The sequence below is a fragment of the Novipirellula aureliae genome, assembly GCF_007860185.1.
Taxonomy (GTDB): Bacteria; Planctomycetota; Planctomycetia; order Pirellulales; family Pirellulaceae; genus Novipirellula_A; species Novipirellula_A aureliae.
Window position 1 is genome coordinate 57,071 of sequence record NZ_SJPY01000006.1, and the last position, 57,671, is coordinate 114,741.

General features: G+C 53.0%; 48 protein-coding genes (2 of these 48 running past the window's edge). 29 read left to right on the forward strand and 19 right to left on the reverse strand.

Annotated features, from left to right (window positions below; translation table 11 throughout):
- The 3 genes from Q31b_RS18025 to Q31b_RS18035 all read left to right on the forward strand — a co-directional run.
- On the forward strand, positions 1 to 83 hold the end of the coding sequence (locus Q31b_RS18025) for an OmpH family outer membrane protein (protein WP_231617668.1). The gene continues 634 nt to the left of window position 1, outside the view; 83 of the gene's 717 nt are visible here — the last part of the coding sequence; its start codon lies off the left edge, out of view; the stop codon is at positions 81 to 83.
- A 152-nt stretch (positions 84 to 235) separates the two neighbouring features.
- Positions 236 to 628 carry a hypothetical protein gene (locus tag Q31b_RS18030; protein ID WP_146601067.1) on the forward strand — a complete coding sequence of 131 codons (393 nt, stop codon included), beginning with the start codon at positions 236 to 238 and terminating at the stop codon, positions 626 to 628.
- 30 nt (positions 629 to 658) lie between these two features.
- Positions 659 to 1,891, forward strand: coding sequence for a hypothetical protein (locus Q31b_RS18035; RefSeq protein ID WP_146601068.1), 1,233 nt, complete (start codon positions 659 to 661; stop codon positions 1,889 to 1,891).
- Here the strand turns inward: Q31b_RS18035 and Q31b_RS18040 are convergent.
- From Q31b_RS18040 to Q31b_RS29090, 5 genes are all read right to left on the reverse strand, one after another.
- A complete protein-coding gene (locus Q31b_RS18040) occupies positions 1,857 to 2,393 on the reverse strand; it encodes an AAA family ATPase (protein WP_231617669.1) in 537 nt (178 codons plus the stop codon). The genes Q31b_RS18035 and Q31b_RS18040 overlap by 35 nt on opposite strands.
- Positions 2,394 to 2,433: 40 nt before the next feature.
- Positions 2,434 to 3,624 (reverse strand): ARPP-2 domain-containing protein, encoded by a 1,191-nt coding sequence (locus Q31b_RS18045; protein WP_146601069.1) that lies wholly within the window; start codon positions 3,622 to 3,624, stop codon positions 2,434 to 2,436.
- The gene (locus Q31b_RS18050) at positions 3,617 to 5,092 is read right to left on the reverse strand and encodes a VWA domain-containing protein (RefSeq protein ID WP_197171767.1); all 1,476 of its coding nucleotides are present in this window, start codon (positions 5,090 to 5,092) and stop codon (positions 3,617 to 3,619) included. The genes Q31b_RS18045 and Q31b_RS18050 overlap by 8 nt, the downstream gene beginning before the upstream one ends.
- Before the next feature lie 342 nt (positions 5,093 to 5,434).
- Positions 5,435 to 6,127, reverse strand: a complete 693-nt coding sequence (locus tag Q31b_RS18055) for a hypothetical protein (protein ID WP_146601070.1) — start codon at positions 6,125 to 6,127, stop codon at positions 5,435 to 5,437.
- Positions 6,128 to 6,673: 546 nt separating this feature from the next.
- Positions 6,674 to 6,811, reverse strand: a complete 138-nt coding sequence (locus Q31b_RS29090) for a hypothetical protein (RefSeq protein ID WP_231617722.1) — start codon at positions 6,809 to 6,811, stop codon at positions 6,674 to 6,676.
- A 463-nt stretch (positions 6,812 to 7,274) separates the two neighbouring features.
- On the opposite strand from Q31b_RS29090, the gene Q31b_RS18070 reads away from it, so the two are divergent.
- From Q31b_RS18070 to Q31b_RS18080, 3 genes are read left to right on the forward strand one after another with little or no spacing between them, the layout of a single operon-like run.
- The gene (locus tag Q31b_RS18070; RefSeq protein WP_146601072.1) at positions 7,275 to 8,993 is read left to right on the forward strand and encodes a sensor histidine kinase; all 1,719 of its coding nucleotides are present in this window, start codon (positions 7,275 to 7,277) and stop codon (positions 8,991 to 8,993) included.
- A 19-nt stretch (positions 8,994 to 9,012) separates the two neighbouring features.
- Positions 9,013 to 10,362: a sigma-54-dependent transcriptional regulator gene (locus Q31b_RS18075; protein ID WP_146601411.1), complete on the forward strand. Its 1,350-nt coding sequence runs from the start codon at positions 9,013 to 9,015 to the stop codon at positions 10,360 to 10,362.
- A 27-nt stretch (positions 10,363 to 10,389) separates the two neighbouring features.
- Positions 10,390 to 10,707 carry a hypothetical protein gene (locus tag Q31b_RS18080; RefSeq protein ID WP_146601073.1) on the forward strand — a complete coding sequence of 106 codons (318 nt, stop codon included), beginning with the start codon at positions 10,390 to 10,392 and terminating at the stop codon, positions 10,705 to 10,707.
- On the opposite strand, the gene lexA is transcribed toward Q31b_RS18080, so the two are convergent.
- The 4 genes from lexA to ychF all read right to left on the reverse strand — a co-directional run bounded on the left by lexA (position 10,704) and on the right by ychF (position 14,009).
- Complete coding sequence (gene lexA / locus Q31b_RS18085) at positions 10,704 to 11,303, reverse strand: transcriptional repressor LexA (protein WP_146601074.1); 600 nt, start codon at positions 11,301 to 11,303, stop codon at positions 10,704 to 10,706. The genes Q31b_RS18080 and lexA overlap by 4 nt on opposite strands.
- Positions 11,304 to 11,423: 120 nt before the next feature.
- Positions 11,424 to 12,203: an undecaprenyl-diphosphate phosphatase gene (locus Q31b_RS18090; protein WP_146601075.1), complete on the reverse strand. Its 780-nt coding sequence runs from the start codon at positions 12,201 to 12,203 to the stop codon at positions 11,424 to 11,426.
- A gap of 101 nt (positions 12,204 to 12,304) precedes the next feature.
- On the reverse strand, positions 12,305 to 12,883 hold the full coding sequence (locus Q31b_RS18095) for a hypothetical protein (RefSeq protein WP_231617670.1): 579 nt from the start codon (positions 12,881 to 12,883) through the stop codon (positions 12,305 to 12,307).
- A 34-nt stretch (positions 12,884 to 12,917) separates the two neighbouring features.
- Positions 12,918 to 14,009: a redox-regulated ATPase YchF gene (ychF, locus tag Q31b_RS18100; protein WP_146601076.1), complete on the reverse strand. Its 1,092-nt coding sequence runs from the start codon at positions 14,007 to 14,009 to the stop codon at positions 12,918 to 12,920.
- 333 nt (positions 14,010 to 14,342) lie between these two features.
- Between ychF and Q31b_RS18105 the strand changes: the two genes are divergently transcribed.
- Together Q31b_RS18105 and Q31b_RS18110 are read left to right on the forward strand one after the other, a co-directional pair.
- A complete protein-coding gene (locus tag Q31b_RS18105; RefSeq protein ID WP_197171770.1) occupies positions 14,343 to 16,004 on the forward strand; it encodes an alanine/glycine:cation symporter family protein in 1,662 nt (553 codons plus the stop codon).
- Between the two features lie 2 nt (positions 16,005 to 16,006).
- Positions 16,007 to 17,293, forward strand: a complete 1,287-nt coding sequence (locus Q31b_RS18110) for an alkaline phosphatase family protein (protein ID WP_146601077.1) — start codon at positions 16,007 to 16,009, stop codon at positions 17,291 to 17,293.
- A 75-nt stretch (positions 17,294 to 17,368) separates the two neighbouring features.
- Here Q31b_RS18110 and dusB read toward each other — a convergent pair whose 3' ends face one another.
- The 3 genes from dusB to serC form a co-directional block, all read right to left on the reverse strand.
- The gene (dusB, locus tag Q31b_RS18115) at positions 17,369 to 18,469 is read right to left on the reverse strand and encodes a tRNA dihydrouridine synthase DusB (protein ID WP_146601078.1); all 1,101 of its coding nucleotides are present in this window, start codon (positions 18,467 to 18,469) and stop codon (positions 17,369 to 17,371) included.
- An 86-nt stretch (positions 18,470 to 18,555) separates the two neighbouring features.
- Positions 18,556 to 20,178, reverse strand: a complete 1,623-nt coding sequence (serA, locus tag Q31b_RS18120) for a phosphoglycerate dehydrogenase (protein WP_146601079.1) — start codon at positions 20,176 to 20,178, stop codon at positions 18,556 to 18,558.
- Positions 20,179 to 20,306: 128 nt separating this feature from the next.
- A complete protein-coding gene (gene serC / locus Q31b_RS18125) occupies positions 20,307 to 21,419 on the reverse strand; it encodes a 3-phosphoserine/phosphohydroxythreonine transaminase (protein ID WP_146601080.1) in 1,113 nt (370 codons plus the stop codon).
- Positions 21,420 to 21,965: 546 nt separating this feature from the next.
- Here serC and Q31b_RS18130 point away from each other — a divergent pair.
- The 4 genes from Q31b_RS18130 (at position 21,966) to hypD (ending at position 31,656) form a co-directional block, all read left to right on the forward strand.
- On the forward strand, positions 21,966 to 25,526 hold the full coding sequence (locus Q31b_RS18130; protein ID WP_146601081.1) for a bifunctional proline dehydrogenase/L-glutamate gamma-semialdehyde dehydrogenase: 3,561 nt from the start codon (positions 21,966 to 21,968) through the stop codon (positions 25,524 to 25,526).
- Positions 25,523 to 28,063, forward strand: a complete 2,541-nt coding sequence (gene hrpB, locus Q31b_RS18135) for an ATP-dependent helicase HrpB (protein WP_197171772.1) — start codon at positions 25,523 to 25,525, stop codon at positions 28,061 to 28,063. The genes Q31b_RS18130 and hrpB overlap by 4 nt, the downstream gene beginning before the upstream one ends.
- Before the next feature lie 295 nt (positions 28,064 to 28,358).
- Entirely contained in the window at positions 28,359 to 29,303 is a 945-nt protein-coding gene (locus Q31b_RS18140; RefSeq protein ID WP_146601083.1) for a glycyl-radical enzyme activating protein, read from the forward strand.
- Complete coding sequence (gene hypD, locus Q31b_RS18145) at positions 29,296 to 31,656, forward strand: trans-4-hydroxy-L-proline dehydratase (protein ID WP_146601084.1); 2,361 nt, start codon at positions 29,296 to 29,298, stop codon at positions 31,654 to 31,656. The genes Q31b_RS18140 and hypD overlap by 8 nt, the downstream gene beginning before the upstream one ends.
- A gap of 405 nt (positions 31,657 to 32,061) precedes the next feature.
- Here hypD and Q31b_RS18150 read toward each other — a convergent pair whose 3' ends face one another.
- Positions 32,062 to 33,138 carry a DUF1570 domain-containing protein gene (locus Q31b_RS18150; protein ID WP_390622334.1) on the reverse strand — a complete coding sequence of 359 codons (1,077 nt, stop codon included), beginning with the start codon at positions 33,136 to 33,138 and terminating at the stop codon, positions 32,062 to 32,064.
- 242 nt (positions 33,139 to 33,380) lie between these two features.
- Positions 33,381 to 34,901: an ABC transporter permease gene (locus Q31b_RS18155; protein WP_146601085.1), complete on the reverse strand. Its 1,521-nt coding sequence runs from the start codon at positions 34,899 to 34,901 to the stop codon at positions 33,381 to 33,383.
- 418 nt (positions 34,902 to 35,319) lie between these two features.
- Here Q31b_RS18155 and Q31b_RS18160 point away from each other — a divergent pair, with 418 nt between their 5' ends.
- From Q31b_RS18160 to Q31b_RS18180, 5 genes are all read left to right on the forward strand, one after another.
- On the forward strand, positions 35,320 to 36,669 hold the full coding sequence (locus tag Q31b_RS18160) for a hypothetical protein (protein WP_146601086.1): 1,350 nt from the start codon (positions 35,320 to 35,322) through the stop codon (positions 36,667 to 36,669).
- Between the two features lie 203 nt (positions 36,670 to 36,872).
- Positions 36,873 to 37,820 carry a malate dehydrogenase gene (gene mdh, locus Q31b_RS18165; RefSeq protein WP_146601414.1) on the forward strand — a complete coding sequence of 316 codons (948 nt, stop codon included), beginning with the start codon at positions 36,873 to 36,875 and terminating at the stop codon, positions 37,818 to 37,820.
- 196 nt (positions 37,821 to 38,016) lie between these two features.
- The gene (locus Q31b_RS18170) at positions 38,017 to 38,874 is read left to right on the forward strand and encodes an alpha/beta hydrolase (RefSeq protein ID WP_146601087.1); all 858 of its coding nucleotides are present in this window, start codon (positions 38,017 to 38,019) and stop codon (positions 38,872 to 38,874) included.
- A 41-nt stretch (positions 38,875 to 38,915) separates the two neighbouring features.
- The gene (locus tag Q31b_RS18175; RefSeq protein ID WP_146601415.1) at positions 38,916 to 39,299 is read left to right on the forward strand and encodes a response regulator transcription factor; all 384 of its coding nucleotides are present in this window, start codon (positions 38,916 to 38,918) and stop codon (positions 39,297 to 39,299) included.
- A gap of 10 nt (positions 39,300 to 39,309) precedes the next feature.
- Positions 39,310 to 39,711, forward strand: coding sequence for a DUF423 domain-containing protein (locus Q31b_RS18180; protein WP_146601088.1), 402 nt, complete (start codon positions 39,310 to 39,312; stop codon positions 39,709 to 39,711).
- A gap of 104 nt (positions 39,712 to 39,815) precedes the next feature.
- On the opposite strand, the gene Q31b_RS18185 is transcribed toward Q31b_RS18180, so the two are convergent.
- Together Q31b_RS18185 and Q31b_RS18190 are read right to left on the reverse strand one after the other, a co-directional pair.
- The gene (locus Q31b_RS18185; protein ID WP_146601089.1) at positions 39,816 to 40,085 is read right to left on the reverse strand and encodes a WXG100 family type VII secretion target; all 270 of its coding nucleotides are present in this window, start codon (positions 40,083 to 40,085) and stop codon (positions 39,816 to 39,818) included.
- A gap of 5 nt (positions 40,086 to 40,090) precedes the next feature.
- Positions 40,091 to 41,299 (reverse strand): nucleoside monophosphate kinase, encoded by a 1,209-nt coding sequence (locus Q31b_RS18190; RefSeq protein ID WP_231617672.1) that lies wholly within the window; start codon positions 41,297 to 41,299, stop codon positions 40,091 to 40,093.
- Between the two features lie 283 nt (positions 41,300 to 41,582).
- Here Q31b_RS18190 and cdd point away from each other — a divergent pair, with 283 nt between their 5' ends.
- The 3 genes from cdd (at position 41,583) to Q31b_RS18205 (ending at position 44,343) form a co-directional block, all read left to right on the forward strand.
- Entirely contained in the window at positions 41,583 to 42,002 is a 420-nt protein-coding gene (cdd, locus tag Q31b_RS18195) for a cytidine deaminase (protein WP_146601090.1), read from the forward strand.
- 505 nt (positions 42,003 to 42,507) lie between these two features.
- Positions 42,508 to 43,647 carry a polyprenyl synthetase family protein gene (locus Q31b_RS18200; RefSeq protein ID WP_231617673.1) on the forward strand — a complete coding sequence of 380 codons (1,140 nt, stop codon included), beginning with the start codon at positions 42,508 to 42,510 and terminating at the stop codon, positions 43,645 to 43,647.
- A 327-nt stretch (positions 43,648 to 43,974) separates the two neighbouring features.
- Positions 43,975 to 44,343 (forward strand): hypothetical protein, encoded by a 369-nt coding sequence (locus tag Q31b_RS18205; RefSeq protein WP_197171774.1) that lies wholly within the window; start codon positions 43,975 to 43,977, stop codon positions 44,341 to 44,343.
- A gap of 1,014 nt (positions 44,344 to 45,357) precedes the next feature.
- Here Q31b_RS18205 and Q31b_RS18210 read toward each other — a convergent pair.
- The gene (locus Q31b_RS18210) at positions 45,358 to 47,844 is read right to left on the reverse strand and encodes a hypothetical protein (protein ID WP_146601092.1); all 2,487 of its coding nucleotides are present in this window, start codon (positions 47,842 to 47,844) and stop codon (positions 45,358 to 45,360) included.
- 77 nt (positions 47,845 to 47,921) lie between these two features.
- Positions 47,922 to 48,407: a PEGA domain-containing protein gene (locus Q31b_RS18215; RefSeq protein WP_231617674.1), complete on the reverse strand. Its 486-nt coding sequence runs from the start codon at positions 48,405 to 48,407 to the stop codon at positions 47,922 to 47,924.
- A 512-nt stretch (positions 48,408 to 48,919) separates the two neighbouring features.
- On the opposite strand from Q31b_RS18215, the gene ubiE reads away from it, so the two are divergent.
- From ubiE to Q31b_RS18260, 9 genes are all read left to right on the forward strand, one after another.
- A complete protein-coding gene (ubiE, locus tag Q31b_RS18220) occupies positions 48,920 to 49,720 on the forward strand; it encodes a bifunctional demethylmenaquinone methyltransferase/2-methoxy-6-polyprenyl-1,4-benzoquinol methylase UbiE (protein WP_146601093.1) in 801 nt (266 codons plus the stop codon).
- Positions 49,720 to 50,430, forward strand: a complete 711-nt coding sequence (locus Q31b_RS18225; RefSeq protein ID WP_146601419.1) for a UbiX family flavin prenyltransferase — start codon at positions 49,720 to 49,722, stop codon at positions 50,428 to 50,430. Before ubiE ends, Q31b_RS18225 begins: the two co-directional genes overlap by 1 nt.
- Before the next feature lie 5 nt (positions 50,431 to 50,435).
- Entirely contained in the window at positions 50,436 to 51,380 is a 945-nt protein-coding gene (locus Q31b_RS18230; RefSeq protein ID WP_146601094.1) for a UbiA-like polyprenyltransferase, read from the forward strand.
- Between the two features lie 8 nt (positions 51,381 to 51,388).
- The gene (gene mqnE, locus Q31b_RS18235; protein WP_146601095.1) at positions 51,389 to 52,558 is read left to right on the forward strand and encodes an aminofutalosine synthase MqnE; all 1,170 of its coding nucleotides are present in this window, start codon (positions 51,389 to 51,391) and stop codon (positions 52,556 to 52,558) included.
- Positions 52,555 to 53,265 carry a dTMP kinase gene (gene tmk / locus Q31b_RS18240; RefSeq protein WP_146601096.1) on the forward strand — a complete coding sequence of 237 codons (711 nt, stop codon included), beginning with the start codon at positions 52,555 to 52,557 and terminating at the stop codon, positions 53,263 to 53,265. Before mqnE ends, tmk begins: the two co-directional genes overlap by 4 nt.
- A 126-nt stretch (positions 53,266 to 53,391) precedes the next feature.
- Complete coding sequence (gene dapA, locus Q31b_RS18245; RefSeq protein ID WP_146601420.1) at positions 53,392 to 54,348, forward strand: 4-hydroxy-tetrahydrodipicolinate synthase; 957 nt, start codon at positions 53,392 to 53,394, stop codon at positions 54,346 to 54,348.
- A gap of 168 nt (positions 54,349 to 54,516) precedes the next feature.
- Positions 54,517 to 54,954, forward strand: a complete 438-nt coding sequence (locus Q31b_RS18250) for an AP2/ERF family transcription factor (protein WP_197171776.1) — start codon at positions 54,517 to 54,519, stop codon at positions 54,952 to 54,954.
- A 293-nt stretch (positions 54,955 to 55,247) separates the two neighbouring features.
- Positions 55,248 to 56,501, forward strand: coding sequence for a type III polyketide synthase (locus Q31b_RS18255; protein WP_146601098.1), 1,254 nt, complete (start codon positions 55,248 to 55,250; stop codon positions 56,499 to 56,501).
- Between the two features lie 59 nt (positions 56,502 to 56,560).
- The gene (locus Q31b_RS18260; RefSeq protein ID WP_146601099.1) at positions 56,561 to 56,854 is read left to right on the forward strand and encodes a DUF167 domain-containing protein; all 294 of its coding nucleotides are present in this window, start codon (positions 56,561 to 56,563) and stop codon (positions 56,852 to 56,854) included.
- Here the strand turns inward: Q31b_RS18260 and trpD are convergent.
- Positions 56,843 to 57,671, reverse strand: partial view of an anthranilate phosphoribosyltransferase gene (gene trpD, locus Q31b_RS18265; RefSeq protein ID WP_146601100.1) — the 3' portion only. It continues 179 nt past the right edge of the window; the window shows 829 of its 1,008 coding nt (coding positions 180–1,008); its start codon lies off the right edge, out of view — the gene reads right to left on this strand; its stop codon occupies positions 56,843 to 56,845. The genes Q31b_RS18260 and trpD overlap by 12 nt on opposite strands.

Below are 57,671 nucleotides of genomic sequence, written 5' to 3' on the forward strand. Positions count from 1 at the left end.
CGGTGTTGCAGTATTTGAAAGAACAGACGAACAGGTCGCAATTTGCAACCATCGTTAACCCATCGTCGGACACCAACCGTTGACCTTATGCACGCTAATCATGTTGGTCAGCAAACCGTTGGCGGCCACTACCTAAGTGAGACGGATTCGCCCATCGTGGAAAATTGCCGACGCGTTACCGCTGAGAGGACGCCTGCGATTGTGGGCCAAACTCGGAACCGAAATGGATCTCAGGATGCCACCACTCCAACGGCCGCATTGGATGACGCAAACGTCGATTCTGCTTACCGCAACGGCGAGCTGGTTTTGTTATTCCACATTCGCCGCGGACAATGCGCTAGGTCTTGGTGCTTTCTTTGGGTTCTTGACGATTGTTTTTGTCGGTCTGGTTCCCGCAACCGGTACAAAACCATTCCAACGCTTCCCGGCAAAAATCTTGACCGACTATCGAGGTCGGGTCACCCAAATCGCCGCTATGAATTACGCAAAACTGTCCGAGCGACAAAACTCATGGAACGCCACCGACATTTGGAACGTGCTACAACTGATCATCGTCGAACAGCTCGGCGTCAAGAAAGAAGCGGTCACGCCCACCGCCAACTTCGTCTATGATTTGGGAATGGATTAGTGAGCTGCCGGTCAGGAGATTACCATCATTATGCTCAAACAACTTCGTTTGCCTTTCATTCATTCCCTCGTCGTTGTGTCGGCCTTGTTGTCATCCTTGTCGGCAGCGGAGGAGCCCACACAAAATGACGCAAGCGTGAATACGGCTTTGGCTGAGAAGCTCGTCGAGATGTCTGGGGGCGGAACGAAAAAGGGACACAGTTGGACGCTGAAGCGACATTGGGTCGGTGAACTAAAAGAGGTCGTGACCACTGGCGGCTACCAGGAAGGAGAATTTCTGGCTTCGGACAATAAAACCACTCCGGTTCGTCTCAATGTGTTCGACGAGAGTCTTGGGTTTGGAGGAAGTAAAGAGCGGTACGCTGCACTCATCGCGATGGGCAACCGTGGGTTCTCAACATTCGCAATGCACCGGGAGACCTTGCCAACAAATACGGATATGCGTGATTCTGAAAAAGTGGACGCCATTCTAGCCGATTTCGGAAACCAACATGGTTTCACCGATGGTTGGGGGTTAGGCGAGGTGATGCATTGGACCGAGGGGTGGAGTTGGTTCACGATTGTCGACAAGGATCAAATACGCATGTTGAGATTCTTTGCACACGTTTCCAAGAAGAAAGAAAAGCCAAAGCAAATTGACCATCTTCTTGTTCGCGAGGGATTTCTTAGGCTTTCGGACCCATCGGATGCCGGGGAACTGAAGCGGTTTCCATTGGCTTCCACCGAGGAAGATGAACGTCAAAACGAAATTGACGCAAAAGATGCACTTCATCCGGAACCGCTGCGGTCATTGCTCAAGGCGAGTCATACGCCAGGCGACTCGGAGTTGAAAGCCTACTTCGCAGCGATCCGCCAGTTTCGCGAACAACCAAATGCAGAACTTCTAAACCAACTGGTAGCCAATTTGGATGAAAGAACATGCGAGTTCGATGGCATTGCGGATTGCCTTTTTGGTTCTGAAGTATTCGAGGACAAGATTGGGAAGTGGAACCCAGACAAACTGAGGGAAGCGTGCAAACTGTTGATCGAAGCGCTTCCGCACGCCAACAGTCGGGAATCGATGCAGGATGCTGTTGAGATCGTGCTTCGAGAATCTGGAATCGAGAAACTCAGGTTCAGAGCAGAAGGCATCAATATCAACATGGAAAGTCGCTATACGGAAACTGGGAGATCATCCTCATACACCCGATTTGATATTAGCTCAGATAAGATCAGGGAATCGGGCGAGATTATTCGAGATGAGCTACTTCGTTTAATGAAGTGACTTCCACGAAACTCCCCTGTTCATCGCGCCGGCCAATTCCAGCCGCATTGACTGAGCAGGTTTGCATCTTGCATGATCGTTTCACCGAGTCGCTTTTCAAGTCGGAGGAGGCGCAAATCTCGTCCGACTCGAGTTGCTCGACGAGGGGCTGGCTATGGCTTACCACAATCACTTGGCTCCGCTCGGCAGCCAGAGTGATGAGACGTGCGAACGCGGGAACGAGATCAGGATGGAGACTGTTGTCCGGCTCATTGAGCACCATCAACTCGGGTGGACGTGGCGTTAGCAGGGCTGCAACCAATAATAGAAAACGAAGCGTGCCGTCCGAGAGTTCCGCAGCGGTTAAGTCACGCAGCATGCCTGGCTGAGTCAACTTCAACTGCATCCCAAAATCGGTTGTGTGGATGTGAACGCGGGCACCAGGAAAATCGCCATGGATTGCTCGGTCAAGTGCCTCGCGGTCTCCTGCTGACCGGATCAACTCGATCAAATCGTTATCCATGAACGGGTAACGGCCCGCAGAAACCAATTCTCGCGTACGATCAACTCAGCAATCGTTTTTCCTTTGCCCTCGCACCATCCAAGACGTGCTGGTGCAGCATGTAGCCGAAACCGGCGTTTTCGAGACGCAGGATCAACTCATTCTTACGGCAGCCCAGCGCCAGAGCACAAAGTTCAAGGTTCCAATCGTGCCCAGCAAGTTGGCTCAGCAAATACGCCCGACGTGTCTGCGATGACGACAGTCGGTAGGTCTTCATATACTGCAGCGTTCCGTCGTCAGCATAGATCGCTTCGCCGATATGGTTCTCGGCAGACGGATCCAAATCGGAAATAAAACGCTCTAAGTTGAACGGCTTGAAACGGTACACACGCTCGCTGCGATACACTCGGTTAATCATCGCCGGCGCCATCATCGCGTTCATTTCGCTCCATCGGGTTCGCAGTGCATCGATTTCCCGGCGCAGGTCGGCGATGGAGTCAATCGAATCAACGTCAATCGGCTCGGGGGCGATCCTATTCTCGGTCGCGTAAAACCCGTACTGCCAAATCAGTTCGCCGTAAAAGTCGGTGATCAGTGTGTGATGCAAGGCGGCGTAGTCATCACGATGTGGCACGACGAACGCCGACGCCAAGTCGTCCGAAACGAATATCAACATGCCAACTTGGTTTTCGTGAATCTCGAACAGACGCAGTGCATCGTCGAGACCGGCGATCTGATCACCGGACACAACGGTTTCACTTCGAGGTGAGAGCCCACTTCGCATGACGGCGGTGGAATACTCCGTCCACGCGATGTCGGGGCCACCGAAGTGCAAAGCCAGCAAACCTTCCATCGCGACATGCAACGGCAGGAACCGCAGTTGCGTCTTGCCTTCCCGCCGAGCCATCTTGCGAAGACCCCTGCAACTCATATTCCGGGCCGTGATGAATTGTCCATACGACTTTCCATCTTTCTTCTTCGCCGCTTGGGACATCTGCGATCCATAAACGGCTCCACCGTCGGTCGTCCAATTGGCAACCAATCCATGTGGAACATAGCTGGTGTAGACGGTCTTGGGATCAACCTCCACACAGGCGAAGTTTTCCGGATAAACACGGCGTGACAACCGCAAGTCGTCACGTTGACTATCGCGGAGGAGGGGCACCAAACGCACTCCACCCAACACCTGTGGCGGAGCCATCGTGAGACCGTCGAGTTGCAGACCTTTCAACACTCTTGCTCGATCAGACATGACTGTCCCCGATTAAATCCGCCGAGAGCTTTCCGAGGTAGGTTTCGAGTTGTGTTTGTGAGGCTTCGCCGGATGCAAATTTTGCAAACCCCAGTGAGGCACCGAGATCCTCTGCATCGCGAAGTCCGATCGTGGTCAACGAACCGCCCAGCGGTTTCGGCGAAAAGTGATCTGGATCGAACACGGGATTGGCATGAATAAAGGCGATCGGGTGGGTTCGTGAAAGCCGCTTACGGTAAGCGTGAACGATCTGGGCCACGGCATCGGCCGGTGCATTCTCGTAACCGTCGGAAACAATGATGATGTTGTCGGGTTGCCACTCGATCGCCGCGAGAAGCGGCGATCCCAAATCGGTTTGCCCACCGGCTTCGACCAAGAGCACATGATCGTGTGCCGCCACCGCAGTCGAGTCGTCGATACGAGACGGCGACCAAAACGACCGCATCTCGTTCGCACTGGCGGCCAGCAGGTAGTGGACGGCGACGGCGACTGCCAACGGCCGCCGTCGTCGTTCTCGCGATCCCCACGTCGATCGACTGCGGTCCAAAACCGCAGCGACCTTGCCGATGTTCAGAGGTCGTTTTCGCAATGCTTTTTCCGCCGCCGCATTCAATGCGTCATGTAGTTCCGCCACCCGATTGCGGCGTTGCTCGATCGGTAAACCGATCACATACGTCGCTAGCTTGGTGAGCGGTGTGCGAGACATATCGCTGATCGGCTTTTCAATGCCAACTCGTTCGGCAGTCGACTGCATACGCTGCTTTTCAGCATGCGTCATCTGCGGTTCGATTTTCCGCAAGAACTCTAGCCTGGGAATTTCGTGACGCGATGCGAATCCCTCCGCGACCGAGTAAGGCAATTCGTAAACCGCTTGCTTGGAATAATGAGCACGCAAGAACGAATCGAACAAAGGCGTCTCAAAGTGTTTTTGGTCCTTCAACCTAAACAAGAAATGTCCTATCTCTCGACCGAGGTCGAGATGGGCGTGACGAGCGGCGACACGAACTTTGGTTCGGTATTTCACGGCATCGAAAGCAGGATTGGATCGCCATCTGAGATAGTCGCGAACGACCGCCCGGCTTCGTCGGTTGTTGATCTTGGCTTTACGCAAGCGTGCAAACAACGCAAAGACGCGATTGGCCGGTAACCCCCGCAGCGTCGCCGAAAGCAGTTTGCCCTCTTCATCACGTCCCGCCTTGTCCGTGGGGGCTCCCGCAGCGAGAAGATTCAACACCATGCGAGCCCGGTTGAAATCGTTCACTCCCGCCGCCAGCACACGCCGATAGACGGTGCGGTAGTTCGCCAGCACATAACGGTGCAGAAAGTCGATGGACACCTGCCCGCAACTTCGACTGGAGTAGTATTCCGTTTGCCCAGTCGCCGCGAAGCACGTATTGATGAACAGGATCAAATCTTCCCGCTCGCTCGCCTCTTTCTGAGCGGCGTACAACTCATCACGGGTTTGCAAAGCGTTCTCCACAGTTGTAGGTGCTGTAAAAGAAAAGCGGCTCGTCCGGGGAATAACATGGGACAACGTGCTCTTCAGCTTCAGAGGCTAACGCGGAAGTTGCCCCAAAGTCCCACGGACGAACCAAGAACAATATACCAACTCCTAACAGAGAGCACCCACGTCAACCGAAAGGTTCACTGGGATGTCGCAAACGATTTGGCCATCGTGCCCATGGATCGACCGCCAATCATGGATGCGGTAATCGAAACGGCCGAACGCCTGGGTGGCTTGCTTCGATCGTATCGACGCGTGGCTTCCGGAATGCTGCGCTACCAGCGTTGATGCCTCAACGCAAGTTGGTCAATCTGATTCGCCGAGCATCCGGTTGGCGGCGTCTCTCGGGTCGATCGCCTCGGGTTCGGCCCGCCTGACGATGTACTTCAAGTAAAACGCGCGAACTAATTTTGTATCGCCGACGATTACGGTGTTTTCATTCCGGACTTGGATCTCTTGTTGATCCTTACTGCAATAGATCTCGCTGTATTCCCTTAAGTCCAAGATCCGGAGCCCTTGCTCTTTTCCGTCGAAGGCACAGACATAGGCGATGCCTCGTTTGAGAAGCGGGGCCGTCAATAAGTCACCTTCTAGCTCAAACGGAACGATTTCCAGTGAATTGGTATTGATCGCGATCGCGAAAGGAGGTCCTGGGATCGAATCTCGCATCAAGTTGATCGCACCGGTGGTCGTGAATAGCGCGCGAGGAAAGTTGGGTTCGTCGTTCTCGCCAATTTCACCGTAAAGGATCTCGTACGATTCCTTGTCTTTCCATTCGATCCCCAACGGCAATCGATCGATGTAGAACAGCAATCGATAAACCTGTCTGTGTTGGTCCTTGATCGCGTTGACCCAACCGCCCTTACCATCGTCGTTGGGTCCTGGGTCGTACAGTTCTTTGAGCGTCGGGTTTCCCTCGATCAGTTTCTTGACGGCTTCGCGTCGGTTCTTCGCTTCAACATCGTTGCGAACGCTGGGCATTTGGTCTGATTCGTACATCGGCACGCTTCCTTAGCGACATGCGGCGACTTGAAGGCATTTCAGCCCGTTAGTATGTCACGCCGAACGCCGCTTGGTCAACGTCCCACCGCAATCGCGTCGCCACGCTGCATTTGCATGTCTATTTCTTTTGCATTTCCAACGCTTGTCTCGGTCGAATTCGATTGAGGACCTGCTGCACGGTGCGGGTATTTCGAACCGACTTTTTATCAACATCGCTGAGTTTGGGTTCGCTCTCGACCTAGAATTCGACCGTACATGACAAAACAACCTCCGATTTTACCAACCTAAACGCTCGTTCGATTATTTTGACCCCACGGGCAAACCGCCGATCAATGGACCGGTTTCGCCAAATTGGTCCTCGACGCCGCCTACGAAGCGACGCTCTGCGCGGCAGTCATCAACGCCTCGAAGACCGGTAAGAATACCGTCTACCTCAGCAAAGCAAAACGCAAAAAGACAGCACCGAAGTAGCACGGCAATCCACAATTTGCAATTACATTTGCCGTAGTGGATCTTGTTAAAGATCCGTCGCAACAAGGATCTTTAACAAGATCCACTACCAAGGTTCCAACTGTCAATCCAATTGCAGTTTTGCTTCGCAATCTGCTTTTCCTGTTCATTGTTTTTTTCACGGCTTCCGCCGTCTTGCCCACCAAGCAATGAACCCTTTGCAATGTTCATTTTGCAATTTGCAATGATCTCGTCGGTGCCGGCGTTGGGGAAGCCGGAATTCCGTCAAAGTGGATCGAAGGGATAGCTGAGTATCCCCGCAGCGTTCCATGGATGCGAACACTTGGCGAGCGTTAGCCCGGATTATTCACGAGCGTTCTGATTTAAGATCGTCTGGTAAGAGTTTGGGTGAGATTCGCTGGGGTAGGTGCTTTGGTGCTCGATCAGCGCGGACCGCCCCCTTACCCCCATTCAGAATTTCCCCCCCCCACTCCCCACTCCCCACTCCCCACTCCCCACTCCCCACTCCCCACTCCCAACTCCCAACTCCCAACTCCCAACTCCCAACTCCCAACTCCCAACTCCCAACTCCCCCGCAACCGAACTCGTCTTTACGCCATACGAACTTCTCGATAAGCTTTCGATGGCAGAAGGCGGGATGCTTTCTGCATTTTGAACCAGGGAGGGTGCTAGCGTGTTACGTCGGCGATCAATTCGAACAAAACTTGTAGTCGCACTCGGCTTGTTGACCTCGATCGTTTTGCTGCTGGCTTTCAGTGGTTTTTGGGGGCTTTACGGCTATCGAAGTCTGGCGAATTCGGTCAGCCAGCGGGCGGAGGAGATGCCCCATGCAAACGATTTGAATCGCTTGGCAGAGACGCTTCGCGACAGCAACAGTCGCATGAACGACATGATTCTCAATGGCGGCATGATCGATGCCGGGCTATTGGATAATCCGATGTCGAAACTCGAACAATGTCGTTACGCACAAACGATGTTCGACCTAAGGGTTCGCATCCAGCTCTACAGAGATGCGATTTCCGGAATCCATCAAGGATCCAATTTGTTGATCGATGCCGACCACCAACGCTTCAGTTTGGATAAGATCGACCAATCGGTTGCCGAACTTGTCGCCTTTCACCGGAGCCCTCGCAGCTTGGATTATAATGGCAAAAGCGAATTGTCGCGTCGGCTTGATTCGTTGGTCGAGCTGACTCAAGAACACCTCTCTAACACGCACTCGGAGTTGGCTGAGTTTAGCCAAGACGTTCGCGGTCAATACCGAACGTGGATCGGCGTGGCTTGGGTGTGTACCATCATTTCCTTGATCGTCGTTGGCGTGTTGCTGTGGTCGCTGCATTCGTTGGTCGTCAAGCCGTTTCAAACGCTTTTAGATGGATCGCGTTTGGTCGCCAAGGGACAACTGAGCCATTGGATCGATTTAGGGACCAATGATGAGCTAAACGAATTGGCGATGGCCATGAATGATATGACTAAACGCTTCAAGACGACACTTGGCGAATTGAAATCGGTGAATTCCGATTTGGATCGCCAAGTCCGAGAACGATCGCGGGAAGTGATTCAAAACGAACAATTGGCGAGTGTCGGTTTCCTGGCTGCGGGGGTAGCTCACGAGATCAACAATCCGCTAGCCACGATTGCCTGGAGTGCCGAGTCTCTTGAATCTCGCGTCGAGGAAACCGTCGGATTTGCCAGTGGATCGGCTGCCATCGATAATGAGCTCCTTACCGCGATGCGTTTGAATCTGAGACGCATCCAAGAGGAAGCGTTTCGATGCAAAGGGATCACCGAACGGTTGCTCGATTTCAGCCGCTTAGGTGACGTGCAACGATCGACTACCAACTTAACACAGCTTGTCGAAGAGATCGTTGCGATGGTCAGCAAGGTAGGTAAGTATCGCTGCAAAACGATGCGAACCCATCAAGTCGGTGATGTGTTCGCGCATGTAAACGCTCAAGAGATTCGCCAAGTCATTCTGAACTTGATTACCAATGCTTTAGAGAGTGTTGACACCGACGGTGCAGTCGACATCTATATCAAACAAGTCGGATGCAACGCCTGCGTCGCTGTCCAAGACAACGGATGTGGAATGTCGGCCGAGGTGCTGCAGCATTTGTTTGAACCATTTTTTACTCGCCGTCGCGATGGAACCGGAACGGGTTTGGGACTTAGCATTACCTATCGCATTGTTTCTCAACATGGTGGTTCACTTATCGCTCAAAGCGATGGCGAGGGCTGCGGGTCGCGACTGCAACTCTTGCTTCCCTGCCAAGCGGCCGCACCTCGCGATATCGAATCAGATTCGAATAGATCCGACCTGAACACACTTGAACCGAACACACTTGAACTAAACACAACGGAATGGAACCATGAGTCAATCAAAGCAGCCTAAGCAACCCAAGCGGCCTGCGATGCATGTCTTGTTCGCAGACGACGAAAAGAACTTGCAAGAGCTGATTCGATCCGAGTTGCCTCGCTTCGGCTACAATGTCACCGTCTGCCCCGATGGTTTGACAGCGGTCGCAGCACTCGAAAAAGAACCGTTCGATTGTTTGCTAGTCGACTTGAATATGCCGGGCATGAATGGCATCGAAGTCATTGCCAAAGCACGCGAATTGCGACCGGAAATCGAAGTCGTCATCATGACGGGTAAACCTACGACCGAGACGGCGATTGCGGCGGTCCACTATCAAGTCTTTGACTATTTGACGAAACCCTGCCGGTTGGTCGATATCTCGGGGCTGCTAGGACGCGTGGCCGAACGACAACAGAACAAACGTCAATTGGTCGCTCTCGAGCATCGGCTCAAACGGGCAGAGGGTGACAACAAGATGATCGGCGATGCGAAGCGGATGCAGTCCGTGCGCAATCTGATTGGCAAGGTGGCTCCGACCGAAAGCACCGTATTGATTCGAGGCGAAACCGGCTGCGGAAAAGAATTGGTGGCCCGGGCGGTTCACCAAGCAAGCCTGCGAGCCGACCAACCGCTCGTTGCCATCAATTGCGGTGCCTTGCCAGAGAACTTGATTGAAAGTGAATTGTTCGGTCATTGCAAAGGAGCGTTTACGGGAGCCGATGCGGCGCGGGTCGGATTATTCGAAGTCGCCGATGGAGGAACGATCTTTCTAGACGAAATCGGCGAATTGCCGCTCGCGATGCAGGCTAAGTTGTTGCGAGTCTTGGAAACAGGCGACATCCGACGACTCGGTGACAATCAAACCGTCCACGTCGATGTGCGAGTTGTTTGTGCGACACACCGCGACCTGGAAGCCATGGCTCAAGAGGGAACGTTCCGCGAAGATCTTATGTTCCGAATCAATACGTTCGAAATTGAAGTTCCGCCGCTGCGTGACCGTGTCGAAGATATCATGCCGCTGGCGATTCATCTGCTTCGCCGTCATCGCACCGACGGTGCGGACGATCAATTGTTTACAGCCGAAGCTGCGGCAGAACTCGAAGCTCATCAATGGCCAGGCAATGTGAGGGAACTGGCGAACGTTGTTGAGCACGCAGCGATTCTCTGTGACAAGTTCCCAATTGGCACCGAGGACTTACCGCGACATTTCGGTAAGCGACAGTTGAGAAAGGAACTGCGTGAAAGTGAACCGATGTCGTTGCGCGAGATTGAAATGGTCGCGATCGAGCGTTCACTGCAAAGGCATGATGGCAATAAAGCTGCAGCTGCGGAAGAACTCGGCGTCAGCTTGAAGACGCTCTATAACAAAGTGAACGCCGCTGAAGAAAAGAAGTTAGCGGGCTAAGACCGTCGCACCGCAATCCTCGTAGCCGTGTCTCTCCGAGACACGGGAGTTCGCGTCTCGGAGAGACGCGGCTACGGAGGCGGTTTCGCGTCTTGGAGAGATGTGGTTGCTGAGAGGAGTTCGCGTCTCGGAGAGACGCGGCTACGAGGCGATTTCGCGTCTCGGAGAGATGTGGTTGCTGAGAGGATTTCGCGTCTTGGAGAGATGTGGTTGCTGAGAGGAGTTCGCGTCTCGGAGAGACGCGGATACGAGGCGGTTTCGCGTCTTGGAGAGATGTGGTTGCTGAGAGGATTTCGCGTCTCGGAGAGACGCGGCTACGGGTCGATTGGGTGGCACAATGCTTAGAGGGCAGGACGAACCAAGCTTACCGCAATTCCGATCACTTTAACATCGGTTGCATAGGTTGGTTCAATCGCTTTGTTCGCAGGCTGCAAACGCACTCGACTCGGCTCGGGATGCCAATAACAGAGCATCGATTCGCCAAGGTGGTTCTCGGTGACAACCATTTGTCCCGGTAAGGCATGCTCACAGCGCTCGACGATCACATAGTCTCCATCTCGGATCGACGCATCAATCATCGAATCACCCGAAACCTGAAGCGCGAATCGGTTGTCTTCAAAGATCATCTCGCTGAAGTCAATCCGGTCGTTCTGCTCGAACACGAGCGGCGCGGGAATTCCCGATACAATGCCGCCAAGTGGCAAGCTATTGCCGCTACGATCCGCAGCATTGGTCAATTCAATCGCTCGCGATTTGTTAGGGCTTCTCGTTATCAGACCTTTCCGCTCCAAAGCGCGAAGATGGCACATCACCCCATTAGGACTCTTGATCTCAAAATGCTCGCCGATCTCGCGAACCGTCGGACCGTACCCGCGTTTCACGATCAAGTCGCGAATCATGTTGTATACGTTTTGCTGCCGGTCGGTCAATTGAGACGACATAGGATGCTACCTACCTTTTATATTCTTGTCATAGACGACAAACGAGTGTTTTTCTGCGTGTGCTCGATTGTACCACAAGGTAAACGCTCGTCCACAACAAAAGCTTGGGCGTTTTCACTACTAATTAAAAATAGTAGTCCAGATCACTACAATCAACCCCATTGGAATACACCAAAAAGCGAACCAGTGCAGGCGGTCGAGGCGGCTCCAACGAATCAGCCATTTCAGAGCCAAAATACCGACCAGGAACGCAACAACCGCTCCGACGATCAACTCGAGGTTGCTGTACATCATCGGCGAACCCGATTCTCGCTGTTCGACAAGGTCCTTCAAGGCCAGTACGGTTGCACCACAAATGGCTGGAATGGCGAGCAGGAACGAAAAGGTCACGGAGTCATCGTTTTTAAGTCCGAGTAGTCGTCCGCCCAAAATAGTCGAACCGCTACGGCTTACCCCGGGTAGGATGGCGAAGGCCTGGAAACAGCCAATCGTCAAGGCGCCGAGCATCGAGAGTTTCTGATACTCACCATCGCGAGGCTTCAGTCGTCCGAGTACGATCAAAAAGATTCCGGTAACGATTAGCATCGCACCAACAAGTAGCGGACTTCTCAGCAAATACTCGAAGTTTTGCTTGATGGTCAATCCGATGACCACCGCTGGGATGGTTCCAACGACCATCAAACCTATGACACGGCGATCGCTGGTTAAGAGCTTGAGAATCCGTTTCCAGTAGACCACCAAGATGGACCCTAGCGTTCCGGCGTGAAGAATGATCTCCATCGTGGGCGATTCGCTCAATTCACCCATCATCGCCCCGACAATGACGAGGTGCCCCGAGGAGCTGATGGGCAAAAACTCTGCGATTCCCTGAATAATCGCCAAGATGATTGTTTGTAACACGTCAGATCTATCTTCCGTAATGTGCTTTTAAACCGTTGCCGAAACCCTTGGCGAGTTTCGCTGCAAAAACCGACAGCCGCTTCGGACGGAGCCCGGATGCGTCAATCAATCCGCTGAGCAGCGGGAGGCTCGGAAACGTCAGCCGTTGGCGCGGTGGGTTTTACGACAACGTGGCCATGTGGCGTATTGCGAGCCACGAGAATAACTCCGGTCACCGTCAACAGCATACCCAGCCAAAGCATCGGACTCACCGTTGTCCCTGCGTGCAGACGGACCACCGAAACGAGCGCGGTAATCGAAACTGCCCCTCCAAAGACAATCGGCATCACCAACAAAGCATTGCCTTTGCTGGTCATCATCGCGGTCGTCAAACACAATGCACCGAATGCCCCAAGTGTTCCAGCAAGGAATCCCCATTTCAAGGTTGGAAAATGAGCCCCACCGTATTGGAAGCTGTCGCCTTTTACTTTCATCATCAGCAAACCGCCAGCGATTGCGATGACCAAATAAGCGATTCCGATAAACACGTAGGGTTTAAACGGGGTCCAACCTTCGGGCGGAAGCAGGGGGCGACCATCAACGCCGCGAGGCGATTGTGCGTTGCCGATTGCAGGTCCATAGCAGCCCCAAAAACATGCGGTTCCAATTGCAAAGAGTATTGGTATTAACATTTTATTCATAGATTTCTCAGGAAGGATCGGGAAGTAACCGCGACTAAACATTGAACAGAAAGTGGCAAATATCTCCGTCTTGCATCACGTACGCTTTTCCTTCGACCCGCAATTTGCCCGCTTGCCGAATCTCTTTCTCACTCTTGTAGTTTTCCAAGTCGTCAAGCGTGTAGATTTCGGCACGAATAAAACCTCGTTCGAAATCGCTGTGAATGACGCCTGCGGCTTGGGGAGCGGTCGCCCCGATGGGGACAGGCCACGCGCGCACCTCTTTTTCACCCGCGGTAAAGTAACTTTGCAAGCCAAGCGTGCGATAGGTCTCGCGAGCAATTTGGTTCAGAGCCGGCTCGACGAGTCCAATGTCGGTCAACATTTCACTGCGATCGGGTTCCTCGAGTTCGGCGATTTCGGCTTCTAGCTTTGCGCAAACACATACGACCCCAGCACCGGAGGCTTCCGCATAGCCGCGGACTTTTTCGACGAGCGGATCATTACCTTCCAAATCATTTTCGTCGACATTCGCCACGTAGAGGACCGGCTTGGCCGTCATCAGCCCGTAGCTTGAGATCGCGGCGGCTTCCGGTTCGCTCAGCTCGAGGGTGCGAAGCGGTAAATCTTTCGCCAAATGCTCGTTGCACTTTTCGATCACAGCGACTCGTAATTTCGCTTCCTTGTCGCCGCTGCGGGCACTACGCTGTGCTTTGCTGAGTGAGTTTTCAAGTGTTTGGATATCGGCCAGCATGAGTTCGGTTTCGATCGTTTCGATATCCGACAGCGGGTCAACGGTTCCAGCGACATGCGTGATATCGTCATCTTCGAAACAGCGCACGACTTGAACGATCGCGTCGACTTGACGGATATGGCTTAGAAATTTATTTCCTAGCCCTTGCCCCTCACTTGCGCCTTTGACAATGCCCGCAATGTCGACCAACTTTAACATCGCTGGAATCGTTTTCTGCGGCACAATGTATTTCGTAATCTGGGTCAATCGAGCATCGGGAACACTGACGATGCCTTCGTTAGGTTCGATTGTACAGAACGGATAATTCTCACTTTGTGCCGATTTCGAGCAGGTAAGTGCATTGAAAAGCGTGCTTTTGCCTACGTTTGGCAACCCAACAATTCCAGCTTCCATCGCCTGGGAACAACCTAATGATTTATGTACAGATGTGTTTAAAAAATAACATTTCGTTGATTTCGGTGATTTTTTTGCAGCCGAGACTACCGAATTCGACAAGATGGTATCAAGCAAACGCCATTGCTCGAAGGGGGTTAAACCGCGTGCCCAGCGGGCCGCTCGCCCCATCGCCCAGCGGGCCGCGCAACCCGTCAACTCGCAGTCCCCTGGGCAGACGGTTCAAGCAAGCACGATAACCCTCGGGTAAAGCCGGCGAAAATCTGTTACGATCTTGAGGGCAGACCGCCGAACCCTAACCCGTTTTAGCGCCAATTTTCAAAAAACTGATCAATGCATCGAGCCTTTTTATCCCCTCTCTTGCTATTCGTTTTTCTTTTCGTCTTTCTTTTCGTCGGTCTCGGTTCCAACTTGACGTTTGGCCAAAACGGGACGCCACCGAGCGATTCACCGCCAGCCGAAAACGTGGCCGAGAAGTCGGCGGTTGAGGATAACGTGGCCGAGAAGTCGGCGGTTGAGGATGCTGACTCGAATTGGATGACGCAGATTGACACATGGTTCGGCGACTACGTCGTCACGCCTGTGGCAAAAGCGATCTTCTTTGATTTTGGCACGAAAAACTGGAAATGGACGCAGACCAGTATCCCGTTTGTCGTCGTCTGGCTGCTCGCAGGCGGCGTGTTCCTGACGATTCGCATGGGCTTTATTAATTTCCGCGCGTTTCGTCATGCCATCGATTTGGCTCGTGGCGTTTACGATTCACCAGGCGAACCGGGCGAGGTGACTCACTTCCAAGCTTTGGCTGCAGCATTGTCGGCGACGGTCGGTTTGGGGAATATCGCTGGCGTCGCAATCGCGATCGGCACCGGCGGCCCCGGTGCAACCCTCTGGATTATGGTGGTCGGAATTCTCGGCATGTCGGCAAAATTCACCGAATGTACCCTCGGACAACTTTACCGCGTCACCGACGATGATGGCCATGTCATCGGTGGCCCGATGCGGTACCTTCACAGCGGTTTGAAAGACATTGGACTCGAACCACTTGGGCGAGTCTTGGCAGTCGTCTTTATGGTCCTATGTATTGGAGCCAGTTTCGGAGGCGGGAACGCTTTCCAAGTCGGCCAGTCGCTGGCAACGGTTCGTGACGAGATCCCAGCCTTGGAAACGATGCCTTGGATCTACGGCTTGGTGATGGCGGTTGCCGTTGGTGTCGTTATCATCGGCGGGATCAAGAGCATCGGTGCGGTTGCGGGGCGAATCGTTCCTTTCATGTGCATCGCTTACGTCTTAGCAGCACTCTATATTTTGCTTCACAACCTTACGTCAATTCCAGCTGCGATCGTGACGATCGTAACCGAAGCCTTTGCACCCCAAGCAATGTATGGTGGCTTTTTGGGAGTGCTTGTGATCGGAATCAAACGGGCAGCGTTTAGCAATGAGGCAGGCGTCGGTTCGGCTGCGATCGCCCACTCCGCCGCAAAAACGGACGAACCGGTCAGCGAAGGTATCGTCGCGCTATTGGAACCGTTTATTGATACCGTTGTCGTTTGTACAATCACCTCTCTCGTCGTCGTTGTCACCGGTGCCTATGAAGCCCCGGAATTGGCGTCAGCAATCGGTGCGGATCAAGGGGCCAAAGTGACGCTGTACGCGTTTCGAATGGGCGGCCACGAATGGTTTAAGTACATCTTGTACGCGGCGGTCGTCCTGTTCGCCTACTCAACTTGCATTAGCTGGTCTTATTACGGCGAACGATGCTGGGTCCAATTGTTCGGGGTCCGCACATCACTGATTTACAAAGGAATGTTCTTAGTGTTTACTCTGCTCGGATCGATCGTCACGCGTGGCAACATTTTGGCCTTCAGCGATTTGATGATTCTGGGGATGAGCCTACCGAATCTGCTCGGTGTTTTCCTACTTAGCGGCATCGTCAAGAGACAACTCGATTCTTACTGGGATAAGTACAAGAGCGGCAAATTCGAACGGGTGAAGTAGACGTGAATCGAGTCTGTGTGATCAATGTTGTTGGTTTGACGCCATCGCTCCTCAGCGAAGCACCCAACATTGCCGCGGCCGGGAACGTGAGTCCATGGAAAAGTCCATTGCCTGCCGTTACGTCAACGTGTCAAGCAACAATGTTGACCGGTTCCCTTCCGCGAGATCACGGAATCGTTGGCAACGGATGGTATTACCGCGACACCCAAGAGATTCGGTTTTGGCAACAAGCTAACTCGCTCGTGCAAGGAAAAAAGTTTTACGAAGGCTTTGAGACAGCAAAACTGTTTTGGTGGTTTAACCAATCAGCACCCGTTCAATATAGCGCAACGCCGAAACCGCATTATGGATGCGACGGTTCGAAAGTATTCGACATTCTCGACTTCACGGAGTGCTGCTTGACGCAGCGTCTAGGGCCATTCCCGTTTTTTACGTTTTGGGGCCCCCATTCGGGGCTGGCGTGTTCTCGCTGGATCGCCGATGCAGCGTCGATCGTACTCCGCGAAAAACGGCCCGAATTGTCGCTCGTCTACCTCCCCCATCTCGATTACGATTTCCAGCGGTTTTCGGAGCCAAGCATGTCCCGAGTCCGTGAAGTGGACGAGTGTGCCAAGACGATTATTGATGCTGCCGCAGACGTGGATACCGAAGTCGTCATTGTCTCGGAGTACGGACTGACAGCGGTCGATCAACCTGTGTTCCTCAATCGAGAACTAAGACGCGAGGGATGGCTGAAGATCCGCAGCGGACCGTTCGGCGAGATGATGATCCCGGGCGAATGTGATGCGTTCGCAGTCTGCGATCATCAACTCGCTCATGTCTACGTTCGCCAACCGGAACAGATGGAGGAAGTACAGGCCAAGCTGCAAAGCGTGCCGGGAGTGGACCGAGTGGTGGCTGCGGAAGAACTCGGGCTCGATCACCCGCGCAGTGGCGAGCTGATCTGTTTGGCCAAACCAAACGCCTGGTTTGCCTACTACTATTGGCTGAACGATGATGTTGCTCCTGACTTTGCACGAACGGTCGACATCCATCGCAAACCAGGCTACGACCCTTGTGAACTTTTTATGACGAGCAAGTTTCGGGCGATGCGAAAACTGGTTCGAAAGAAACTCGGATTTCGCTATTCCATGGACATTATTCCGCTCGACCCGTCTCTCGTTCGTGGTAGCCATGGCTTGATGACGGCACCGGATCGCGGTCCGTTAATTATCGGTTCTGGAGATTTGCCAACCGAAATGTGTGGTTTTTCAAGCTATGTTCAAGAGCGACTTCGAAGGCAGGGTTAAGGCAGGGCTGTCAAAACGTTGGGACGTTGATCGGGTTGTGCCATCGCGTGCTCAAAAGCCGTTTTTTTTACCGTCCTAAGAAGCGGCTGAGTTGCTAAAAATTGGCTCCGACGGAAAGTGTTCGTCGACCACTTGATGGAACTCAGCCGCCGTCGAAACCCTTGCCACGTGCGTTCGAAAGTGGCGTGCTCCGCGTTTTCCTTGGGCGTAGCAGCAAGCGTATTTGCGCATCAACACGGTCGCCTTCTCTTCACCGAAACGATCGACGACTAAACGGAAATGGTGCAACATGACGTCACGTTGCTCGGCCAACGTTGGTTCGGGTGGCACCGGATCACCTTTGAGCGCCGCAGCGGCTTGGGAAAAGAGCCACGGCCGACCCAAGCAAGCTCGCGCGATCATGACTCCGTCGACGTTGTAGTTCTGAAAAGCCGCCACCACCTTTTCAGCGGAATCAAGATCCCCGTTTCCAATCAGAGGGATGTTTCGGAGGTGCTGCTTGATTTCACTAATTCGTTCCCAATCGGCATTGCCACGGAACATATCTTTTGCGGTTCGACCATGGACGGTTAATGCCGCCGCCCCCGCTTCTTCGACCACCTTAGCGATCTCATTGCAGTTGATACTCTCAGGGGAACAGCCCAAACGGATCTTTGCGGTTACTGGCGTCGGATTACATGCTTTGACAAGTCGATGGATGATGTGGAACATTCGCTGTGGCTCACGCAGCAAATAGCTGCCGCTATGAGCTTTTTCGGTGACTTGGCGAACCGGACAGCCGAAATTGATATCGACGACGCTGACGCGGTATTCGTCAACCAGACGACGACCAACTTTGGCCATCGTCTCGGCATCGTTGTCCCAGATCTGGACCGCCAACGGTCGAGCCTCTTCGGCGACGCCCCACAATCGATCGGGATGCTCTGCTTCGTTCTCGTCAAGCCAGACAAAGCCACGAGCATTCACCATCTCGGTTGCGAGCAACCCGCTACCGCCAAACTGACGTACTATTTGCCGAAAGGCCGCGTTCGTAAACCCGGCCATCGGTGCTTGCAAAATAGGTGGATCGATGACGAGATCACCGATTTGAAGTGGAGCAGCGGGGATGGCGATCGTTTCTCTCCAACGAAAAAAGGAAAAAGACAGGCGGGGCCGTTCATCGCGTGGGCTTCGCATGCTCTTCTAACTTCCGCAACTTTAGCCCAAACTGCGACGACATGATTTCGTCCCGGATGCGATTCCGGATGAGTCGCCTCGCACCACTAGGCCAACCAGCTTGGCATCTCACCGGCGGCAGGCAATTCGATTATTTTGACTCGCGTGACCGACTCGATCGCTTCGATTTCGCTTACCGCTTCATCGGCAACCTCCCCGTCAATGCTGAGCACCCCAATCGATGGCCCCCCGGGAGTGTTACCTTCACGTCCGACGGCCATCTGGGCGATATTGACTCCGTGCTTACCAAAGGCGGTACCCACCTTGCCGATGATGCCGGGGACGTCATTGTGCGAGAAGACAAACAGCTTGCCATCAAGAAACGATTCAAGTCGATAATCGTCAAGCATAATTAAGCGAGGCATGCTTTGCCCGAGCACCGTGCCACCGACGACGACCGTTCGCCCGCCACCCGATACGGTCGCATGAATGCTGGAGGCAAACGAGCCTTTGCCGCGTCGCTTTTCCTCGTTCAATTCAATCCCCCGCTCGCGAACCAACATCTCGGAATTGATAACATTTACATCGTCGACAATCCGCTCGAGCAGTCCGGCGCAGAAAGCGTTGCTGACCACACGCGTGTCTTCCGATGCGATTTCACCCTTGTAGGTGATCGATACTTGATCGATTCCGCCGCCATGCCACTGGGCTGCCAATAAACCCAAACGATGCGCGACGTTGAGATACCCACGAAGTTCCGACAAGGTTTTTGGGTCAAGGGAAGCGACGTTGACACTGTGTCGAATCTCGCCAGTCTTCAAATAGTTGATTAACAAGTGAATTCCTTCCACCGCGACCTGGGTTTGAGCCTCTTCGGTGCTTGCCCCAAGGTGCGGAGTACAAACGACGTTGGGCATTCCGAAAAGCGGGCTGTCCGTACACGGTTCTTTTTCGTAAACGTCGAGAGCGACACCTCCAAGCTTGCCACAGCTGAGTCCTTCGACCAGGGCATCAACATCATAGATGCCACCGCGAGCAGCGTTGACAACACGAAGCCCAGGCTTGACCTTTTCGAGTCGTGCGCGATTGATCAGACCGGTCGTTTCAGGGGTCAACGGTGTGTGCACCGTCAAATAGTCGATTTGCGGAAGCATGTCGTCGACCGTGGCAACGCGTTTCACCCCGAGTCCGGCCGCTTGTTCATCGGTCAAAAACGGATCGTAGGCGATGACGTTCATTTCAAACGCGATCGCTCGCGAGGCGACCTCGCGTCCGATGCGGCCCATGCCGACGATGCCAAGCGTCTTGCCGGCGACTTGAGTCCCCATGTATTTTTTTCGGTCCCAACGTCCTTCGACCAACCCTTGGTTGGCAGCAGGAATGTTGCGGCTAAGTGCTAGGATTAAAGCGAAGGCATGTTCGGCAGTACTCACCGTGTTGCCTGCAGGGGTATTCATCACAACGATGCCACGGCGAGTCGATGCCGCTTTGTCGATGTTGTCGGTGCCAACCCCGGCGCGCACGAGGGCTTTCATGCGGGTATTGCCTTCGAGAGACTCGGCCGTGATTTTTACGCCGCTGCGCAAAATCGCACCGTCGAATTCGTTGAGGGCGGTTCGCAAATCTTCGCCCGAAAGCCCAGTACGAATCTCGTACTCAATACCTTCTTGGGCGTCCAAAATATCGATACCTTCTTGGGCAATGTCGTCAAGAACTAAAATGCGGTGCATGATTAAATTAAAAATTTGGGATGAGAGAACAGGAGATTGCAAAAGCCGTAAAAGGCTTCTTTGGATTGGCCAAAGGCCATCGACTTTTCCCTCCCAGCGAAGGCGGGGAGGGTAACGCGAACGAAGCCCTAGCCATTCTTGGCTGCGAAGTCGTTCATAAACTTGGCCAAGGTTTCAGCACCCTCGATCGGCATTGCGTTGTAGATGCTCGCTCGAATGCCGCCGATACTGCGGTGACCCTTCAGCGATGCCAAATCATGAGTCGCCGCTTCCTTGACAAACTTGTTTAACAGTTCGTCACTAGGTAAATTGAATGTGACATTCATCCTTGAGCGACAGTCGCGGCGAGCATGGCCCGCATAAAAACCCGAGTTCGCATCGATCGAATCGTAAAGCAACTTCGCCTTTCGTTCGTTGAGTTTTTGCATCGCCTCGAGCCCGCCAATGTCGTCGGCCAACCAATGAGCGACCTTTCCGAGTGCCCAAATGGCGAACGTCGGCGGCGTGTTCCATTCGGAATCGTTCTCGGCATGGTTCTTGTAAGTCAAGTATCCGGCCAAATTATCGGGAGCATGATCGAGCAGGTCTTTGCGGATAATGACCACCGTCACGCCTGCCGGTCCAGCATTCTTCTGAGCACAAGCATAAAGCAGGCCGTATTTTTTGATATCCAATGGCCGCGACAAAATGTCGCTCGATGCATCACAAATCAGCGGGACCCCCGCAGGGCAGGAAGGTTCTTCCGCAAACTGAACCCCTTGAATCGTTTCGTTACTGCAGTAGTACAAATAGGCGGCATCGTCGGAAGCAGCGTAATCACCGCTGCTCGGAACGTGGTTGTAGCCCGATTCCTTGGCGTCGTAGAGAACTTCGACCTTGCCTTCCTTTCTCGCTTCGCCGACTGCTTTTTTGCCCCACGACCCGGTTACGAGATACTGAGCCGTCTTGTCGTTGCCTCGAATCAGGTTGGCGGGGATCATCGAAAACTGCAGTGCGGCACCGCCCTGCAAAAACAGCACCTCATAATCGTCGCTAATTCCGTAAAGCGAACGAATCGTGTCCTGAGCATCGTGAAGCACGTCGACAAATACTTGGCCTCGGTGGCTTAGCTCCATAAGGGAGGACCCAGCCCCCGGAAACTCAATCAATTCTTCTTGCAGTTCCCTTAGCACCGAGACAGGCATCACGGCAGGTCCAGCAGAAAAGTTAAATACACGCTGGGAAGTCGCGGTGGCACTCATCGTGGGGGATTTCCTTTATGGGTTTGTTCCGCCCAAGTCGCGACGAGGCGAGGCAGAACGTTAATACGGATAGGTTCGACCCGCATGATTCTAAGCTTAGTGGATTAAGTAGGAAAGGTTGCATAGCAAGAACTCACTTATTATCCTCCGAACGCACCAATGCACTGTCTCACTAACTGTCTCACTTAACCTGATTCACTTAACCGATATGCCCAGCCATCCGCGTGGTTCGGGACGTTCCGGCCTGTCGATTTAATCGTTTAACGCTTAGCCGAAGGCGTCAGCTTTTCCATAATCGGTCGCCTATGGCTTGGCGTTAAACAATCAGTCGAGCCAAACCGATTAAATCGACAGCCCGGTTCGTCACCGGTTCCCAGACCGCTGCCAGGGAACCCAACGTCGGGCGACTTCGGCTACCGTCAAGCCTAAGTGCGTTCCCAGGCAGGAATCGGGGGACGAGCCTTCCTGCCCCACAAGCCAGACGCATAATGGATACAATCAGCCAGTGGTCTGAGTTCAGAATCGACTTTCTAAGGCTTTCTTACCATGACAGTTTCCACCTCCATGATCGAGCACGCCATTCTTTTGGCCGCAGAGCTACTCACCAAAGCGGCGAAGTTACAGACGCCCCAGGAGCGGCGACAGCAATCGGAATTCGACCGCATGGTCAGCAACCCCAAGGACAAAGCGACCTTGGTGGAAATGACCGATCAAGCGTTCCGGACGCATTGCGCCGCTCGTGTTGCCGACCAGTTGACACATCTGCTTGACGTGCAAGGGGTCCCTCGTTTCTTTAACCCTGTCGAACAGGTGATGCTAAAAGGTTTTCAATCGTTCGGCGAATACCTCCCCGGTGTTGCCGTGCCGCTGGTAAAAGAAAAGATGCGGAAAGAAACAGCCAATGTTATTTTGCCCGCCGAACCGGAATTGCTCGCGGAACACTTGAAGAATCGGCAAAAGCATGGCGTCGAAATGAATGTCAACTTGCTCGGCGAAGCAATTCTAGGCGAAGCCGAAGCCCGACGCCGAGTGGAACAGTGTTATCGAGCGCTTCGAATGCCTGACCTGCATTGCTTGTCGGTAAAGATTTCGACCTTGTACAGCCAAATCACTCCGCTGGCTCGTAAGCATAGCATCGGTAAGGTCGCCGACCGTCTAGAGGCTCTGTACCGGTTCGCGACCAATGAAGAATCAAAGCACAAGGGCGGCGGCAACCATGAAAAGTTTGTCTATCTTGACATGGAAGAGTACCGTGATCTCTACCTGACCGCAGACATTCTGTGCGAAACACTCGACCGTGAAGGTCTTTCGGATGCCCGCGCGGGTGTTGCGCTGCAAGCCTATCTGCCCGACTCTTATCCCGTGATGATGCGATTAATCGATTGGTCGCAGCGACGAGTCGCCGCAGGAGCACGTCCATTGACAATTCGGTTGGTCAAAGGCGCGAACATGGAAATGGAACGAGTCGATGCATCACTGCGAGGCATCCCTGCGGCACCCTATCAAACAAAAGTCGAAACCGATGCGAACTTCAAGCGGATGCTGCGAAAATTGATGGATGCGGCCGCAGAGGGGCATGTGCGTGTTGGAGTCGCGTCGCATAACTTGTTCGATGTTTCTCTCGCTCTCCTCTGGGCGATCGAAGCGGGGGCAATGGAGCACGTGCAATTTGAAATGCTCGAAGGGATGGCGAATCACCAACGCCGTGCGCTTTCCCAAAAAAACGTCGACATGGTGCTCTACGCACCCGCCTGTTTCAAAGATGGTTTCCTCAATGCCGTTGGCTATTTGATTCGCCGACTTGATGAGAATACGGGCCCAGATAACTTTTTACGACACGCTTATCAACTGCAACCGGGAAGCGAAGACTTCGAGCGTTTAGCAAACGGCTTCCGAAATTCATTCGAGCTGATCGATTCGGTCAGCGATGAACCGAGACGCATTGAGTGGGAACGTCCTGCAAAAGATCTTAGCCCCTCGGTCGGAGATTCGTGGGACACGTTCGTCAATGAACCCGATACCGATTGGTCATTGCCGGCGAACGCGGATTGGATCGAGGGAGTTTTGAAAACATGGAAAGATCGTTGCACTGATCTGACGAGTGAATTGCCCGATAAAGCTATCGGCGATGATCGCGAAGTCGTTACCCGTTACGATCCTTCGCGGCCCGATTTCGCTGTTTGTACCTACCATCCGTTAAGCGTCAATGAACTCGAGCAAACCGTTGACCGTGCCGCAAACGACGAAGATGGCTGGAGCAAAACGACACTCGAGTACCGCCATAAACTGCTTCGCTCGGCGGCATCTCTACTTCGCGAGCGGCGTGGCGATTTCATTGCCGTGATGATGGCCGATGGTGGCAAGACGGTGAGCGAATCAGATCCTGAAGTTAGCGAAGCAATTGACTTTTGTGAATTCTATCCGTTAACCGCCAAGTACTGGGCCGAGGATCCGAACATCCGCGTTTGCCCACGCGGCGTCGTGGCTGTCGTTTCACCATGGAATTTCCCGCTCGCCATTCCTGCGGGCGGTATCGCTTCGGCGCTGGCGGCGGGGAACCGAGTCCTCTTGAAGCCTGCTTCACAAACCGTGTTGACGGCTTGGAAACTCTGCCAAGCATTTTGGGATGCTGGTGTCCCCAAGTCGGCATTGCAGCTCGCCGCTTGCAGCGGACAGACCGCGGAAGCAGGATTGATCAAGAATCCTAAAGTCGACGTCGTCATCTTAACGGGCGGAACCGAAACAGCAAAACGCATGTTGGCTGCCCGTCCTGATCTATATCTATTGGCGGAAACGGGTGGCAAGAACGCCACGATCGTGACGGCGATGGCTGACCGTGAATTGGCTGTCAAACATGTTGTGCAATCTGCCTTCGGGCATTGCGGCCAAAAGTGCAGTGCCACGTCGTTACTTCTACTAGAAGAAGAGGTCTTCAACGACAAAGACTTTAAGGCGTTATTGGCCGATGCGGTTGAAAGTATCCGGGTTGGTTCGAGTTGGGACTTGTCGACTCGAATGGGACCACTCCAGTCAAAACCGACTGCCGATCTAAATCACGCCATGAAAACGCTCGAAAACGATGAGTCGTGGTTGGTCCATCCCGAACGCGTTGATGACAATCCGAATCTGTACAGACCCAGCGTAAAGTGGAACATTGAACCGGGCAGTTTCTCGCATTTGACGGAATTGTTTGGGCCGGTTCTTGGAGTCATGCGGTATTCAAAACTCGAGGAAGCGATCGAGATTGTCCGTTCGACTGGCTACGGATTGACGAGTGGGATTGAAAGTTTAGATGACCGCGAAATCGACCTTTGGCGAGACACGATCCATGCCGGTAATTTGTACATCAACCGGCCAACCACTGGTGCGATCGTTCTTCGGCAACCGTTCGGCGGCGTCGGGCTAAGCGCCTACGGACCAGGCGTGAAGGCAGGCGGCCCGCACTACGTGTTGTCCTTGATGCATGTCGGAAACGCCGACGCGTTACCTACCGAAGCGAATCAGGATCCGCTTGATCGTCGATTAACCGATTGGCTCTTGCAATCGGATTTAGACCAATCAATCAAGCAGCGAGTACGAACGGCGATTGCATCGCAACAGAAAGCGTGGGAGCGAGAATTCTCAAAACAACACGATACGTTCCATTTGATCGGGCAAGACAATATCCGGCGTTACCGCAGCACACAGGGACTGAACATCCGCGTTGTTGCGAACGACCTGCTTGAAGACATGCTCGTCTGCTTGACAGCTGCGATCACAACCGAATCACAAATCACGTTGTCCATCGATCCGGGTATCGATCTGAAAATAACGGAGACACTCGATTCACTCGCCGACACTTTCCCTGGCCTACTTCATCCTTTGGAAGAGTCGACTTCCGAGCTGGCAGTACGTTTAAGAGAAGGGAACGTTGGACGGATCCGTGTGCTAAGTAACGAGGTTGCCGATGAGCTTGAAGAGGCCGCAGCGGACGCGTTTGTTACCATTCTTCGCGATCCGGTCGTTCTTGATGGCCGAATAGAATGCCTTCGATACCTCGACGAGCAATCGATTTCGCACGACTATCACCGCTACGGCAATCTAGGACGAAGAAGCCTGTTATCTTGAACTCCATTGATACGAATGATTTGCCGGTTGCGGCATGCCTGCCTGAGATACTTCGCGCAGCTTCCTCATCACATCCCGTCGTGCTGAAAGCACCGCCGGGTGCTGGGAAGACAACGTTGGTGCCGCTCGCCCTGCTGCACAACGACACGGTTACGGAGGGGCAGATTCTACTGATTCAACCACGCCGCATCGCCGCTCGTGCCGCCGCCAGTCGTTTGTCGCATCTCAACGGTACGCCGCTTGGCAAAACGATTGGCTATCACGTCCGTTTCGATCGCTGTGCCAGCTCTGACACAAAAGTTTTAGTATTGACGACTGGCATGTTGCTCAGGCGTTTAACGATCGATCCCTTATTGGAAAATGTAGGCTGCGTGATCCTTGATGAATTCCATGAACGTAGCTCCGAACTCGACTTGGCGTTGGGGATGATCGAGCGAATTCGCTCAACGCTACGAGAAGAGTTGAAAGTAATTGTCATGTCAGCAACCCTCGAACCGGAGCCAATTGTCGAGTTTTTTCGCCGATCGGGAACCCTCGCAATCGCGATCGAATCGGCTGGCCGATCCTACCCGGTTGATATCCACTATGCGTCATCGCTAAGTCGGCAGCCAATCGATCGGCAGGTTTTAGACGTTTTGCCGAACGTGCTTGAACAAACAGCCGGCCATGTGCTTATTTTTCTGCCTGGCGTTGGCGAAATCAAACGCGTGCACCGCGCGATACAGAACCTACAAATCTCGCCGGAGTATGACGTCTTTGATTTGTATGGAGATTTGACGGCATCGGCACAGGATGAAGTGATCCGGCCGAGCCAGCGACGCAAAGTGATCCTTTCGACCAATGTTGCCGAGACGTCGGTCACGATTCCAGGAGTGACTGCAGTAATCGACAGTGGGCTATCACGGATGATGACGTTCCGTCCCCAAATCGGTTTGCCGTCGCTGCGACGGGTGCCGATCTCCCAGGCGTCGGCTGACCAACGTGCGGGACGAGCAGGGCGTACCGAACCAGGAATCTGTTGTCGCTTGTGGCCGAAGGCGGCTCATCATTCACGAAGAGAGAATGACTTACCCGAAATCCAGCGAGCCGATTTCAGTCGTGCTGCGATGATGCTCTCCGCATGGGGTGAACGCGAAACACTTGACTTTCCCTGGTTAACCCCACCAAGTCAAGCGAGTATCGATCAATCGAAAAAACTGCTTCAACGAATGGATGCAATCAACGACCAATGTCAATTGACGGCGACCGGGCAACGAATGGTTGCGTTGCCGCTGCACCCGCGTATCGCTCGTTTCTTGATAGCAGCGAATGATTGTGGTTTGCCGCTCCGCAGCGCAGCGCTCGCGGCCGCTTTGATGACCGAGCGAAGCCCCTTTTCGAACCGGTCACAGGTCCCTGGGCTAATCGATCAAATCGCAGCGATGAGTCGTTTCGTGGATGGTGATCGATCGCTGGAAGTGTCAACGTCGGCGGCCAAGCAAATGGAAAGGGTTTCGAACCAGTTGATTCGAACGATGGGCACAAAGTCGTTGGCTGAGCATGCGAGCGATCCGCATCTTGACCACGGGGCAAACCGATCGTTGCTCTCACGCGCTCTGTTGGCCGCGTTCCCTGATCGTGTCGCCCGCCGCCGCGATGAGAATCGTGAAAAAGCGGTTATGGTTGGCGGGCGTGGAGTCCGTCTTCGCGGCGAAGCGTTGACGAGCGATGCGAATCTGTTTGTCTGTATCGATGTGGATGATAAAGGGGTCGATGCCGACGTCCGAACCGCCATTGCAATTCAACAAGACTGGCTTAGCGATCATTTGCTGCAAGTGAACCAAGAGTATGAATTTGATCCGTCACGTGAATCGGTCATTGCTCGGCGTCGCGAGTATTATGACGACTTGATGCTCAGCGAATCGCCGATTCAGTGCAAGCCAAGCGATGCCGTAGCCCAGCAGTTGTTTGATGCTTCACGAGGTCGATGTAGCGAGCTTGTTCGCGGTCAGAACCGTGATGCGGAAATGTTTCTAACTCGTTCACGCCTACTGGCCAAATGGATGCCTGAGCTGAAATTGCCAATGCTTGACGATGATGCGATAAGTGAAGTATTGAAAGAGTTATGCCGAACTCGCACCTCGATCGCCGAGCTCCGCTCCGCTCCTTGGCTGGCAATGATGAAAGCGAAATTTGATTATTCTCAACAACAACAGTTGGAAAGGTTTGCACCAGAACGGTTAGTCGTTCCGAGCGGCAATTCGATTCGCATAGAGTATCACGAGGAAAAGCCGCCGACGATGCGAGTGAAGTTGCAAGAGCTTTTCGGATGGACCGAGACGCCGACCATTGCCGGTGGTCGAGTGAAGATCCAATTGCATTTACTCGGCCCCAATCGGCGGCCCCAGCAAATCACGGATGACTTAGCCAGTTTTTGGAAAAACACCTATCAAACCGTTCGTAAGGATTTACGCAGTCGCTACCCCAAGCACGATTGGCCGGTTGACCCCTTGTCGGCAAAAGCGACCCACAACGGACTTAAGCCGCGAACGAATTAGAGCGCTGGAACCTGGGCTATCGCGGACTCACACACTTCATGGAATCGCCCAAACAGAACGTCCGGTTTAGGGAATGGCCAATGGCGCCCACTCCGTGGGCGTTTTTCGCGTACTTCCCCAACTCATGAGCCGGACGTACTGCAAAGGCTCCACTCCACCCGGCACTCGGCACCCGGCACTCGGCAACCGGCATGCTCGATTTGACTTTGCGAGGCATTCGGCGTTGGTGTATGTTAATCTCAAGCCCAACCGATATGGATTTTGAGTTTCTCTAGAAATCTAACTAGTCGCAACTATGCTCACCGAAGCTGATACGGCAATCGTATTTAACATCCAACATTACTCCGTTCACGATGGACCAGGAATTCGTACGACAGTGTTTTTGAAAGGCTGTCCGCTGAATTGTTGGTGGTGTCACAATCCTGAGAGCCGTGACGGAAAGCCTGCGATTTTCATGTTTCCTGATCGTTGTATCGGCTGCGAGACCTGCTTGACGGTGTGCCCCGAAAACGTCGCAGAACCGCTCGATTGGAACCCTGCCGGACGCTGCGATGTGGAGCGTTGTACGATGTGCCTAGAGTGCGCGGATGCCTGTCCAGCCGAAGCTAGAACCGTCGTAGGCACCCCTTATGGTGTCGACGAGTTGATGGCGGAAATCGACAAGGACCAAGTCTTCTACGAGCAATCGGGCGGTGGGGTGACCTTCTCGGGAGGCGATCCGCTCGGTACGCGACAAAATGCCGCATTCCTACTTTCGTGCCTAAAAGCTTGTGAAAAGCGAGGCTATCATCGTGCTGTCGATACCGCGGGGTTCGCATCGCGGCAAACGGTTCTGTCGGTCGCTCCGCTGACCGATTTGTTTCTCTATGATCTAAAAATGTTGGACGATGAGAAGCATCGAAAATACGTTGGAGTCAGCAACCAATTGATCCTCGACAACCTGCGATTACTCAGTTCGCTCGATGCCGAAGTTTGGATTCGCGTGCCATTGATTCCTGGGATCAATGACGATGATTGCAATTTGGACGAGACGGCTGCGTTCGTTTCTTCACTGGATCGCTCGTATCCAATTCACTTACTTCCTTATCATCGAATCGGTAGTGATAAGCACCGGCATCTCGATGAAGATTATTTACTACAAACATTGGATCCACCCTCGGATGAGGAGGTCGCACGCGCGGCGGAGCGGCTCAGAGCTCATTCATTAGAGGTCATTGTCGGAGGTTCGAGAGATGAATGAACGTGTTGCCAGATTGCGTCAAAAGAGCGTTGACACGAAGCCCAGCATCAGTGCCGAGCGTGCTCGTTTGTTGACCGAATTCTACCGAGACAACGAGGGTAAATACTCGATCCCAGTATTGCGTGCAATGGCGTTTAAGCACCTTTGTGAGCACAAGACGATCTACATTGGGGATGAGGAATTGATCGTTGGTGAACGAGGGCCCCTGCCATCGGTGACACCGACGTTCCCAGAATTGACATGTCATAGCATTGACGACTTAGAGATCCTCCGCTCTCGGGAAAAGACGAGTTATGGTGTACCGCCGGAAGCGATTGAAGTTTATCGTCAGCAAGTGATTCCCTATTGGCGAGGGCGGTCGATTCGCGACCGCGTGTTCCCTCTCTTGCCGCAGACTTGGCATGACGCCTATGACGCGGGCGTGTTCACTGAATTCATGGAGCAGCGTGCCCCGGGGCATACCGTTTCGGATGGAAAAATCTATGTCAAGGGCTTGCTCGATTTTAAGAAAGAGATTGCCGATGCCGAAGCGAAGCTTGACGACTTGCGAGATATCGAAGCTTTTCAAAAACGCGAACAGTTATCAGCAATGGAGATAGCAGCGGATGCGGCGATCTTGTTTGCCCACCGCCATGCTGAACTTGCCCGTCAAATGGCCGAACAAGCATCGGAGCCAACGCGAAAAGCAGAACTGCTTCGAATTGCCGATGTATGCCAGCGAGTGCCGGCGTATGCCCCGCGAGATTTTCGGGAGGCATTGCAAACCTATTGGTTTTATCATCTCGGCGTGATCACGGAACTGAACGGCTGGGACTCCTTCAATCCGGGCCATTTGGATCAACACCTTTGGCCGTTCTACGAGCGAGAAATCGCAGCGCGTACTCTGGACCGCGAATCCGCAAAGGAACTTCTCGAATGTTGGTGGGTCAAATTCAACAACCATCCCGCCCCACCCAAAGTCGGCGTGACGGCCGCGGAAAGTGGCACGTATACCGATTTTGCGAACATCAATCTTGGAGGACTACGAAGAGACGGGACCGACGCGGTCACCGAACTCTCCTACCTGCTGCTCGAAGTGATCGATGAAATGCATATTTTGCAACCAAGCAACAACGTCCAATTGTCTCGCAAGAACCCCGACCGGTTCATGAAAGAGGCCGCGAGAGTGATTCGCAAAGGCTATGGGTTCCCTTCGGTCTTCAATGCGGACGGGGTTGTCGAACAACTCCTTCGACAAGGCAAAACACTTGAGGATGCTCGTGAAGGTGGTACCAGCGGCTGCGTCGAATCGGGCGCGTTTGGGAAAGAAGCGTACGTTTTAACCGGCTATTTCAACCTTCCTAAGATTCTCGAGTTGACCTTGCACAATGGATTTGATCCGCGCACGAAAAAACAACTGGGGCCGAAAACAGGTGATCCCTCGGAGTTCGCTACGTTCGAGGATCTATTCGCCGCTTGGCAAGAACAGGTAAACTACTTCGTGGAACTGAAGATAAAGGGCAACCACACCTTTGAGCAAATGTACGCAAACTATGCACCTGCACCCTTTTTGTCGATCATTATCGACGATTGCATCGCCAAGGGCCAAGACTACAACGCGGGTGGTGCACGCTACAACACCAGCTATCTCCAAGGGGTTGGCATCGGTAGCCTGACGGACAGCTTCGCTGCGATCGACCAGCATGTGTTTCGCGACCGAAGTCTCAGCATGAGCGATTTGCTCAAATATTTGGAACGCGACTTCGCCGACCAAGAGAAGCTACGGCAGTTACTGCTCAATAAGACCGCGAAGTATGGGAATGACAACGAGTATGTTGATCAAATCATGGTACGTTGCTTCAACACGTTTTTCAACGCGGTGGAGGGCCGGCCAAACGTCCGAGGCGGGGAGTACCATATCGATATGTTGCCGACGACGTGCCATGTCTACTTTGGTTCCGTTTTGGGGGCGTCCGCGGATGGAAGACGAAGCGGGATGCCGCTTTCGGAAGGTATTTCGCCCGTTCAAGGAGCGGATCGCAAGGGGCCTACCGCTGTATTTAAATCAGCTGCCAAAATGGACCATGCCAAGACGGGCGGTACGCTACTGAATATGAAGTTCTCGCCAGGACTACTGAAAGGCGAACAAGGGCTTGCCAACGTGACCCACTTGGTTCGCAGCTATTTCAAAATGGACAGTCATCATGTGCAATTCAACGTAGTCGATGTTGACTTGCTCCGCCGGGCACAGGCGAATCCACAGGCTCACCGCGATTTGATCGTACGTGTCGCGGGCTATAGTGACTACTTCTGTGATTTGTCTCAAGCTCTACAAGATGAGATTATCGCGAGGACGGAGCACGAATCGTATTGACGCCCTCCCCCCCCGGACTCGCATCCGGGACTATCGCTTCGAACCGCTTCTAACCGCTTCTAACCGCTTCGCGAGGATGAAAGATCGCAACTTCAATACTTAGGCGTCGGCTTAGGTGAATGAGTTTTTGTCCGCCGCTCGCCTTAGCCCGGATGATTCATTAGCCGTTTTGGCGATAGCGGGCTGTCGATTTAATCGGTTTGACTCGACTGATTGTTTTACGCCAAGCCATAGGCGACCGATGATGGAAAAGCTGACGCCTTCGGCTAAAGCGTTAAACGATTAAATCAGCAGGCCGCTAACGCCAAAACGGCTAATACGCAGACTGTTTTTCGAGCAATGAACGTAAACGCTTGAAGGCGTAGACGTTAGCAAAACAATTTGCAAGCCCATGAATCATCCACCTTAGCGGACACGGCGCATATAAAGCGTGAACTTTTTGTCCATTTCAACCAAGGTCATGCCAAATGCTTTTTCAAACGTCGCAATTCGCTCACGCTCGTTTTGCTCGACCAGTGGCTTGCCTTCGCTGAGCGTCCGCATGTAGTCGACATACTCGTCACGCATCGTTTTGATTAAAAAGTAGGTGAGTGCCCATCCTTCGGCATAGGCATCCGACGCGGTCGCGGGACTTCGAAAGCGATCATCATCGGCCAACAGTGTTGCCAGCGATTCTTCGGGGCGTTTCGGCACGTATTGTTTCCAACGCTTCAGGTTGACTTGGTTCACATTACCGATGCCTCGCCATCCACGTGAATTTCGGCGGTCGGGTGCCTCGAAAAACATTGCCAATCCTTCACTCACCCACATCGGGTTGTCCGCGAAGCGACGTTGAAGCCCGCAATTGTACGCCAACTGATGCGTTGCTTCATGAATGATCGTCGCAATGTTTCTCTCCCAATCCGGTACGTTGAATGTCGTCATGCGGTTGCTCGACAAATGGTAATAGCCGATCAACGAATTTGCCGTATCACCTATCTCGGCTCCCGCGTGGTCGATAAACGCATCATGATTAGCCAGAACCAGAGCGACGAGCGGAAACCTCGGTTCGTTCAATTTCCAACCCTGATTGTTCCAGTACGCAAAGAAAACGCGATAGAGTTGTTCGAACAATGTCGCAACCTGACGAACATGGTTTTCATCGGTGTTGTGGATGACAAGATAGTTGGCAGTACGATAGACCGAAAAACCGCTGGGCAATTCTTTCAACATTCGCTCAGCCATCGTATTGTCATCGATTGGCGACAGCGCTTCATTGTTTGAGGATCGGCGGATGATCTGCTCGGGCTGGACCATCCAAATTCGCCCATCGTCTGACAACAGCATGACGCCGCCGTCTTGAGCCTCGACCAACACTTCCGCAACCACCGAACGTTCGATGCTCTGGGCGTCACCCACGGCCGGTTCCGTGAAGACGATGTTTTCCACTGCCGTCGCTGGAATGGCCTCGCCAATGAGTGAAATGAAGAAGATGGTAGCCAATAGACGGAATTGGTAAGCGCAGCTTCCAGTTAGATGCTGGAATCGGCAAAAGACGACTCCCCAACATTCCCTAACCGCGTACACTGAAGAGCAGGTTTTAGGTGACAGGTTCTCGGACCTTCGCCGGAAGATCCGATGAAAGGCAGGCACCCGCCTGACGTGCGTCGATCGCGCGAGACAGGGGCCGAGCGTGCAGTGCCTTCCCAGACGGGAGTCTGGGGACGAAAAAAGGTGTCTCATGTTCATACTGACATTCTAGCACGCCAATGGCGATGTCCAACGGCAATTACGGCGGCGATTGAAACAACAAACATCAGATGCCAAATCGCCAGCGCAGCTTCCTGATACCTCGCACCGCTGTGTAAAAGCCCAAAAAGACGCGTTCCGACCGTCGAAATGCCAGGCGGCACCACCGGCAGCGTGACAGGTACATCGCCGCTCGCGAATACGGCGGAAACGAAAATCGCAGTTACCAGACTACCTTGGATTAGCGGTCGATCGATCCGCCAAAATCGCTTTGTCGAACTCATCTCCAGTGCCGAAGCTTCAAAAACGCGATCCGAGATCCCTCGATAACCACTTCGTAAAACCCAGTAGGCGATTGAGGTTGCCCGAAAGGACAATGCGATCACGGTTGGCACAATCGTCATCTCGTACAAAAACCGAAAAATCGGTACGTCGAATTGAAAGAAGTTGACGACGGCGATCGCGACAACGGGACCAGGAATACAGAAAAGACAAATGCTTAACACGTCGAATATTTTCTCAATCCCGGCGCGTCGTCGCCCGAGTGCAGCCATGGGCCAGGCGATCAGAGAGGATAACAAACCGGTGGCTAAACCGAGAACAATTGTCCATTGATATTCACTCGCAAACGTTCTCGGTGCCAACAGCCATTCTTTCACACCTCGATGAATCGACCATACACTCACGATCTGGCCCTCGACGATGGCAACATCGTGACCGATCTTAACAAACAACCCGACAATCGGAACAAGGACGATCAAGGATGCACTTACCAACAGGATGAACGAAGAAATACCGATTGACCAGTTGCTTGGTTGTTCCTCGCAGACGCGAATCGGTTCTTGTGCTGACAGGGAGGCACCGGATGGTTGGTGCAATACCAAAAGAAGTGTGCCTAGCCCGAGTGCCAAACAAAGCGGTAAAGCACAAACGATCGCGATCGAAAGTCCATTGGGGTTGGCAGCATAAAACAGATAAAACTCATCGGCTAACGTTCGGTAACCGTACAAATCGACGACCGTCATTTCGGTTCCTGCGATGCCTGCGTTGATGAGGGTCGCTGCCAGAACCCAAGGCCAAGCGAGCGGCAAGCGAATCGTCCACCAAGCACGCAGCGGGCTGGCGTCAAGGAGCGAGTTTTCGATAACCGCTCGTGATTGGCTCTGTGTGCCGCACCATGTGGCCAGAGTGACAATTGCCGAACCAACCATCGCATGGATCCAGCCCGAAGCGACTAAACCGTGAAACGCTTCGAAGGATCTAGCACCTGAACCGGTTAGGGACAGCCATCCAAATTTGCCAGCGGTCGATTCCCAGATAGCGGCGTGCAAGATCAGCGGGATTGCAAGGGCAACGGTCATGGCCAAAATGAATAGTCGCGATGCGTACTTGGCAACCATTCGGCCACAAGCCATCGTTTCAGCAGCCCAAGCGGAAGGGATGCCAATCAATAACGACACCGTTGTCACCACCGCAATGAGCTGGAGAGTCGACAAGAGTGGGAACCAGAAGTTCAATGGAAACTCTTCTTCATGCTATTGGGGTCGAATTTAAACCGACCAATCGCTGGTCTTGATAGGTGCATCGATTGTAGGCGAGTTGTTCTATTAGACCACCATTGTGGTTATCCTAACATTGTCAAGCACGTTCAAAACATGCGATACTCCATTTGAAATCAGAACCAAGGTTAAAACAAGCTCTTCTGCCGGCAACTGTACGGGCTGTCGATTTAATCGGTTTGACTCGACTGATTGTTTCACGCCAAGCCATAGGCGACCGATGATGGAAAAGCTGACGCCTTCGGCTAAGCGTTAAACGATTAAATCGACAGGCCGTGTAAAGCTGACGCCTTCGGCTAAGCGTTAAACGATTAAATCGACAGGCCGTGTAACTCCGATTTTGACGCACCCCTTCCATTATCGAAACCACACAAGCATGAACTGTCCCGCCTTTTATTGTTTGCGATTTGCCATGTTCACCATTGGGCTTGTTACCGTCGCTTCGATTTGGCCATCGAGATTGAATGCGGATAGCGAACTTGGGATGCTGCTTGGCTTTGACTCTGAGCGTATTGCCAAGACATATCCTGTCAAAGACGTCGCATCGGCAGGCGAAATGGCAAAGCTGCTGTATCGGCTTGATCGGTTGCCGATCGAGAAAATCGAGCAGATCGCCGATTTGGACCAAGGTCAAATGACGATCTCGGTCAGCGATGCGCTGCGCATCAAAGGAAAAATTGAAGAGATTAGTCTAATCACCGTCCCTGAGAAATTAGTTGAGTTCTTAGAGATGGAACGTTTTGTTCGGCTGCAGATCGCATCGGAAGACAGCGACGATCGGTCAGCGGTCGAGGTCTTTACAAGCAGACTACCAAGCGATGCCGTCGTGGGTGACCGCGTACGAGGTGTTGGCATTTGCCTAAACAAATCGGGTGGCGCTGTGGCGACCGCTCCGTTGCAGTGGTTCCCGGCATCACCGAAAAACGTCGGCTGGAAGTTACTATCAGAAGCCGGTGTCGACGTCGGTAGCCTGAGTTCGGTGGCAGCTCGTAACCGCAAACCGCTAACGGGTGAAGACACCGAAATCTTCTATCACATGTTGGCTGCGGCGGCCGACATGAAGGATCATCGCGAAGCTCCAAAACCAATCCATGCGGTCGATCTACTGAGAGATCCAATCGCTTACACCGGAGAATGGATAAGTCTGGAAGTGGAGACGATTCAAATCACTCGGATCGCGGTTGTCGAACCGACTCGGCAACAACAACTTGGCAGCGATCACTACTATCAAATCGACGCCATCGGAGATCTGGGAAACATCGTCGTCGAAATTGCCCCCACAAAAGACTCGGGTGGAAAACCGGCAACGTTCGAAAACCGTTACCCCGTATCACTGGTTTGCAAAACCCTTCCGGCATGGCTCGAAGAGCGGATCGAGCAGCAGGCGGGGACCGATTCGATCGTCACGCCATTGACGGTCCCTGTCACGATTGACGGTTTCTTTTATCGGCTTTGGAGTTACAGCAGTGAGTACATGCGCCAATTCGGCGGTGGGGATCAATTCGGGCCTTTGGTGATTGTCGCGAACGTGACCAACCGCGAACCTTCCGATGCCGACATTGTTGGGGTTCGCCGCATCGGTTGGATTGCAGCGTTCGCGATGGGATTGGGCATTTTCGCTTTATTGTTATGGAGCTTTATTGTCGCACGTCGAGACCGTGCCGTGGCCCAACGTCGGCATCAACGGGAAGCAGAGCAACTGGAATTTCCCGACGAGTCGCTTTGATTTTGGGGGTGATTGATTGGTATTGCACAGCGGAAATCGTCGTACGGTGCGATCCACGTCCCCGTCAATTGATCGTTCGAAGCACCGTCACGACAGGTATTTTTTCCCCATGTCTACTTGACCGCAGGCGTCGTTCCGAGACGATAGAGGCTCACGTTTCAATCCTTATATGAAAAACCTTTCAAACAGAGTGAATGAAGAAAATGCGCCGAGCCAAAATATCGATTGTTGGAGCTGGAAATGTTGGAGCGACGTGTGCTCATTGGTGTGCCGCTGCGGAATTGGGCGATATCGTCTTACTCGATATCCCGCAGACCGAAGATATGCCAGCGGGTAAAGCGCTTGACTTAATGCAAGCATCACCCATCATGGGCTTCGACTCGAATATTGTCGGGACGACTAGCTACGCGGATACAGCGGACAGTGATGTGGTTGTCGTCACTGCGGGGATTCCCCGAAAACCTGGCATGAGCCGCGATGATTTGCTTGGAACGAATGCAAAGATCATTACCAGCGTTGCCGAGCAGATTAAAGCGAGCAGCCCCAATGCGGTGGTCATCGTCGTCAGCAATCCGCTCGATGCCATGGTCCAACAGATGTGGAAGGTAACCGGTTTCGACTCTGCTCGCGTCTGCGGACAAGCAGGCGTGCTCGACACCGCTCGTTATCGCGCCTTTTTGGCAATGGAACTGGGTGTGAGTGTCGAGGACATCAGTGCTCTTTTGATGGGTGGTCACGGTGATACAATGGTCCCAATGCCAAGTTGTACGAGCGTTGGCGGTATCCCTATCACTCAATTGGTGAGCGAAGAACGGTTGGAAGAAATCGTCGATCGCACTCGCAAGGGTGGTGCAGAAATCGTTTCGCTGCTGAAAACCGGCAGCGCCTATTACGCACCGGCTGCGGCATGTGCCCAAATGGCCGAGGCAGTCGTTCGAGATAAGAAACGAGTGATTCCGGTTGCCGCTCTTTGCGACAGCCAATACGATGTCGGTGGCTATTACGTTGGCGTCCCAGTCGTCATGGGCAGCGGTGGAGTCGAAAAGATCATCGAGCTAAGCCTCACCGACAAAGAAAAAGCGGCGTTTGAGCATAGCGTCAAAGCGGTCAAAGACTTGGTTGCAGTCATGGATCAATTGCTTGCTTCTTAAGTCAATTTTTTCGTTTTCGAATGGTTTCGAAAAATTAAGACTTGCATTCACGTTGACACCTACTGGCACTTGCCCGTAGGGTTATGTCATTCATCTCAAGCACGCTTTGCGTATTCGTTTTTAAGATGCCAACGAGGGTTATGACTCGTTGGCGGCGAAGCCTGCGCAGCCCTTCTTTTCAACGACGCGGCAAATAATGAATCGATTCGATGCAAATGATCACTGGGACAAATCAGATCATTGGACCAACGCCCAATTCAAAGAATCACCACCTTCTTATCTCTGTTCGCACGAGAACGATTCGCGGACGCCAACCGGAGGGGAATTGCCGGGCGAATCCTTATCATTTGGCCCCGATTTTGCTTCGCAAACCGTCTCTATCTTGCCCTTGCACTACGAGCCAAACTATCGTTATCCGCTAATCGTTTGGCTCCATAGCGACGGCAATAACGAAAACCAAATCAAACAGATCCTACCTCATATCAGTGTGCGCAATTTTGTCGCAGTTGGCATTCGTGGCACGCGCTCGATCGATTCCTGTGGCCACTGCTACGAATGGCGCAAGAGCCCTGCAGCCATTCAGCTAGCATACGAGAACGTTCTTGATGCCATCGATCATCATTGCGAACAATTTTCGATCGACGCGACGCGAGTGATCTTGGCAGGCTATCAAGGTGGCGGGACCATGGCGATGCGAATCGCCTTCGAGGCCCCCAACCGCTTCGCCGGCGTGGTTTCACTCGGGGGAGGCGTTCCCAAAGGTTGCCGATCACTTTCAAAACTTGATGAACTTCGAAACCGGCGGTTGCCAATGCTTTGGCAATGGGCGGTCGAGAGCGAGTCGTATTTCCGCGAACAAGTCGAGCGAGACATGCGGACGGCAATGATGATCAAAGCGCAATTGGAAATTCGCCAATACGTCTCCGACGACGAAATGAACACCACCACGCTCTCAGATATCAACGAATGGATCATGGCCAAGGTGATTCCTGGCCAGCAGAACCAAACGAACGGGGCATACCGTACAACACCGACCCAATTTTCGCATAATTAATCATGACGAGCGACGCTAGCTTTCCAGATACGGATTCGCCGATGGGTGACGATCCCATCGGCAAGAAAATTTTGATCGTCGATGACGACATCGAGATCATCGAATCGGTGCGATACGCTCTGGAAGGAGAAAACTACCATGTGGTTGTGGCCCGGGACGGCAACCAGGGTCTGGCATTGGCCGAACGTGAGAATCCCGATTTAATGATTCTCGACATGATGATGCCAAAACGCAGTGGTTTTTTGGTGCTCGAAAAACTGCGGCGAGTTCGTGACGAACCTCTGCCCGTCATCATGATTACTGGAAATGAAGGGAGCCGACACAAGGCTTACGCCGAGTTGTTGGGCGTGAGCGATTACATTCGCAAACCGTTTCCAATGGACCGATTGATTGAAGCGGTCAAAAAGTTGATCGATCCCTCATGAAGGTGCCCTCATGAAAGCGACCGATGCAAGCCAACGAAAAATTCTCGTTCTTGCAGCCGTCTGCGGAGCCCTGGGGGTTCTGATCGGAGCGTTCGGGGCTCACGGCCTGCCAAACCTGTTGGCTGATCGGGGATTGCCCGAAGCGACGGTTCTCAAACGATTGGATCAATTTGACGTCGGCGCACGCTACCACTTGATTCATGCGGTCGTCCTTCTCGCACTCGCTGCATTACCGATTGGCAGTCACGTGCTCCGCACCCGGATTGCTTGGATGTTTGTCGCCGGCATCCTCTTTTTTAGCGGCAGCCTCTACTTGCTAGTCTTGACAAACCAGCCCAAATTTGGCGCGATCACACCGATCGGCGGGGCGACATGGATTGCTGCATGGTTGTTGTTGGTACGGCTTCGGTAGAGCGGTGCCGCGAAAGAGACCGGTGTCGCGAAAGCCGGACAAGACTTTTGTTTTTCAGCGAGGACGCAAATCACGATGACTTCCGCTACGCATTCAGCCTGAGTTTAGCGTCCCAGATACGCATCGATCTGCTCCGCCTTGCGCATCAGGTAGGGAACGTGTTGTTCGGTCGTTTGAATCAGACGTGATAACTGTCGCATTTGCTGAGTAAATTCCTCTGTGAATTTTCGTTGTTGCTCATCACGCCACGTTTGTTCCAATTGATTCATCTGAGACGCTAACGCGGTCGTGCTCTGCTTCATCTCTTCCGAGAATCGGTGTAATTGGGCTGCGAATTGACGGAGTTGGTCGGGATCGACAACAGCTTGGTTCATAGGGTTTAGCCTCGGCGGATTTCAGAGCCTTTGAAACGGATGGCAATACGATAGACTTTCTTTTCTCGGCAATGCACTTCGCCCGTTTGCAGATCAAAGTTCACCGGCACTTCGTATCGCTGCAAGTCGATGCTGGCGTTAAACCCCCGTTCGGAAAAGACATCGATCAAAATCTTTAGATTCAAGGGCTCGTCGAGTAAAGGGTCTTCGCTGTTGATGCTGCAATATCCTGGGATCGCGTGGCGTACGATAATCGGCATCATCTTGTCTTGAATCAAATGAATCACATCGTGGAATGCTTGGGCGTGCTTCATTTCGTATTCGTCCAACCGGCTGACCAAGTCCCTTCGAGCATGAGCAAGAATGTCACTGGCGACCGGCAAGCGAGACACGCTGTGATAGGTCTGCGGATCGAGTTCGAGCGAGCTTTGGTATTCCAATTCCTTTAGGATGTTGGCCTTGACGACCTCAATCGACGCCTGGGCGTTGATAAAGTGGTAGTGGAAAATCTGTTTGAGCGATACCAAGGCATCGTAGGTCTTTTCTTTGAAGACCCGATAACGGTTGCGTGCCAATTCGCGATCAAAGTCGGTCGGGCGTTCTTCCAGTAATGTTCCGGATCCCGTACGTTTGACCTCGCTGTTGTGGGCGATCACTTCACGCCCGCGTTTAAGTTGCCGTTCGATGCTCTCATGTTCTTCAACAAACAGAACCATGATGTGAAAGCAAGGATTCTTAAACTTGCTCTCATGTTCCGTTCCCAGGAAATATCGCCTCAGGGTCAGCATCTCGCTGTGAAGCATCTTCAGACATTCCACTTGGACCTTCGTTCGCGGAAAGCCATCGAGGATGGCTCCCGATTGATGGACGGGTTTCAGCAATTCGCGAAGCAAAATACTAATCACCTCGCGGTCGCCTACCATCCCACCACGAGCTTTGATCGCTTTTGCTTCAGGACTATCGAGCAATTCACTGACCACAATGGGCTGTGCCGGGATGTCACGCACTTTGCGGATGTAGTTCGTGTTGGTCCCTTTTCCGGCACCCGGCGCACCGCCGAGCAAAATCAACTCGCGTGGGAAACAGAGATTTTCGCGGCCCAATTCCGATTCCAGTTGTTTCATAACGGAGTTGAAGATGAGCTGCGCATCTTTGACTTCGAGATCGTTTGGGGATCGTTTTTCAACGCGGCGATCAGATTCAGTAGAGTTCACGATTCATTTCCGACAACAGACAACTGGAATTTCTCGCTTTGGGAACGAAACCAATGCGAATGGGCGATGGGGAACAGGATAGCATTTCGAGCAACAATAATCAGTCCCCCCCTCTGGAAGTAAGAAAGAACCGCTGGTTCCCTGGCGGGAACCTGAGTACAGGGGCATCGTTGCTGACGAACCACTTCCATCTCGACCGTTAGTTGCCATGCACAACACAAAAGACTAACATAAAACGGACCTGGTTGACTTGAGTCTTCATCGAACGAAAGCAGTGAAATGTATGAATAGGGCACTCGAACCGAGACAGATTGATCGATTGATTCAGGCAGCTACGTTGGTTCGCGATCAAGCCTATGCTCCGCACAGCCATTTTTACGTTGGCGCCGCTCTGCTTATGGAGGATGGCGAAATCGTCGTGGGATGCAATGTGGAAAACGCTAGTTATTCCATGTGCTTGTGTGCCGAACGCGTCGCCGCCGCCGCCGCGATCTCGAAAGGTTATCGGCTTTGGAAAGGGATCGCCGTTGCGAGTGTCGGGGGCGTTTCGCCCTGTGGCGCATGCCGACAATTCCTTTCGGAATTTGGCCTTGAATTGCCCGTCGTGATCACTGACGTCATCGATGGTTCCTACAAAATTCGATCTCTGAAACAGTTGTTGCCCGAGGCGTTCGATGGCTCTTTATTGCCGACCCACGCTTAGGCGACCGCTCATGGAATAGCTGACGCCTTCGGCTAATTTTTGTTTAACGCCAAGCCATAGGCGACCGCTCATGGAAAAGCTGACGCCTTCGGCTAAGCGTTAAACGATTGAATCGACTGCCCGCAAGCCGTCTGGTCTCAACCCAATGTTTTATCGGGCCAATGAATGAGGGCAAGAATCTTTCGTGGCTGTGGCTTCCAGCCGCAGTGGACCGAGGCAAGAGGCCTCCAACGACTCTTTTGCCAAGCCGAAAACCAAGCTGCGGCAAAGCACTCGACGCCATTGCAAGCGAATAAGGGTTGCTTTAACGGCAAAAAGGCGTCTGCGATCGATTGATTCGTCATTCCCCCTGGCGGGTTGTCGCCTAAACGGCTGTTTGAACCCTCCGTCGGCTCGCGGATTACGAAAAACCACGAAATAGTTAGCTTTGATTGGCGGTTAATTGCTTCCCTCTTTGGCGGTTCTACATTAAAACATTGCCTTCCCGTCAAACGGCTCCGCCAACATGAACTCGACCTCCACTCTCAGCAGCGTCCCTTTGCATTCATCGATTCCCCGTCCTGACGCTGAAACCCGGTCTAACACCGAAGCCGTTGAAAACGGTAGACCGCACGCGAACACCGGAATTGGCACTCGCGTCGCGGCGACGCCAGAGGACCTTGATGACCAATCCAAACAGCAGATTTTGGGGATGTACGGCATCATTTCGGAAGAAATGCGGCAAATCGAGCAGCGTTTTCACGCGGAGCTTCAAAGCCCCTATGAATCGCTGGTTCCCGTGCTTCGTCATGGGACCCAATTAGGTGGTAAACGACTGCGCCCCGCAATGTTACTTTTGTCGGGTGCTGCATTGGGGAAATTGACCTCTGATCACATTGTTCTCGGGACCGTGGTCGAAATGGTACACACTGCCACGTTGATCCATGATGACGTGCTCGACGAAGCGGTGATGCGACGTCATTCGGCGACCGTCAATGCGAAATGGAATAATCACACCAGTATCCTGCTCGGTGATTATTTGTTCGCACAAAGCTTTCGGTTGGTAGCGACGATCGGTTCGATTGAAGCCTGTCAATGGCTCGGGGAATCAGCTCGATTGATCTGCGAAGGAGAAATGCGACAAATCTTGACACGGGACGTTTTGGATTTGGATGAGTCTACCTATCTAGAAATGATTCAAGGCAAGACAGCTGAGTTGTGCCGTGTTGCTTGCCGACTCGGTGCAAAGTTTTCGGGCGGTTCTGATTTTGATATCGATGCTTTGGCCGATTACGGCGATTCGCTTGGAGTCGCGTTTCAAATCGCCGATGATTATCTCGATCTTTGGGGAAGCGATGAGCGAGTAGGAAAGACGCTCGGCACGGATATCGAACAAGGCAAAACGACGCTTCCAATCATTCGCATGCTTTGTAGCGTTCAGGAATCTGAACGCGAGCGAATCGCGTCGCTGTTGCTCGGTCCTAGTGAGCAACGCCTCAAAGCAATCATGCCCTTCCTGGAACAGAGCGATGCCAAGGCTTACACGCGGCGTATTGCTGAAGAGTATCGAACAAAGGCGATTGAGTCGATCAGTCATTTGGCCGATTCGGAAGCGAAACAGGCATTGATTGCCATCGCGAATTTTGCAGTCGATCGCCGCTTTTAACGCGATTTTTGGTAGCCGCGACGGGATCGAAGGCTCGACGCTCGGTTTCATGCCGTTCTTTTTAAGTACAGCGACGGACCATTTTTCACTGAAAAATGCGAGAGACTCTCGCTGAGTCGCAAGGCCAACGCCCCAATCGTATTGCGGCATGCGGCCCGCTGGGTAAGCGGTTACCCAACAAAAAGAAGGGTGAGCGGTGAGCTTTTGTCGATCATAAAGGCCTGGACATTGACCGCGTGATTCTGATAAAGGTGAGTGCCACAAAACATGGACTTGCGACAATGCAGTCCGTTTACCCTTACGGATCCTATTGCTTTTAGCGCGTTTATGGACGACCCACCTCCTCGCTTGCTCCTCGATGCACTGCATCGCTGTGTGGCGTGTTGCAGCGGCGCATTGTTGAAAATGTTCATTTGCGGCGCCCCGGTGATCGTTCCCGGTCACTGCTGGTTGGCCGAGCAGGTGCGTCAAGCAAATCGTCGTGGTGTGGTGGGATGCATCTACCAAACGTTCGATAGTATCCCAGCGATTTTGGAGCGACTCGTACAGCACGATGACACAAATCCCATTCACTCGCTTCAACACGCCAAAGTGATCGGCCGACGTCATCATCTCTCCAACACACTTTTGCAAAGAGGGCTCCCTTCGCTCGCTGAGCCCTCGCAAAGTATCTTTCTTTCTCGAATCATATCGTAGTGGAGTGGCATGATGGGGCTCAAAAACGTCTTGCGATTCCCGGCTGATATCCGTCGTGCTAGACGTCTGTTAGCAAATCGTTCGTCCGATCATGCATTCGATGAGATCTCTCTCAACCAGCGTCCCATCGCTCTCGATCTGCACGGTTTTGACATGCTATTCGATTGTGGACGTCATCTCGCTTCCCTGGCTCACTATAGCGGCGAGATCGGCTCGCGATTTTATGTTCGCTCGAGCCGATTGGTGTTGGCGAGTATTAGCCACAAGCCATACGGTGCGAGGATGTTATCGTATCCGCATGTAACCTGGCTTTCCAACAAAGAACCACTTCCAAACGATGCATTGGTATTATCGGATTCTGACGTTTCGCAGCACAGGTCACCAGGCAACAATGGTCGGCGTTTGATTGAAATGCTTGTCGGATGCGACATCCCCGACGGACTACCAGTGATGCCCTATCCGATGCATCCGGATACACTTTCCTTTTTAGATAGCCATTCGCTCGGCAGTCATCGCAAGACGAAGCAGCGGAGCGGCATCCTATTCGCGGGAAGTCAGAAAACAAAATACGGACGCGACAAAATGCAGAACCGATTCGGTGTCCTCAGTCGACTGCATATCTTAGACATCATCCGAGATTGCTGTGACAATGGTCTCAACGGTGACGTTCCGGTGTTTTTGAGGAACAGCGCCATCGAGCCGGTCGCTGCAGCCGACTGGCTGTCTTTTTTGGCACAGTATCAATTCTTTGTTTGTTGCCCTGGGGTCGACCAACCTTTGTGCCACAATCTGATTGAATCGATGAGTGTCGGAACGATTCCGCTCATCGAATATGGTGATCGCTTGCGACCGAAGCTCGAAGATGGAGTCAACGCGATTTGTTTTCAAGGCGAAAGCGGATTGCGTCAAGCAATTCGTCGGATTGGAAGCATGACAAAATCTGAAATCACTTGCCTCTCCAACAACGTGGCCGAGCACTACGACCGCCACTTAGCAGGCGATACGTTTATGAAATCATTGAGAGACGAAACGATCGACGTGCCCTTCAACCAAGTCGCCATGCCATTTCACAGCGAGAACTTTTACCAAGGGCGCCAAACAAGCTGCCCATCCAACCATGCAAACGGCAATCGACGGAAGTAGCCACCAAGGGGCGTACCAAAATGTAACCTGCCAATGCCCAGCAGGCACAGCGATACGCTGCTTCAAAAAATCACTTCGTTCAACCGCTACGTTTACGACCCGCCCATCGATCAATGAGATCAGCCGAGCGCGCCAATGGCCATCTTGAATCACGTTTCTCTGTAGCGACGAATATTCTTCACATTCAACGAACACGATGGCGGAGTCCGCTTTGGATTCGAGAACCTCAACCGTGCCTCGCTTGTCGAGCGAATCAGGCCCCTCTGGTAGCGCCGCCAATCGTTTCCGGAAATCATCAAGTGTCACCACGCTGGTCTCGTTGGCCTCGTAGCTGGTCAATTGGTAAGACGCTTCGAGACTTTGTGGAACTGACGTGATTTGAATATTGCCAATATCATCGGCATGAACCAATCGGTTGATCGCCAACCACTTTCGGATCGCTTGCCAAAACTGATCACGCTGCTGAGGTGTTTTTCCTCGAAGCTCGCTGGCGACTGCCTCCCAGAACATTGCGACTGAGTCGCTTTGGATCGACACCATCGAATTAAAAACCGCTTGCCGTTCGGCGAGGTGCCAGCGACCGAACGACGACGTTCGCAGGGTCGATTCCACTTCCAATAAGCGTTGTTCACTTGGTCCCAGTCGCCAAGAAGCCGGAAATTGCGACTTCGACTTCGTACGAAGGGTGAGTCCCGATACCCTCTCGTTGGTATCAGCCAAGAGTTGTTGCTCCTGCTTGCGATTCACCTTATAGACAATTCCTGAACCAAACACGAACAAATCAACCGTAACCACGACGATCAGGAATCGAACAGCAGCGGTGGTTGTCAATTTGGATTTCGTCCAAGCTTGGAAAATCGCCCCCAAGGCGAATAGAACGAGCAACGAATGGGCGAGCGAATGTTGGATTTCTCGCAGCCCCGCATCGGCGTTGAGCGGCCCCCAAAACGGGTCCGATATTTTTGTTGCACGATCAAGAACCGCACTCCAAACACCGGGCGTCAAGCGAACGATGACGGTCGAGACCCATGCCGCGACCAGTACAGCGGCCAAGCCAACGATCATTCGCCTCGTTGCCCTGTGAAGCCGTTCTTCACCAAGATTGAAACATCGGTCGACGAATCGAGCGGTAACGATTGATAGCGAAATTGCAGTCAAGGGAAGCCATTTCGCTGGATATCTCAACGAGTCATAACCGGGGAAGAATGAATACAACCACCAATACAATCCGCCCGCGGCACTGTCAGTATCCAGCATCGCGCCGAACAGATTTTGCATGTACCAAACGAGACCGAAATGCCCCATCGCAGCGAACCAAGTCGCGATCGCGATCCCGAACCAGACATCAAGTTTTTCTTCCCTAAGTCGTGCCAATGGAGTTAGAAAGGCCAATGCAACCAGCAGTCCCATGTAGAGCGATGGCGTCCACATCTTGCCTTCGCCGGGCATCATCAAACCAAGCCGATGGTTCCTTGGAATTAGCGATCCCGACGCGTTAGCGGTCAGAAAGTCAACCGCATGCCATGGAGCAACAGAGAATGCGAAGACTTCCTGTCGACGAGAACCGGAGGAAGGCGGATCGAGCCAGTTTCCGGACTCAACCTCTCGGACACGATCACTTTGTTGGCTCCACGATAACGAGCCCGCGATTTGAGGAAGCGACAAACCGACGGCAATCAATGCACAAAACCCGATTCGTATCAAAACCGTTTGAAATTCGCCAAACGATCGGCGCTGAAAATCTCGAATTTGCCGCACAACAAGGGCAGCGATCACCACGATGAAACCATTCAGCAGCGTTTGCGGATCACCACCGAGAATCATCATTGCCGAGGCGATCGCTGCAATTCGAATTCGTCGACTCGCAAATTTTTTGTCGTTTGCCTCTGAACGGGAAAGCAAGTTGGAAAGCAATAGCGGCAACCATGCGGCGCCAACCAGAAAGGGTGGATTCGTGTAAAGAAACAGCACGCTGCCCGACATTGGATAGACCACCGCTGCGATCGTCGCCGCACCTTTTGAAACTCCCGCTTGCCGAGCGGCATAGCGGGCGGTTGCCGAGGCGATCAGCAAATGGACGACGACGTAGAGGCTAAGGCAAACATCCGAGGAGAGCGGCAGCGCGAACAAAAGCCAACGCAGTGGATAGAAAACCGCAGTCGTCGTTTCGCCGATCAAAGGCACACCCGTTTGATCGAGTGGGTTCCAAAGAGGCAACCAATCGGCATGCATCCGAGCCGCGACGTAATCGTACAGCGGTGTGTAAAAATAGCCGATATCGCGAAACGCCAACCGATCAAGGCCGATCAAGGCGGTCATGAATAGCAGCAAAATTGCAACACGGGGAAGATTCGACATCGTTAGGGTATCTCTTCGTTGGATAGGCATCTAGCCTGTCCAGAAAGCAGTGATAGGGGAACCGCCTATCCTACTTGTTAACGAGATCCTGTCACGATCCCCGCTTGCGACTGGGTTCGCAGAGCATCCGCGCGGTCGAGTACTTCGGGCGTCGGAGTCAGCGTTTTGGGGATCAATTGGATGTCAATGATTCGCTCGTCTCGCAGTTCACCAGGCCACAGGGTTTCGGAAATAAAATCGAGTCCCGGATACTCGTACCAAGGTGGATTGAGCCGACGGCGGATCGTCTCGGTACGGTAGCCATCTTTCTCGACTCGAATCTCACGTGTTCCATAATAGACAAAGCTTGTCGCGGCAGGGCTTGTGCCGATGACTTGGTTGTCGACCGAAATCGTCGCCCCTGAAGGACTCGTCCGCACGGTCATCCGCCTTCGAACGCAGCCAGACGAGGTCACCATGGTGACCAGAATGGCGGATGCAGCCAATTGCGAAACCGGGCGACGCAGCCAAAGAGGCATTCGGGTTTCACGAGATCGGCAAGCTGGCTCGGCAGCAGATTTCATTGGGCACACAGTAAAAGATTCGAATGGACATCACGTTCCGGCTTCTCTGTTAACAACTGGAAGCAACCGCCCGCAACATCGATTTTTGAATAAATGGCTTTTGCTTCGGGTCGTAGCCGAGTTTTTTGCCGCGGATGCAAGTCCGAATGGCGTGGACGGAAGGAATTCTGAAACGTGGAACATCCTTCCGTCGAGCTTGACTCGGCGGAGCAAACAAGTGGCGGCTACAAACCGCACGCCCGAAAGAAATTCGCCCCCCCCGAGGCTTACGGGTAGGATATGCAAGAGCTGCAAAACGGTCACACCCTTCTTCACCCAATCGAAAAATGAGAATCAAGCTCGACTCCCGTGTACGCTGACCCCCAACAGGATGATTTTCCTTCCAAAACGCTTCCTGCTTTGTTGCGGGGAGTAACATTTTTTCGGTTATTCGAGTAATCTGACGCAGTCCTTCGCCCGAATCCAGCGACATTTTTGGCGGGGGGATCTATTTTTTTACTTACGGGCTTTTTATGGTCTCTTCGGCAACCGAAACACAAAACCAGCATCCAAAACTCGACCCTGGGGCCCTCGATTCGGGCGCAGTTGATTCGGGGACAGTTGATAAGAGCGGAACGCGGGTCCGCGAAATGTTCCGTCAAATCGCACCTCGCTACGATGCAATGAACCATTTGCTGTCGCTCAGCGTTGACCGCTATTGGCGTTGGCGAACCGTTCGGATGCTGCGTCTGGATTCGGACGAACCCGTCCTCGATACCTGTACCGGGACTGGCGATTTGGCGATCGCGATTGCCAAGAAAGCACCTTCACTGAAGATCATCGGCAGCGATTTCTGCTATGCGATGTTGGAGATCGCCTGCCGCAAACGGCGTCTGCAAACGGCCAGCGAATCGATTGAGTTCATTGAAGCGGATTCCCAAGCGTTGCCATTTGCCGATGACTCATTCCAGTGCGTGACGGTCGCTTTCGGACTACGCAATGTGACCGATACCGATCGGGGACTAGGCGAGATGAGGCGAGTTTGCACGCCGGGCGGACAAGTCGTGGTACTGGAGTTTTCACGGCCACGATTGATTGGACTTCGGCAAGCTTACGGATTCTATTTTAGTCACGTGTTGCCTCGCATCGGACAATGGTTCGCTCGCAATGACAAGTCGGCCTACAAGTATTTGCCCGAATCGGTTGGTCAGTTTCCAGATGGCCAAGCGTTGGCCGATCGGATGACGGCCGCAGGACTAACCGATGTCCGGTTCACTCCGTTGACATTTGGTGTGGCTACGATTTATCGTGGAACGAAACCGAAAGAAGCATGATGACGACGGAAACGAAAGCAAAATTGCCGATCGTGTTGGCGATGACTGGAGCAAGCGGTGCTATCTTTGGCGTGCGACTCTTGCAAAGTCTGAGTTCGAGCGGCAACGACGTTCACCTGACCATCAGCCCCAGCGGGGCGGCGGTTATCCGCCAAGAATTGGACTTGAACCTCGACTTACGCTCACCCGATTTGGGATCGCTTCTTCGTTTCCAGCCCGCCTGGAGTCCGGCAAAGAGTCCGGCAAACTCGAACTCGCCTCACTCGGTTGCGAATCCGGCTGCTAGCTCTGCTGCGATGATAGACCAATCTCTCTCGCGAATTCACTATCACCGCTACGACGATTACTTTACCCCAATCGCTAGCGGATCGTTTCGGACTCAAGGCATGGTCGTCTGTCCGTGTAGCGGAACGACGCTAAGCGGAATCGCTCACGCCTCGGCATCCAACTTAATCCAGCGTGCTGCGGAAGTGCATTTAAAAGAGCGTCGGCGTCTCGTTTTGGTTCCCCGCGAAACGCCACTGAGCACGTTGCAACTCGAAAACATGCTCCGCGTGGCGACGGCCGGAGCGGTGATGTTACCGGCGATGCCGGGTTGGTATCACGGGGTCGATTCGATCGACTCGTTGGTCGATTTCGTGGTCGCTAGAATCTTGGATCAAATCGATGTCGACCATTCGTTGATTCAACGTTGGACGGAGGGCAGGTGAATTCGATGAGTGAACCGCTTGCCTCGACTCGTCGATCGAGCGTGAAAATCAGTGACTGGTTGGAGTTGATTCGCTTTAGCCATACCGTATTCGCATTGCCGTTTGCCGCCTTGGCAACCGTGATGGCATTTGCTACGCCACTTTCGAGTGGCCAGTATCCATCGTTTCGCATCCGAGACATTTTGGGGATACTGCTGTGCATGGTCTTCGCCCGCAGTGCGGCGATGGCATTTAACCGTCTGGTCGATCACCACATCGACGCCGAGAATCCGCGAACGGCCAATCGACATTTACCCGCTGGCGTGTTGTCACGACGGAGTGTGCTGGCGTTTGTGGTGCTCTGTTCGATCGGCTTTGTCGCATCGACGACTCTCTTTCTGCCGAATCGTTTGCCCTTGGCCGGGTCGATACCCATTTTGGCTTTTTTGTGCGGCTATAGCTTAGCAAAACGGTTCACGTCTGCATCGCACTTGTGGTTGGGTGTGGCTCTGAGCCTGTCGCCGATTTGTGCGTGGGTGGCGATTCGCGGTAGCGAGGTGATCGCATTTCCAAACGATATTCTGATCCCTGCCGTGCTTGCTGCGGCCGTTGCCGCCTGGGTGGCTGGGTTCGACATCATCTACGCTTGCCAAGATGCCCCGTTCGATGCGGGAAAGGGATTGCATAGTATTCCCTCTCGCTATGGAATCGGCGGTGCACTACGATTCGCTGCGGTTTTTCATCTAGCGATGCTTGGTCTGCTAGGTATTTTACTAATCGTTGGCCGATCGGCTGGACTTGGGCCGCTCTTTGCAGCGGTATGGTTGGTAATCGCAGCCATGGTATTTTGGCAGCACTCGCTGGTCCGTCCCGATGACCTGGACCGAGTGAACCAGGCTTTTTTTAATGCGAACGCGGCGATAAGTTTGACACTACTCGTCGCAGGAACAATCGATTGTTTGTGGGTTTAGGAAACAGAATGAATCACGATTACGAAACACGATTTCGCGAAATTCGAAACAAGGTCGAAGCTCAGCAGCGATTGACGCTCGATGACGGCATTTTCTTGTACGATCCGAATGTGCCTCTTCAAGCGGTGGGCGAATTGGCGAATTGGGTGCGAGAGCAGAAAAACGGGAACGTTGGCTACTACAACATCAACACGCACTTGAACCCGACGAACGTTTGTGTCTATCGATGCCGGTTTTGCGCCTTCCGAAGCGACCTGCGCGATCCGAAAGGCTATGTGATGAACGATGAGCAAATCCTGGCTCGCGGACGAGAAGCGACCGAAAACGGGTGTACTGAAATGCACATCGTCGGTGGTTTGCATCATCAAAAAACGTACGAATGGTATCGTAACATGATCGAGATACTGCATCGCGAATACCCGAAAATCCATTTGAAAGGCTGGACCGCTGTCGAGATCAATTGGTTCGAATTTCAAACGAAGAAATCAGTCCGATGGGTTTTAGAGGACTTGAAGTCGGTTGGTCTTGGCAGTATGCCCGGCGGCGGCGCCGAGATCTTTCATCCTGAAGTCCGCGATCAATTGTGCGAACACAAAGCGAACACGCACGCCTGGTTAGACATCCACCGAACCGCTCATCAAATCGGACTGAAAACCAATTGCACGATGCTCTACGGGCATGTCGAAAAGGCGTTTCATCGCATCGATCATCTACTCCGGCTAAGAGACTTGCAAGATGAGACCGGTGGCTTTCAAGTTTTCATTCCGTTAGCGTTCCATCCTGAAAACACAAAGTTATCCGATATTAAGAAGTCATCGGCTTTAATGGATTTGCGGACCATTGCAATCAGTCGTTTGATGCTCGACAACGTCCAGCACATCAAGGCTTACTGGATCATGCTAGGGGTCGAGACCGCGCAAACGGCACTGGCCTATGGTGCGGACGATCTCGACGGGACGGTGCGTCACGAATTGATCTATCACGATGCTGGCGCGACGACCCCAGAGTTTTTATCGATCGATAAAATAAGGGGGTTAATCAGTGAGGCTGGCCGCGAGCCAATTGAACGTGACACCATCTATCGCCGCGTCCACCGCGACCCCGATGATTTCAAGAATTGGAAAAGCGGCGAACCCGTCTCTTCGTTGGCTAGTGCTGTTGGTAGTGTCGGACAATGACAACATCACCACCATTACCATCCGCCGCAGGATGGTTCATTGTCATCGATGGCATTGATGGCGCTGGGAAATCGACACAGGCCAAGCGGTTTTGCGAGCTGTTTAATCATTGCGGCTTTTCGGCAATTCAGTCATTTGAACCGACCGATGGCCCTTGGGGACGAAAAATCCGGGAAAGTGCCGTGAGTGGTCGCATGAGTCTCGAAGACGAGCTGCACGCTTTTCTTGCAGATCGACATGAGCATCTTGAAACATTGATCCAACCCGCTCTCGCCAACAATCAAGTCGTGATTGTCGATCGATACTTTTACTCCACCGTCGCCTACCAAGGTTTGCGCGGGATCGATACGGTCGATCTACTCGATCGGATGAGAGCCGAGTTTCGGATTCCGGATTTGACTTTGTTTTTCGATTTGACGGTATCGTTAGCGCTCGAACGAATCTCGCTGCATCGTGGCGATATTCCGAACGAGTTTGAACAAGAGGACGCATTGAGTCGCATCCGCGAAACGTTTCAGATGATGTCGGGGGTTTGCGACGAAGTGCGTACGATCGACTGCGTTGGCGATGTGGATACCGTCCGTTCGAATGTGGCGTCAGCCATCGGCGAGTATTTGCGTAGTCGTCCCGATGTTTTGGCGTTTGACAATCAGGCGAAAACGAGGCTATTGAAAGCACTTGATGGCATCGTGGAGTCCAGGCATTAGCCGATTCAGCATGGTTCGGAAACACTTGACCGGTCTGGTCACTGCTTGACGGTTGGGGCATCAAGAAGCTAGGATCATGCCGTGTTTTCAACTGTTTTGCTCCCCTTTCTCGTCGTAACGATCAATATGACTTTTGCCTCGAACTCTTCAAAAAGCGATTCGCAGTCCCCACGAAAGGGTTCAGCGTTTGGCGGATTATCGGTCGCGATCATCACCCCATTCGCCGATGGTGAAGTGGACTATGTGCGACTTCGCGAGCAGCTAGAGTTTCAAATCGAGGCTGGCACGCGTTGTATTGTCCCCACAGGCACGACCGGCGAATCGCCCACCTTATCGCATGACGAACACGAGAAGGTCATTAGCGAGACCATACAATGTGTTGCAGGGCGGGCAAAAGTGATGGCCGGGACGGGCAGCAATAGCACCGCAGAAGCCCTGCGCTTAACGAAGCGAGCCGCCGCGGAAGGGGCTGACGCAACCTTGCAAGTCGCTCCCTACTACAACAAGCCCGCGCAAGAAGGTTTTTATCAACACTTCAAAGCTGTCGCGGAAGCAGTCGATATCCCGGTATGTATCTACAATATCCCTGGACGCTGCGGCAAAGAGATTGACGTCGAAACGATCCAACGCTTAGCGGAAGTTCCTGGAATCACGATGGTCAAGGAAGCAACTGGAAAATTGGACCAATGCTCGGCGATTGTCGGAAGCACGGACTTGACAGTCCTTTGCGGCGACGATTCGTTGACGCTTCCGATGATGAGTGTGGGAGCCGAAGGCGTCGTTTCGGTAGCTGGAAACCTGATCCCCAGCGACCTGATTCGGCTTGTCGAAGCGGCGCAAGAAGGCGATTTCCTGCTTGCCAGAAAAATACATCATCAACTCTTTTCACTCTGCCAAAATATGCTCTCGCTATCGACCAACCCGATCCCTGTCAAAGCTGCAATGCAATGTGTTGGTCGCGACACAGGTGAACTTCGGTTGCCGATGACACCTCTTGAACCAGCCGCGATGGCAAGTCTGCAGCAGACGTTGATGGCTTATGGAATCCGTTCCGCTATGTCGCAAAGCTCTTCAGGTCAATAGCCACCGCATACGAGCGATTCGCTCGGGGTGCAGTCATTCGTTTACGACTTCGGATTGTTTTTGAAAAAATCGTCGGTTGGCCGCTATATGCTGCGATTCTATCGCTACAATTATTGGCGTAGAAGCATAGTTTCACTGTTCCATCCCTCGAAAATTGACTTGAAAACAATGAACGCAAATCGAAATATCACTCGAATCGATCGTGACAGTTCTGGTGGCTACTTGGTCCGTGTGATGCGAAAAGGCAAAAAGACGTCAAAGTTTTTCTCGGACATTGAGAATGGTGGCAAAAAAAAATCATTGACCGCTGCGAAGGCGTTTCGTGATGAGCTGGAAAGCAAAATGGCTAGCTATACGCCAAAAGAATTGTCAAAAATCATGCGTTCCAACAATACCTCGGGAGTTGTCGGCGTGCGTTTGGTAGAAGAGGTGGACCATCGGTGGCCGTCCAAGCCCAAGTATTTGTATTGGGTTGCCCAGTGGAGTCCAGCAAAGGGGGTTCGTAAGACAAAACGTTTTTCCGTAGAGAAATATGGCGACGAAAAAGCTTACAAGATGGCGGTAAACGCGAGAAAGCGTGGCGTCGCGGCAATGCAGTCCGAGTAAGGGATGGGTTCATCTCAACGCAGAATTCGGGTTGCCTGTAGTGGATCTTGTTCAAGATCCTGCGACTTGGGGATCCATCACAAGATCCACTACCCTAGCATGAAGCTGTGACAAAGCACGATTGGGTTCGACGATCCGACCCATTCGCGAAGCCCCCCTCTTTTCCATCACTCTTTCCCATCCTGCTACCATGCTTGGTAGCGTCTTCAGGGAACGCGTTGGCGCGGTACACCGATTGCACTCTGCAATCAATCAAAGATCAAACCATTACGGACGATAAGGCCAATTGGCTTATGAAAATTCATGCACTGGGAACTTCGCTGCCTTCGCACTCCATCGCGCAAAGCGACTCAGCGGAGATCGCGGCCACGCTGTGCTGCGAAAATGACCAACACCGACGACTACTCACGACGCTTTATCGACGAACCGGCGTGAAGTCGAGGCACAGTGTCCTGCTCGATCCCATTCCGGTTGACGATGTCGCTGGAGCCGACTTTGCCGAGCGTCATTCACGGCCCAGCCATTCACGGTCCAGTCATTCACGGTCCAGTCATTCACGGCCCAGTCATTCACGGTCCAATGGGGCGATTGATGGCGAGCCAGCGCCTGCGGGCGTCAATTCAGCGGTGGCGACCTCTCCTTTTGATCAGCAAACCTTTTACCCTCCCGCTCAACATTCGCACGATCGTGGCCCGACGACGGGGCAACGTTCTAAGGCCTACCGCATTCATGCTGCGAAGTTGGCGATTGACGCGGCCATGGATGCATTGTCCCAGTGCGAGATAGCTGCTGATTCGATTACCCATCTCGTCACCGTCTCCTGTACCGGTTTCCAAGCTCCCGGAGTCGACGTCGCACTGATTTCCGCACTCGGGCTACCGGCTACCGTTTCTCGCACCCATGTTGGCTTCATGGGGTGCCATGGAGCGATCAATGGGCTGCGTATCGCGAAAGCCTTTGCTGACAGCGTCCCAGACGCCCGCGTGCTTCTCGTTGCTGTCGAGCTATGCTCGTTACATCAACAATATGGTTGGAATCACGATCGGATCGTCTCTAACGCACTGTTTGCGGATGGGGCAGCGGCAATCGTTGGTTCCGTTGGTGAAATCGGTCGCAGGCAATCAGCAATCGAGTTGCAAGATTCCTACTCATTGATTATTCCAAATACCGAAGCGATGATGAGCTGGGAAATTGGCGATCATGGGTACGAAATGTTTCTATCCGCAGAGGTCCCTGATATCATTCGTCACGCCACAAACGACGCCCTGAGCAAGTGGCTAGCCAAGTCCGGTTTAACACTTTCGGATATAAGGTCATGGGCGATTCATCCCGGCGGCCCACGAATCCTAGACGCTTGCTCGGATGCATTGAACTTGCAGGCCTGCGATCTGGAATCCTCTCGATCGGTACTAAGTCGGTGTGGCAATATGTCATCACCCACGGTACTATTTGTTTTAAAAGAATTACTTGATGCAGGGCGTTCTGCTCCAACGCTAATGCTTGGTTTTGGTCCAGGCCTAGCAATGGAAGCAGCAATCTTTTCTTAAGGGCGTCAATCGAAACCCTCGAAAGTCTTGGTGACTTCCGCTACAAGCGATACGATTCAATGTTTACGATTCAACCCTATGAAACTCATTGCACCTTCGATGTCCATGTGACAGCGAAGGCAAAGCAAACTTCGATCGGTGGTCATTTTGACGGGGCATTAAAAGTCTCGGTCACCGCGCCTGCGGATAAGGGCAAAGCGAACCAGGCGGTTATCAAGCTCATTGCCAAGACGTTAAAAGTTGCCAAGAGCCGCGTCGAGGTGCTGCGAGGCAAAACGTCTCGACGCAAAACGATCGCGGTACATGAGGCAGTCCCCAGCGATTTAGATGTATTGCGAAACCTATTTTCTTAACGAATCGAGTTTATTTCGTGCTGCACCACTATCGATCGTTTCCCGAGCCAACCTGACCGCGTCTGAAAGCGTGTTGCATTTTTCGACGAGCATCAATGCAGCGGCGGTGCCGGCGACCACGGTATCTCGGCAGGGTCCCGGTTGCCCGTCAAAGAGGTTGCAAATGATTTTAGCACTCTCAGCCGGATCAGCAGCAAGTAGCGAATCACTTGTGACGGCATTCAAGCCGAAATCTGCGGGTTCCCAGTCATATTGTACGATTTGGTTCGGTTTCACATCGACCACTTTCGTTGTACTACTGAGTGATACTTCGTCTTGTCCATCTTCAGCATGAACGACGAATGAGCGAGTGGTGCCCAGTTGGCGAATCGCATCAGCGACCATGGCTTGAGTTTGGGGTGTCGGCGTTCCCAACAATTGGTGCGTCGCCCCTGCGGGGTTGCAGAGGGGGCCGAGCAGATTGAACAAGGTTTTCACGCCTAGTTTTCGTCGCACGCCGACGACATGCTTCATTGCCGGGTGCAGTTTCGCTGCAAAACAAAAACAGATGCTATCCTCGTCAAGACGCTCGGCGACGGCGGAGGCATCGGACTCGATGGGAACGCCTAGCACCTCTAGCACGTCGGCCGATCCGGTCTTGCTCGAAGCTTTGCGGTTGCCGTGTTTCGCAACAGCAACGCCAGCGGCGGCGGCGACGATCGCGACCGCGGTACTAATGTTAAACGTTCCGCTGCCGCTACCGCCGGTACCACAGGTATCGAGCAAGATCGTGTGACGATGGGCGATCGGCGTCATGTGCCGACGCATCGCCTGGGCG

Coding starts and splice junctions, on each gene's coding strand:
- Q31b_RS18035 (WP_146601068.1), top strand. CDS start 659: ATGCTCAAACAACTTCGTTTGCCTTTCATTCATTCCCTCGTCGTTGTG.
- Q31b_RS18255 (WP_146601098.1), top strand. CDS start 55,248: ATGAAAATTCATGCACTGGGAACTTCGCTGCCTTCGCACTCCATCGCG.
- ychF (WP_146601076.1), bottom strand. CDS start 14,009: ATGGAAGCTGGAATTGTTGGGTTGCCAAACGTAGGCAAAAGCACGCTT.
- lexA (WP_146601074.1), bottom strand. CDS start 11,303: ATGTCGTCTCAATTGACCGACCGGCAGCAAAACGTATACAACATGATT.
- tmk (WP_146601096.1), top strand. CDS start 52,555: ATGACAACATCACCACCATTACCATCCGCCGCAGGATGGTTCATTGTC.
- Q31b_RS18075 (WP_146601411.1), top strand. CDS start 9,013: ATGCATGTCTTGTTCGCAGACGACGAAAAGAACTTGCAAGAGCTGATT.
- dapA (WP_146601420.1), top strand. CDS start 53,392: ATGACTTTTGCCTCGAACTCTTCAAAAAGCGATTCGCAGTCCCCACGA.
- Q31b_RS18215 (WP_231617674.1), bottom strand. CDS start 48,407: ATGAAATCTGCTGCCGAGCCAGCTTGCCGATCTCGTGAAACCCGAATG.
- ubiE (WP_146601093.1), top strand. CDS start 48,920: ATGGTCTCTTCGGCAACCGAAACACAAAACCAGCATCCAAAACTCGAC.
- Q31b_RS18225 (WP_146601419.1), top strand. CDS start 49,720: ATGACGACGGAAACGAAAGCAAAATTGCCGATCGTGTTGGCGATGACT.
- Q31b_RS18230 (WP_146601094.1), top strand. CDS start 50,436: ATGAGTGAACCGCTTGCCTCGACTCGTCGATCGAGCGTGAAAATCAGT.
- serC (WP_146601080.1), bottom strand. CDS start 21,419: ATGAGTGCCACCGCGACTTCCCAGCGTGTATTTAACTTTTCTGCTGGA.
- cdd (WP_146601090.1), top strand. CDS start 41,583: ATGAATAGGGCACTCGAACCGAGACAGATTGATCGATTGATTCAGGCA.
- Q31b_RS18160 (WP_146601086.1), top strand. CDS start 35,320: ATGAACTGTCCCGCCTTTTATTGTTTGCGATTTGCCATGTTCACCATT.
- Q31b_RS18030 (WP_146601067.1), top strand. CDS start 236: ATGCCACCACTCCAACGGCCGCATTGGATGACGCAAACGTCGATTCTG.
- dusB (WP_146601078.1), bottom strand. CDS start 18,469: ATGCGAAGCCCACGCGATGAACGGCCCCGCCTGTCTTTTTCCTTTTTT.
- mdh (WP_146601414.1), top strand. CDS start 36,873: ATGCGCCGAGCCAAAATATCGATTGTTGGAGCTGGAAATGTTGGAGCG.
- Q31b_RS18105 (WP_197171770.1), top strand. CDS start 14,343: ATGCATCGAGCCTTTTTATCCCCTCTCTTGCTATTCGTTTTTCTTTTC.
- Q31b_RS18200 (WP_231617673.1), top strand. CDS start 42,508: ATGAACTCGACCTCCACTCTCAGCAGCGTCCCTTTGCATTCATCGATT.
- Q31b_RS18180 (WP_146601088.1), top strand. CDS start 39,310: ATGAAAGCGACCGATGCAAGCCAACGAAAAATTCTCGTTCTTGCAGCC.
- Q31b_RS18250 (WP_197171776.1), top strand. CDS start 54,517: ATGAACGCAAATCGAAATATCACTCGAATCGATCGTGACAGTTCTGGT.
- Q31b_RS18130 (WP_146601081.1), top strand. CDS start 21,966: ATGACAGTTTCCACCTCCATGATCGAGCACGCCATTCTTTTGGCCGCA.
- Q31b_RS18210 (WP_146601092.1), bottom strand. CDS start 47,844: ATGTCGAATCTTCCCCGTGTTGCAATTTTGCTGCTATTCATGACCGCC.
- hypD (WP_146601084.1), top strand. CDS start 29,296: ATGAATGAACGTGTTGCCAGATTGCGTCAAAAGAGCGTTGACACGAAG.
- Q31b_RS18040 (WP_231617669.1), bottom strand. CDS start 2,393: ATGGATAACGATTTGATCGAGTTGATCCGGTCAGCAGGAGACCGCGAG.
- Q31b_RS18260 (WP_146601099.1), top strand. CDS start 56,561: ATGTTTACGATTCAACCCTATGAAACTCATTGCACCTTCGATGTCCAT.
- mqnE (WP_146601095.1), top strand. CDS start 51,389: ATGAATCACGATTACGAAACACGATTTCGCGAAATTCGAAACAAGGTC.
- Q31b_RS18055 (WP_146601070.1), bottom strand. CDS start 6,127: ATGTACGAATCAGACCAAATGCCCAGCGTTCGCAACGATGTTGAAGCG.
- Q31b_RS18045 (WP_146601069.1), bottom strand. CDS start 3,624: ATGTCTGATCGAGCAAGAGTGTTGAAAGGTCTGCAACTCGACGGTCTC.
- Q31b_RS29090 (WP_231617722.1), bottom strand. CDS start 6,811: ATGAACATTGCAAAGGGTTCATTGCTTGGTGGGCAAGACGGCGGAAGC.
- Q31b_RS18140 (WP_146601083.1), top strand. CDS start 28,359: ATGCTCACCGAAGCTGATACGGCAATCGTATTTAACATCCAACATTAC.
- Q31b_RS18205 (WP_197171774.1), top strand. CDS start 43,975: ATGGACGACCCACCTCCTCGCTTGCTCCTCGATGCACTGCATCGCTGT.
- Q31b_RS18170 (WP_146601087.1), top strand. CDS start 38,017: ATGAATCGATTCGATGCAAATGATCACTGGGACAAATCAGATCATTGG.
- serA (WP_146601079.1), bottom strand. CDS start 20,178: ATGCACCGCATTTTAGTTCTTGACGACATTGCCCAAGAAGGTATCGAT.
- Q31b_RS18175 (WP_146601415.1), top strand. CDS start 38,916: ATGGGTGACGATCCCATCGGCAAGAAAATTTTGATCGTCGATGACGAC.
- Q31b_RS18185 (WP_146601089.1), bottom strand. CDS start 40,085: ATGAACCAAGCTGTTGTCGATCCCGACCAACTCCGTCAATTCGCAGCC.
- Q31b_RS18095 (WP_231617670.1), bottom strand. CDS start 12,883: ATGAATAAAATGTTAATACCAATACTCTTTGCAATTGGAACCGCATGT.